Genomic DNA, 56,899 nt, shown 5'->3' with positions numbered 1-56,899 from the left:
GTCTCCTCGGGCGTACGGGCGCCGAGGTCGAGGCCGATCGGGGAGCGCAGCCGGGCGAGTTCGAGTTCGGTGACGCCGGCCTCGCGGAGGCGCCTGTTGCGGTCCTCGTGGGTGCGGCGGGAGCCCATCGCGCCGATGTAGGCGACGGGAAGCTTGAGGGCGGCCTGGATCAGGGGGACGTCGAACTTGGCGTCGTGCGTGAGGACGCAGAGCACCGTCCGGCCGTCGACCTCCGTCGACTCCAGGTAGCGGTGGGGCCACGCGACGACGATCTCGTCGGCGTCGGGGAAGCGGACCTTCGTGGTGAAGACCGGGCGGGCGTCGCACACGGTGACGTGGTAGCCGAGGAACTTGCCGACCCGGACCAGGGCGGCGGCGAAGTCGACGGCGCCGAAGACGATCATGCGCGGCGGGGGTACGGAGGACTCCACGAGAAGGGTGAGCGGCCGTCCGCAGCGGCTGCCCTCCTCGCCGATCTCCACGGTGCCGGTGCGGCCCGCGTCCAGCATGGCGCGTGCCTCGCCGGCCGCGGTGCGGTCCAGCTCGGGGTGGCCGCCGAGGCCGCCCTCGTACGAACCGTCGGGCCGGACCAGGAGGGCCTGCCCCAACAGGTCCTCCGGGCCGGAGACGACGCGGACGAGGGCGGCCGCCTCGCCCGAGACGGCGGCGGCCAGGGCGGCGGGACAGACCCCGCCGCGGACCGGGGTGACGAGGATGTCGATGACGCCGCCGCAGGTCAGGCCGACCGCGAAGGCGTCCTCGTCGCTGTAGCCGAAGCTCTCCAGGACGGTCCTGCCGTCCTCGAGGGCCTGCCGGCACAGTTCGTAGACGGCGCCCTCCACACAGCCCCCGGAGACCGAGCCGATCGCCGTGCCGTCGCCGTCGACGGCGAGCGCGGCGCCCGGTGGACGGGGCGCGCTGCCGCCGACCGCCACGACCGTGGCGACGGCGAACTCACGTCCCTGCTCGACCCACCGGTGCAGCTCTTCGGCGATGTCCAGCATCTCGTACTCCTCGGGAAGGGTGTGTGGAGGGCGAGGTTACCCAGGGGTCACGCCCGTCAGCCGACGCCCAGCCAGCTCTCGATCGGGTGGATCGCGAAGTAGACGACGAACACCCCGGTCAGCGCCCACATGAAGCCGCCGACCTCCCTGGCCTTGCCCTGCGCGGACTTGATCACCGCGTAGGAGATCACGCCCGCCGCGACACCGGTGGTGATGGTGTACGTGAAGGGCATCAGGACCACGGTCAGGAACACCGGGATCGCCACGGAGCGGTCGCTCCAGTCGACGTGCTTGGCGTTCTGCATCATCATCGAGCCGATGACGACGAGGGCCGCGGCGGCGACCTCCTGCGGCACGATCGCGGTGAGCGGCGTGAAGAAGAGGCACAGGGCGAAGAAACCGCCGGTGACCACGGAGGCCAGACCGGTGCGGGCGCCCTCGCCGACGCCGGTGGCGGACTCGACGAAGACCGTCTGACCGGAGGCACCGCCCGCGCCGCCGAGGATGCCGCCGGCACCGTCGATGAACAGGGCCTTGGACAGGCCCGGCATACGGCCCTGCTCGTCGGCGAGCTTGGCCTCGGTGCCGACGCCCAGGATGGTCGCCATGGCGTCGAAGAAGCCGGCCAGCACCAGGGTGAAGACGATCATGGTGATCGTGATGTAGCCGACGTCTCCCCAGCCGCTGAAGGACACGTTGCCCAGCAGGGAGAAGTCCGGTGCGGAGACCGCGCTGCCGTCCAGCTCCGGCGGGCCGGAGAACCAGGCCTTGCCCGGGATGTCCGCGACCGCGTTGAGGACGACCGCGACGAGGGTGCCGACGACGATGCCGATCAGGATGGCGCCGGGCACGTTGCGGGCCTGCAGCGCGAAGATCAGGAGCAGGGTGACCGCGAAGATCAGGACGGGCCAGCCCTCGAGTTCACCGGCCGGGCCGAGCGAGACGGGACCGCCGCCGGGGGCGGGGTTCTCGTGCACGAAGCCGGCCTTCACGAAGCCGATGATCGCGATGAAGAGACCGATGCCGATGGTGATCGCGTGCTTGAGCGCGAGGGGTATCGCGTTCATGATCATCTCGCGCAGGCCGGTGACGACCAGGAGACAGATCACGGCACCGTACGCCACGGACATGCCCATCGCCTGCGGCCAGGTCATGACCGGGACGACCTGGGAGGCCATCACGCCGGAGACGCTCAGGCCGGCGGCGAGGGCCAGCGGGACCTTGCCCCAGAAGCCCATCAGAAGGGTCGTGGCGGCCGCGCAGAGTGCCGTGGCGGTGATCAGCGCGGGCTGGCTGAGGACGTTGCCGTCGACGTCCTTGCCGGAGAGGATCAGGGGGTTGAGCAGGAGAATGTACGCCATCGCCATGAAGGTGGTGACGCCGCCGCGGATCTCCGTCGCGACGGTGGATCCTCTCTCCGAGATGTGAAAGTACCGGTCGAGCCAAGACCTACCGGCGGGGTTGCGCGAGCCGTTGCCCGCGTCCTCCGACGTGGTCTTGGGCTCCACTGACGACTGGGTCATGGGGCCTACTCCCAAGGTTCAAAGGGGCACCCGCGTCAATCCGTGGGGGACTGCGGGATTTGGGATTTGCAGTTGGCTGCACGACCCGGGGGACGGCCCGAGACGAACGGGGTGAATCGGTACTGCGGTACTGCGGCACTGCGGTACTGCTGGCTCCCCGGGAAGGGGATCTCCGGACGGTGCGGGCGCGGACTTGTGACGTTCCAGGGAGGCACGCGCCGTCCGGAGAGGTTTTACGAGGTGCCGGTCAGATGCTCGGGGCGGACCGGCGTCCTGCTGAGCTCCAGCCCCGTCGCGTCCCGGATCGCCGCGAGGACGGCCGGGGTGGACGACAGGGTCGGGGCCTCGCCGGCTCCCCGCAGGCCGTACGGCGCGTGGGGGTCGGCGAGTTCGAGCACGTCGACCGGGATGGCCGGCGTGTCGAGGATCGTGGGGATGAGGTAGTCCGTGAAGGAGGGGTTGCGCACCTTCGCGGTCCTCGGGTCGACGACGATCTCCTCCATGACCGCCACGCCCAGGCCCTGGGCGGTGCCGCCCTGGATCTGGCCGATGACGGACAGCGGGTTGAGCGCCTTGCCGACGTCCTGGGCGCAGGCCAGCTCGATGACCTTGACCAGGCCGAGCCCGGTGTCCACCTCGACCACCGCGCGGTGCGCGGCGAAGGAGTACTGGACGTGTCCGGAGCCCTGCCCGGTGGTCCGGTCGAAGGCCTCGGTCGGCCGGTGCCGGAACTCCAGCTCCAGGTCGATCGCCTCGTCCTCGAGGACGTCGGCCAGGTCGGCGAGCACCTCGCCGCCGTCGGTGACGACCTTGCCGCCCTCCAGGAGCAGCTCCGCCGTCGCCCACGCCGGGTGGTACGAGCCGAACTTGCGCCGACCCAGCTCCAGGGCCTTCTCGCGGACGGCCTCGCAGGCCTTCCTCACCGCGCCGCCGGTCATGTACGTCTGCCGGGAGGCGGACGTCGAACCGGCGGAGCCGACCTGGGTGTCGGCCGGGTGGATGGTCACCTGGGTGACGCCGAGCTCCGTACGGGCGATCTGGGCGTGGACGGTGACACCGCCCTGGCCGACCTCCGCCATCGCGGTGTGCACCACGGCCACCGGCTCGCCGCCGATGACCTCCAGGCGCACCCGGGCGGTGGAGTAGTCGTCGAAGCCCTCGGAGAAGCCGACGTTCTTGATGCCGACGGCGTAGCCGACGCCGCGGACGACGTCCTCGCCGTGGGTGGTGTTGGACAGTCCGCCGGGCAGCTGCCGTACGTCGGCGCCCTCGGTGGTCTCCCACTGGCGTTCCGGCGGCAGCGGGCGGGCCTTGACGCGGCGCAGCAGTTCGGCGACCGGGGCCGGGGAGTCGACCGGCTGGCCGGTCGGCATGATCGTGCCCTGCTCCATCGCGTTGAGCTGACGGAACTCCACGGGGTCCATGCCCAGCCGGGCGGCGAGCTTGTCCATCTGCGCCTCGTACGCGAAGCACGCCTGGACCGCGCCGAAGCCGCGCATGGCGCCGCAGGGCGGGTTGTTGGTGTAGAGCGCGATCGCCTCGATGTCGACGTCGTCGACCACGTACGGGCCGACGGAGAGCGAGGAGGCGTTGCCGACGACCGCCGGGGAGGCCGACGCGTAGGCGCCGCCGTCCAGGACGATCCGGCACTTCATGTGCGTGAGCCTGCCGTCCTTGGTGGCGCCGTGCTCGTAGCGGAGCTTCGCCGGGTGGCGGTGCACGTGCCCGAAGAAGGACTCGAAGCGGTTGTAGACCATCTTCACCGGCCGGCCCGTGCGCAGCGCGAGCAGGCAGGCGTGGATCTGCATCGAGATGTCCTCGCGGCCGCCGAAGGCGCCGCCGACGCCGGACAGCGTCATCCGGACCTTCTCCTCGGGCAGGCCGAGGACGGGCGCGATCTGGCGCAGGTCGGAGTGCAGCCACTGGGTGGCGACGTAGAGGTCGACGCCGCCGTCCTCGGCCGGCACGGCGAGGCCGGACTCGGGGCCGAGGAAGGCCTGGTCCTGCATGCCGAAGGTGTACTCGCCCTCGACGATCACGTCGGCCCGCTTGCGGGCCTCGGCGACGTCGCCGCGGACGATCGGCTGGCGGTGCACGATGTTCGGGTGCGGCACGTGGCCGGCGTGGTGGTCCTCGCGGTGCTCGTGGACCAGGATCGCGTCGGGGGCGGTGGCGGAGGCCTCGTCCGTGACGACCGGGAGCTCCCGGTAGTCGATCCTGATCTTCGCGGCGGCCCGGCGGGCGGTCTCGGGGTGGTCGGCGGCCACGAGGGCGACCGGCTCGCCGTGGTGGCGCACCTTGCCGTGGGCGAGGACCGGGGTGTCCCGGATCTCCAGGCCGTAGTGCTTCACGTCGGCCGGCAGGTCGTCGTAGGTGAGGACGGCGCGGACGCCGGGGACCGCGAGCGCCTCGGTGACGTCGACGGAGAGGATCTCGGCGTGGGCGAGGGTCGAGCGCAGGGTGTGGCCCCAGAGCATGTCCTCGTGCCACATGTCCGAGGAGTAGGCGAACTCGCCGGTGACCTTCAGGATGCCGTCCGGGCGGCGGGTGGACTCGCCGATGCCGCCGCGGTGGTGCTTCTGGGTGACGTCGGTGGGCGTGCCCGCGGGTGCGGTGCGTGCGTGGGGAGCCATGGTCAGACCGCCTCTCCCTGACGCTCCTGGCGGGCGGCCGCCAGGCGGACCGCGTCGAGGATCGTCTCGTAGCCGGTACAGCGGCAGAGGTTGCCGGACAGCGCCTCGCGGATGTCCGCGTCCGTCGGGGACGGGTTGCGCTCCAGCATCTCGTCGGCCGCGACCAGCAGTCCGGGGGTGCAGAAGCCGCACTGCACGGCGCCGGCGTCGATGAACGCCTGCTGGATCGGGGACAGCCGCACGCCCTCACCGGTCCGGGCGTCCTGGGCGGGCCTGGCCTCCCAGCGCCGGGCCTCGTCGAGCGAGGTGCCGCGGGCGCCGGCGGCGGGGCCGCCGTCGGGTCCGTGCGCGCCGTCCTCGGCCCGGCGCCCGGCGTACTCCGCCAGGCCCTCGACCGTGTCGACCTCGCGGCCCTCGGCCTGACCGGCGGCCACCAGACAGGCGCAGACCGGCACGCCGTCGAGACGGACGGTGCAGGAACCGCACTCGCCCTGCTCGCAGGCGTTCTTGGAGCCGGGCAGCCCCAGCCGCTCACGCAGCACGTAGAGCAGGGACTCGCCCTCCCAGACGTCGTCGGCCTGGTGCGGACGCCCGTTGACCGTGAGATTCACTCGCATGGTCATGCCGCTCCTTCCAGGGCGCGTCCGTTGCCGGCGCGGTACTGCTCCCAGGTCCAGCCGAGGGTGCGGCGGGCCATGACGCCCACGGCGTGCCGGCGGTACCGGGCGGTGCCCCGTACGTCGTCGATCGGGTTGCAGGCGCCGGAGGCGAGCTCCGCGAACCGCCGGCCGATCGAGGGAGTGAGGGTCCTGCCGTTGTCCCAGAACCCGCCCTCTTCGAGCGCCGCGTTCAGGAACTCCTCGGCCGCGGTCGCCCGCACCGGGGTGGGGGCGGCGGAGCCGATGCCGGTCCGCACGGTCCGGGTCTCCGGGTGGAGGGCGAGACCGAAGGCGCACACGGCGATGACCATGGCGTTCCGGGTGCCGACCTTGGAGAACTGCTGGGGGCCGTCCGCCTTGCGCACGTGGACGGTCTTGATGAGCTCGTCGGGCTCCAGCGCGTTGCGCTTCACGCCCGTGTAGAACGCGTCGACGGGGATGAGCCGGGTGCCGCGCACCGACTCGACCTCGACCTCGGCGCCCGCAGCGAGCAGCGCGGGGTGGGCGTCACCGGCCGGGGAGGCGGTGCCGAGGTTGCCGCCGACGGAGCCGCGGTTGCGGATCTGCGGGGAGGCGACGGTGTGCGAGGCGAGCGCCAGACCGGGCAGCTCCTCGCGCAGGTTCTCCATGATCCGGGTGTACGGGACGGAGGCGCCGAGCCGTACGGTGTCCTCGCCGACCTCGAACGCGTTCAGCAGCTCGATCCGGTTCAGGTCCATCAGGTACTTGGGACGCCGGTGGTCGAAGTTGATCTCGACCATGACGTCGGTGCCACCCGCGATCGGCACGGCTGTGGGGTGCTCGGCCTTGACGGCGAGCGCCTCCTCCCAGCTGGCGGGGCGAAGGAAGTCCATGGCTGGCTCTCTTCTGTCTTGCGGTGGCGGTGACGATCCTGCGATGACCCTGACGATCTCTTCACGTGCTGTTAACGCGGTGTTGTGTGGCCTAGTACACAAGCCCCGCTCGCCCGTGTGCAGCCACCGAACACATGAAGGAGTTGGCTGGCGACCACCACCGTCTTGTAGATTCGAACGAACGGCGAAGAAACAGGTACCTCACTGTTTCCCCTTGGGAACGGTGGCATCACGCCACCGACGACAACGCGACAACCCACCACCACGACGAGAAGGAACGGCGGCGACATCATGCGGCTGCGCGCATTGCTGGAGAACGACGCTCTGGGGCTGCGCCTGCTCGGCGGCGAGGACGAGCTGGACCGGACCGTGCGTGGCGTCATGACGACGGACCTGAAGGACCCCAGCCGCTACCTCTCGGGGGGTGAGCTGGTGCTCACCGGCCTGGCCTGGCTCCGGGAGCCGAGCGACGCCGAGCCCTTCGTCCGCATCCTGGCCGGTGCCGGCGTGGCCGCGCTGGCCGTGGGCGAGGCGGAGCTCGGCGACATCCCCGACGATCTCGTGACGGCGTGTTCTCGCCACCGGCTGCCGCTCTTCGCGGTGAACGAGTCCGTTGCGTTCGCGACGATCACCGAGCACGTTGTTCGACAGGTCTCCGGCGAGCGGGCCGGCGACCTGGCGGCCGTGGTCGACCGGCACCGGCGCCTGATGACCTCCGGCCCGGCCGGCGGCGGTCCCGAGGTCGTCCTCGACCTGCTCGGCTCCGACCTGGACCTCCGGGCCTGGGTGCTTTCCCCCACCGGCCGGCAGATCGCCGGTGCCGGAGAGGCCCTCGACCCGGCCCTCGCCGCCACCCTGGCGGGCGAGCACCTGGCCGCCACCCGCACCGGCCGGCGCGGTCCGCACCGGCTGAGCGCGAGCGGAAGCACCTACTCGCTCTTCCCGATCCGCAACACCGGCCGCGGCGCCACGCCCGCCTCCCGCGACGTGCGCGAGACCGTGCTCTCCGACTGGCTGCTCGCCGTCGAGGCCGACGCCGGCGACTGGCCGGCCGCCCGGCTCGACCTGCTGCAGGGCGTCACCCAGCTGATCGCCGTCGAGCGGGACCGCCGCGACGCGGCCCGTACGGTACGGCGCCGGCTGGCCCAGGAGGTCCTGGAACTGGTCCAGACGGGGGCCGCGCCCGCGGAGATCGCCGCCCGCCTTCGGGTGGCCGCCCCGGTGCTGCTGCCCGGCCTGGGCACCGCCCCGCACTGGCAGGTGGTCGTCGCCCGCGTCGAGTGGGACCAGGAGGCCGGCCAGAACCAGATCGACAGCGGGCCCGTCGCCCAGGCCCTCCTGGAGGAGATCCTGGTCGATCCCGCGGCCTCCGGCGCCGAGTCCGCGGACCGGATCGCCGTCGCCCACAGCGGCGACGAGGCCATCGCGCTGGTGCCGCTGGCCGCCACGCCGCTGCCGGACAGCGAGGACGAGCTGCCCGCCACGGCGGTCGGCCTGCACGCCGACGCGCTGCTCACCGCCGTCCGGGCGCCGCTGTCCGCCGGGCTCTCCGACGACGGCCGGCTCACCCTGGGCGTCAGCGCCGCCGTGCACTCCGCGGAGGGCCTGCGCGGGGCCCTGGAGGAGGCCCGGCACGCCCGCCGGGTCGCCGCCGCCCGGCCGGGCCGGGTCTGCGCCGCGGGGCACCACGAGCTGGCCTCGCACGTCCTGCTGCTGCCCTTCGTGCCGGACGACGTCCGCCGCGCCTTCACGGCCCGGCTGCTGGACCCGCTGCGCGACTACGACCGCCGGCACCGGGCCGAGCTCATCCCGACGCTGGAGGCCTTCCTGGACTGCGACGGCTCCTGGACCCGCTGCGCCACCCGGCTCCACCTGCACGTGAACACGCTGCGCTACCGGGTGGGCCGCATCGAGCAGCTCACGAGCCGGGACCTGTCCCGCCTGGAGGACAAGCTGGACTTCTTCCTGGCCCTGCGGATGAGCTGATCTCCGGTTCATCTCTTCGGGTGATCACCGGAACTGACGGGGCGGCAGGCGACTGCCGCCCCGTTCCGGCGCAAGAGCCGCATTCGGCCGAGTTCTCCTTGTGAATTCTTTCACCCGACCCCTTGGCCCCCGCCCCACGTCCGTGCTGAGATGCCGTCCTACTCACAGCTCGATGGCGTGCTCGGGGAGGGCAATGTGGCGTACGGCCGGGGAACCCCACTGGAGACCGCGGTCTGGAGACTTCGCTCCCGCGGCTGCTGGACCGACGCCGCCGAACTCCTCGCCCCCCGATCGGCCGAACCGGCCGCCGCCCTGGAGCGGGCGGCCCTGCTGATCGAACGCTGCCTGTACACCGAGCAGGGCTGGGCCGAGGCGGAGGAGGCCCTGCGGGCGGCGGAGGCGGTGGCCGGGACCGACGAGGAGCGCGGGGCGGCGGCGTGCGAGCGCGGCTATCTGGCCTACGCGTCGACCCTGCTGGCCGTACGGGACCGGGCGGACGAGGCGCGGGCGGCGCTGGGCCGCGCGGCGGCGCTCATCGGCCCGGAGACGCCGGGCCGGGCCGTCCTGGACTTCCGGCGTGGTCTGATCGCACAGAACCTGGGCGACTCGCCCCAGGCGGCCCGCGCCGCCTACCGCCGCGCCCACGCGGCCGCCGCCGCCAACGACGACGCCCTGCTGCTGTCGTTCACCTGGCGACACCTGGCCGGACTCGCCCTGCGCGAGGGCGAGTTGGCCGAGGCGCGGCACGGATTCGCCGAATCCCTGCGCATCCGGGAGGAGTTGGGCTACCTGGTCGGCACGGCCCCGGCCCTGGCGTCCCTCGCCGAGGCGGAAACGGAACCGGAAGCCGGCCGCCTACGCGCCGAAGCCGGCCGCCTCTTCCGCCTGTTGGGCGGCGTCCCGACCTGGCTGGCAAGCCAGCTGACACCACGCCCGGCGATCTGACGGGGCCGGCGATCTGACGGGGCCGGCCGGTGGCGCCGTGCGGGCTGCGCGCCGCCGCCCCGTCGTGGGCAGTCCTTCCGCTGGGGCTGCGCCCGGCCGTCCTCGTTGTGGGCACTCGTTCCGCTGGGGCTGCGCCCACCCTCCCGTTCGTCCTCCCGGCGCCCGTCGTTGCGGGCTGCGCCCGGCCGTCCTCGTTGTGGGCAGTCGTTCCGCTGGGGCGGCGCCCCGCCGTCCTCGTTGTGAGCAGTCGTTCCGCTGGGGCGGCGCCCGGCCGTCCTCGTTGTGGGCAGTCGTTCCGCTGGGGCGGAACGGGTGGGCACAACGGAACATCGCGCCTTGCCGCGCCTAGGCTTCCGCGCCTTGACGTTGCGCATGAGGGCGCGGCGCCGTAAGGGCGGGCGTAGGTACAGGGAGCGGACGCGCCGCCCGGCGCGGTCCCGTGTGCCCACCCGTCCCGCCCCAGCGGGACGACTGCCCACACGGAGGTGGGCGAAGGTTGGGGGAGGCGGGCGAAGCGCCAATGGCGGTGGGCGGGGGGCTCCCAGGTCCCTCCCCCCGCGTCAGGTCGGTCGGCGTTCCAGGCGGATCAGGGCCTCGTCCAGGCCGAGGACCACGGCGCCGTCCGCCGTGACCGTGACGGCGCGGACCGGAGGGCCGGGGCGGAACGTCAGGTGGTCGGACCGTTCCACGCGGTGGAGTTCGACCGTGCCGTCGGCCCAGGCGACACCGAGCACCGGGCCGTGCGGCGTCTCGGTGGCCGCCAGGGAGACGACCGGCGAGGCGCGCTCCGCCAGGGGCGCCGGGTCCGGGTCGCGGCCCGGCGTCCAGCGGCGGACCGCCCCGTCGGCGCCGCCGCTGCACAGGAACGGCGTCGCCGACTCGACGGCCGCCACCGCCGTGACCCGCCCGCTGTGCAGCGCCGCCTGGTGCAGCCCGGTGAGCCCGAAGGCGTGGACGGAGCCGAGCCGGTCGCCCACCACCACGGAGCCCGCGATGGCCGCCAGGGCCGTACCGGGATGCCGGGTCAGGGTGGCCGAGACCGCCTCGGTGAGACGCCGCAGGTACGGCGGGCGCGGCTCCCGCCCTCGTACGGTGTGCAGCCGCCCGAGCTCGTCGAGCAGCAGCACCGTGCCGTCGGGGGCCGGCGCCAGTGCGGTCACCCGCCCGGTCACCGGGTGGTCGAGCCGGCCCAGCGGCCGCGCGTCGGCCGCGGCGAGCAGCCGTACGGTGCCGCCGAGGTCCGCGACGAGCAGGGTGCCGTCCTGCGCGGCGAGCGCCGCGACCGGACCGGGCCACGGCGGCGCGACGTCGCCCGCGACCCGCGTCCACCGAACCCGCCAGGCCGCCCGCCCGGACAGGTCTTCGAGCGCGGGCCGCAGCCGCGGGTCGGCGCCGTCGCCGAGGACGGCGAGCAGCCGCAGGGCCCGGTCCGCCGGGCTCCGCGCCGCGCACAGCGCCTGACCGGCGCGCAGCCAGGCCGCGCGCAGCCCGCCGTGGTCGTCGCCCGCCTCCCGTACATAGCCGGTGGTGACGGCCACCGGGTCGGCGGCGCACACGGCGGCCGGGTCCGCGAGGTCCACGGGAGCGCCCACCGGCGGCTCCGGCTCCGCGGCCGGCTCCTCGGCCTCCACCTCCGCGAAGCGCCCCTCCGCGAGCAGCTCGTACTCGGGCGTCCCCGGCCGCGCCTCCACGACCAGCCGGACCCGGCCGAGCCGCGCCAGGTCCGCGAGCAGCGCGGCCACGGCCTCCGGTTCGGCGGCCGCGTGCAGCGCGGGGAGCAGCAGCACCGTGCGGGCGGCGCGGCCGTTGTCGCTGGTGGCGAGGGCGCGGACCAGGTCGGCGGGAGACGTGGCGACGACGCCGAGGTGGTCGGCGACGGCCCATGCCGTGCCGAGCGCGGTGCGCCCGGTCAGCGGGACGAGCGCGCGGACGCTGCGGTGGCGCCCGGCGGCCCGGGGGCCGTGCGCGGCGAGCCAGTCGAGCAGGCCGGGTGCTCCGGTGACGAGGCAGAGGCGGGGGGCCTCGGGGTCGGTGAGCCAGCCGAGCAGGGCCGAGGCCCCGGGGCGCTCCGCGCGGACGGACGGCATGGACACCTCTCGGTCGGCGCGGCAGGGACGGAAAGCGGGCTGACGCTGTCGACCTTAGTCGTCAGCCCTGCGCTCCGGTGAAGTGCTCCCGTACGAGTGACGAAACCACCGCGAGATCCTGGGCGATCAGGGCGTCGAGGAGGGCGGTGTGCTCGGCGGCGTCGGCGACGAGTTCGCCGTGCCGGGTGGCCGGGGCGCTGACGAGGGGCCACTGGGAGCGCCGGTGGAGGTCGTCGGCGATGACCAGGAGCTGTTCGTTGCCGGCGAGGGAGAGGACCGCGCGGTGGAAGGCACGGTCGGCCTCCGCGTAATGGGCGCGGTCGCCGCGCGCGGCGGCGGTGGCGGTGGCCTCGGCGAGCGGCCGGAGCTCGGCCCAGCGGGCGGCGGGCACGGTACGGGCGAGCCGGAGCATGACCGGCACCTCGATGAGGGCCCGCACCTCGGCCAGTTCGGCCAGCTCACGAGGGGTGCGCTCGGTGACCCGGAAGCCGCGGTTGGGCACGACCTCGACGGCGCCCTCGGTGGCGAGCTGCTGCATGGCCTCGCGGACCGGGGTGGCGGAGACGCCGAAGCGTTCGCCTAGGGCGGGCGCGGAGTAGACCTCGCCGGGGACGAGTTCGCCTCCGACGAGGGCGGTGCGCAGGGCTTGGAGGATCTGCCCGCGCACGGAGTGGCGCCGCACGGTCCGGGGCGCGAGCCCGGGCACGGGGTCCTCGCCGTGCACGTGCTCGCCACGGACGTCCTGGCCCCGGTCCTCGCCGCGGCCCTGCTCAGGGTCCTGCCCGCGGCCCCGCCCACGCTCCTGCCCGCGGGCTTGCCCGAGTTCCTGCCCGCGGGCTTGCCCGAGTTCCTGCCCGCGGGCTTGCCCGAGTTCCTGCCCGCGGTCGCGTCCGCGGGCCTGGTCGGGGACACGCGTGGAGCCGCCGGGCGCCCAGGAGACCTCGCCGTGGGTCGCGCCCGCCCGGGTCGCGGAGTCGCGGCGGCCGGAATCGCCGGCCCCGGCATCACGGGCCCCGGCCTCGCGGGATCCGGCTCCCCCGGCCGCGGAGTCGCGGGACCCGGCTCCCCCGGACGCGGAGTCGCGGGATCCGGCTCCCCCGGCCGCGGAGTCGCGGGACCCGGCTCCCCCGGACGCGGAGTCGCGGGACCCGGTGCCGTGGGACGCGGAGTCGCGGGACCCGGTGCCGAGGCCGCCCTCGTCGGCCTTCACCGTCGCCGCGGACGGTGCGGTCGTCCGCCCGCGCGTGCTGCCCTGCTCCACCCGGGTCCTCCTGCGCCTTCGTGCCGGGCCCGGCTCGCGGCGCCGGGGTCCCCCGTGCACGATAGGCGGACGGCGTCGCAGTTCAAACACCGTACGCATCGGGTAAGGTAAGGCTAACCTGCTAACGATCGCGATTCGGTGGTCCCGTATGGCCCTGCCCGCCCTGCTGCCGTCTCCCCCCTCCCTGCCCGCCTCGCCCGTCGCGGCCGCCTACGCCCGGCTCGCCGAGGTCTTCACCGGCCTGCACATCGACGAACACGGCCGGGAAGCGCGACTGCCGGACGGCCCGGGCTGGATCGGCACGGAGCGGATGGCGGCCGGCGGGGAGGCCCTGGACGCCTTCCTCGCCTGGGACGAGGCGCAGGTGCGGCGGGACTACAAGGCGGTCGCCCGCCCCGACGTGGTGGCGAGCTTCGGACTGCACCGGTACGCGTGGCCGGTCTGCCTCCTGGTGACGCTCCCCTGGTTCCTGCACCGCCGGGTGCCCCGGCTGCCCGCCCGCAACGTGGCCTTCCACCGCCCGCTGGGCCGGGTCGCGCTCCGGGTGGAGGAGTTCGCGTGTCTGGCGGACGACCCGGCCGCCGCCCTGCCGGGCGCGCGGGTGGTCGCGGACGAGGAGGCCCTGCGGGCCGAGGTGCGGGACGCCCTGGCGGAGCACTTCGAGGAGCTGCTGGCCGGCTTCGGGCCCCGGATGCGGCGCGGCCGGCGGGCCCTGTGGGGCATGGTGACCGACGAGATCGTCGAGGGCCTCTGGTACGTCGCGGCGCTGCTCGGCGAGGAGGGCCGGGCGCTGGCCGAGCTGGAGCGCCTGATGCCGGGCACGGTGAAGCCGTACGCGGGCACGGCCGGCTTCCGCGAGCTCGCGGGCTCGGCCGAGGTGTGCGGGACGACCCGCACCACCCGGGACCGGGCGGCCTGCTGCCTCTTCTACACGCTGCGTCCCGAGGACACCTGCCTCACCTGCCCGCGCACCCCGGACGCGGAGCGGGTTCGCCGCCTCGCGGCGACCGCCTGACCGACTCCCGCCGTTACGCCACCCGCCCGGGTGATGTGATTCGAACACAACTCGCGCTTCACGCGCGCCAGTTCGAGCAGATCGCACCTATTCGCCTGTCGTACGACCCCGATGGCGTGCTCTTGCCGCGAAACCCCCTGCCCGCCCCGCCCGGTCGGCCAATATGGGCGGCCGTATCGCCCTACTGCGAGGCACTACTGCGAGGCAAGGGACACCGCAATGAGACTGACCGACATATCGCTGGACTGGCTGCTTCCGGGCGGCGTGATGGTGGCGGGGGTCCTGACGGCGGTGGCGGTGCTCGCGCGCGGGAAGCGCGCCGGTGACCAGGCCGCGGCCGACGACACGTGGGAGCGCAGCGAGGAGCGCCGCAGACGCAAGGAGGCCGTCTACGGCACCGCCTCCTACGTGCTGCTCTTCTGCTGCGCCGCGGTCGCGGCGGCACTCTCGTTCCACGGGCTGGTCGGCTTCGGCCGGCAGAACCTCAACCTCACCGGAGGCTGGGAGTATCTGGTGCCCTTCGGCCTCGACGGGGCAGCGATGTTCTGTTCGGTGCTCGCCGTCCGCGAGGCCAGCCACGGCGACGCGGCCCTCGGCTCCCGCCTCCTGGTGTGGACGTTCGCGGGGGCGGCGGCCTGGTTCAACTGGGTGCACGCCCCGCGTGGCATGGGCCACGCGGGCGCCCCGCAGTTCTTCGCGGGCATGTCGCTGTCGGCGGCGGTGCTGTTCGACCGGGCGCTGAAGCAGACCAGACGGGCCGCGCTGCGCGAGCAGGGCCTGATTCCGCGGCCGCTGCCGCAGATCCGGATGGTCCGCTGGCTGCGGGCGCCCCGGGAGACCTTCGGCGCCTGGTCGCTCATGCTCCTGGAAGGCGTACGGACCCTGGACGAGGCCGTCGACGAGGTGCGCGAGGACCGGCGGGAGAAGGAGCAGAACCGGATCCGCCGGCGGGAGCAGGCGAAGCTGGACCGGGCGCGGCTCAAGGCGCTCAACCGGCAGCACCGTGCCTTCGGGCGGGGCGGCCGGCAGGTCGAGGTGGCGGCGCTGGGCGCCGCCCAGGGTGCGGGCTCCGCGACCGGGCCGGTGCAGGCCGCCGTCGCGGAGCCCGCCATAGCGGATCCCGGACAGCTGCCGCTTCGATCCCGGCCCTCCCTGCAGGCCGTGAGGGGAACTGACACCCGCACGGGCGAGCCCCGGACGGTGGACCTCACCGCCGAGGACGACACCCAGACGCTGCCCCGCCTGGACTCCCTGGAGCGCAAGCTCGCGGACCTGGAGCAGCAGTTCGGCTGAGCGGGACCCCCAGGTCCTGTCGTCGCACTCCCGTCGTCGCCCGGGGCGCCGCGGGGCAGGAGGGAGTTCGACGGCAGGGCCCGGGCCCACTCCGGCGGGGCCGCCCGAGGAGATCCTCAGGCGGCCCCGCCGTTCAGTTCGAACCAGACCACCTTGCCCACGCCGTGGTTCTCGACCCCCCACGAGTCGGCGAGGGCCTGCACCAGGACCAGCCCCCGGCCGTGCGTACCGTCGTCGGCGTGCGGTACGCGGGTCCGGCTCAGCCCGGAGACGAAGTCCCGGACCTCCACCCGCAGCTGGTCGGGCACGACGGTGGCGGTGACGACCGCCCCGTGGTCGGTGTGGACGAGAGCGTTGGTCACCAGTTCGCTGGTGAGCAGTTCCGCGACATCGGTGGCGCCGGGCCCGCCCCAGGTCCCCAGCATCGCGCGTAAGGCATGCCGTACCTCCGGCACCGCGGTGAGATCCGCGCATCCCACCTTTCTGAGCAGTTGAGTCGGCTGTTTCGCCTCCCCGGCCATAACCCCCCACCCCGTCGTCGGATCGAACAGGCTCACGGGGATGCATGCCCAGGTGCCGGGCCCGCATTCATCGGCGGGTACGGACCGTCAGGGCCTGGGCACGTTCCGCAGGTTCGACCGGGCCATCTGGAGCATCCGCCCCACTCCCCCGTCGAGCACGATCTTGCTGGCGGAGAGGGCGAACCCGGTGACCATCTCGGCGCTGATCCTCGGCGGAATCGACAGCGCGTTGGGGTCGGTGACCACGTCCACGAGCGCCGGCCCCCGGTGCTTGAAGGCGTCCTTCAGCGCACCCGCGAGCTGCTTGGGCTTCTCCACCCGCACTCCGTAGGCACCGGCGGCCCGGGCGATGGCGGCGAAGTCCGGGTTCTTGTTCGTGGTTCCGTACGAGGGAAGTCCGGCCACCAGCATCTCCAACTCGACCATGCCCAGCGAGGAGTTGTTGAAGAGCACGACTTTCACGGGCAGGTCGTACTGGACCAGGGTGAGGAAGTCGCCCATCAGCATGGAGAATCCGCCGTCTCCGGACATCGAGACGACCTGCCGCCCGCGGTCGACGAACTGCGCGCCGATGGCCTGCGGCAGCGCGTTGGCCATGGAGCCGTGGCTGAAGGAGCCGATGACCCGGCGCCGTCCGTTGGGCGTGAGATAGCGGGCGGCCCACACGTTGCACATGCCCGTGTCGACGGTGAACACGGCGTCGTCGTCGGCGAGTTCGTCGAGCACCGAGGCGACGTACTCGGGGTGGATCGGCACGTGCTTCTCGACCTTGCGGGTGTACGCCCTGACCACGCCCTCCAGGGCGTCGGCGTGCTTCTTCAGCATCTTGTCGAGAAAACGCCGGTCCGTCTTGGCCCGTACGCGGGGAATGACGCAGCGCAGGGTCTCGCGGACGTCTCCCCACACCGCGAGGTCGAGGGTGGACCGCCGGCCGAGCCGCTCGGGCCGTACGTCGATCTGCACGATCTTCACGTCGTCCGGCAGGAAGGCGTTGTACGGGAAGTCGGTGCCGAGCAGGATCAGCAGGTCGCACTCGTGGGTGGCCTCGTAGGCCGCGCCGTAGCCGAGCAGTCCGCTCATGCCGACGTCGTAGGGATTGTCGTACTGGATCCACTCCTTGCCGCGCAGCGCGTGTCCCACGGGCGACTTCACCCGTTCGGCGAACTGCATGACCTCGGCGTGCGCGCCGGCGGTGCCGCTGCCGCAGAACAGCGTCACCCGTTCGGCCGAATCGATCATCCGGACGAGGGCGTCGATCTCGGCGTCCCCCGGCCGGACCGTGGGCCGGGTCGTGACGAGCGCGCTCTCGACCGTCTTCTCGGGGGCGGGCTGGGAGGCGATGTCACCGGGCAGGGCGACCACGCTGACCCCGCCCTGGCCCACCGCGTGCTGGATCGCGGTCTGCAGCAGCCGGGGCATCTGCCGGGGGTTGGAGATGAGCTCGCTGTAGTGGCTGCACTCGCGGAACAACTGGTCCGGGTGGGTCTCCTGGAAGTAGCCGAGGCCGATCTCGCCGGAGGGGATGTGGGAGGCGAGGGCCAGCACCGGGGCCATGGAGCGGTGGGCGTCGTACAGGCCGTTGATGAGGTGCAGATTGCCCGGGCCGCAGGAGCCCGCGCAGGCCGCGAGCCTGCCGGTGATCTGCGCCTCGGCACCGGCGGCGAAGGCCGCGGTCTCCTCGTGCCGCACCTGGATCCAGTCGATGGCGGAGTCACGGCGGATCGCGTCGACGACGGGATTCAGGCTGTCGCCGACCACGCCGTAGAGGCGCTGGACGCCCGCGCGGACGAGGATGTCGACGAACTGTTCTGCGACATTCTGTTTGGCCATGGGTCCATCAACCCATGGCCGCGGAGGTTACGCCTCCCAGACGGCCACCCCCGTACGGTCGTCGGCGTAACCGGTGACGCGCAGTTGGGTGTCGGCGAGGAAGGCCGCCAGGCCGGGTGGTTCGGGGGTGCCGGCCCAGCGGGCGGCGAGCTCGCGGGCGAGCGCCGGTTCGCCGCGCAGGGGTGCGGCGAGGCCGGGCGAGGCGAGCAGCAGGGTGTCGCCGGGGCGGGCGACGGAGGCGCGGAAGCGGAACGGCTCGGCGGGCGGGGGCAGCTGGTCCTCGATGAAGGGCCGGCCGGGGGCGTCGGCGACGCCGAGCCTCATGGTGAGCCGGTCGCCGTCCTCGGTGGCCTCGGGCGCGTCGGATGCCTCGGTGGTGCCGGTGGCGTCGGACGCGCCGTGAGGGCCGGGGGCGCCGGACGACGCGGGCGCCCCCGACGGTCCGGGGCCCGGGGCCGGGGGCCTCGGCGTGGAGGGGCCCGGGGCCGGGGCGCTGAGGGGCGGGGAGCTCGGTGGCGGGGAGCCGAAGCCGACGACCGGGGCGCCGACGGTCGCCGCGGGCTCGGGGAGCAGCGGCTCGATGTCCTGCCAGGAGCCGTCACGGAGCCGGAAGAGGCCGCCGGGACCGATGCCGAAGAACACCCGGGTGCGGCACTCGGGGTCGGCGGAGAGCAGCAGGCAGCGCAAGCCGGCCGCGTACTCCTCGGGGTCGAGCCCGCGTTCGACGGCGCGGGCGCGGAGCTTGCCGTAGGCGCGGTCGGTGAGCCGGTGGAGACCGGACTTGAGGTCGCCGCGGCGGCCGGTGCGGATGTCCTCGGAGAGCCGGGTGTGGCTGCGGCCGACGGCCTCGCCGATCCAGCGGCAGATGTCCGCGGCGGCGAGGTGGGTGTGCTCGCCGGCCCGCCGTCCGGCGGCGACGGCGACGAGCACGAGAGCGGCCTCGTCCTGGCCGAAGCGGGCGGTGAGCAGGGCGTCGCGGCGGGGTTCGCCGCGGAAGCGGGCGGAGTCGCCGCGGACGGAGGCGGCGCGCAGGGTGTAGGCGCCGTAGCGGGCGCCGTCGAGAACGGTGTCGGCGACGAGCGCTTCGAGCTCGCCGGGGCGGGCCGTGGGCAGGGCGGTGGGCTCGGCCTCGTAGGTGGGCGGCCGGGTGCCGACGTGACCGCTACGGGGCCGGGGCGCGGGGACCTGCACGGTGGGCGCCTCGGCGGGTGCGGCCTCGGTCGGGGCGGCCGGCACGGGCGGCTCGATCTCGGCGGTCGGGGTGGGCGGGGCGAGCCGGGCGGGCTCCCCGCGCGAGCCGGGCGCGGCGGCCGGGGCGAGCGGCGCGGGCGCTTGGGGCGGCGCGGCCGTGGTGGTGCGGCTCGCGGAGTCGTAGCGCTCGTCGAGGCTGTCGGCGGTCGGGGCGGGCCCGGTGTCGGGCGCCGCCTCGTCGTAGAGCTTGTCCCACCAGTTGGTGTCCCCCTGCTGAGTCATGCCCTTATTGTCCACCGCACAGGCCGTCAGAAAACGGGACATCCGCAAATGTGTCGCGGCGGAATCGGCGGTGGAACGAGGGGTCCGCCGGGCGGCCCCACCCCCCACGGGAAGGACGCCCGGCGGACCGGCGTGGTCAGCGCACGTCGTAAGCGCGGACCACGGTCTGGGTGACGGAGTTGCCGTGGGCGTCCGTCAGTTCGGTCTTCAGGGTGACCTGCTTGCCGCCGGCGCCCGCGTGGTTCACGGTCGCGGTCCAGGCGTCGCCCTGGTGGGAGACCCGCGCTTCGGTCCAGGTCGTGCCGCCGTCGTAGGAGTACGAGAGCCTGGCCGCGGTGAGAGCGGCTGCCTTGTAGCCCGCGTGACCGGTGACGCCGAGGCCGATCTGTTGGCCGTCGGTCGCCGCGAGGGTCTTGAGTCCGTCCTCCGGAAGGTCGTACCGGGGGAAGAGAATCGGGATGCCCTGAGAATAGACGTTCTCGTCGAGCGCGGAGGTGAATTTCCACACCGAGTTGACGGAGGTCGAGCGGGCCCACACCTTGCTGCCGATCTTCATGGTGTTCTGCTCGAGGGTGTACGTGCCGGGCTCGGCCGGCACCTCGAAGACCCCGAACGGCCAGGCACTCGCGCCGATCTCCTCACCGTCCCTGCTCAGGCGCAGGTTGCCGATGTCGCCGAAGGAGCCGGGCTCGGCGTGGTGCGTGCCGTCGCCCCACATCGCGTCGGCGAAGCCGATGAGGTTGCCCTGGCGTTCGGCGACGAGCACCGGCGCGCCGGTGGCGTCGCGCGGGGCGGTGGGGGCGAGGACGCCGTCGTACCAGTCCTCGGTGCGGCGCTCGCCGGCGGTGTAGGCGTGCCGGCTGCCGACCATCAGTTCGCCGAACGGGAAGCCGCTGCCGACGAGCGACTGCCAGGCGGTGTCGCCGGCGGTGTAGTAGGCGGTGCGGGTGCCGGGTGCGGGGACGGTCGCCGGCGAGCCGAAGCCGACGACGGTGCCGTCTGGCCGGTAGGCGGCGGGGAACTCGACGAAGTCCGCGGCGATGCCGGAGGAGCCGTACCGGGAGTCCGTGCGGCCCAGGTCGCGGTCCTCGACCCGGTAGGTCCGGTCGTCGTGGATCGCGCGGGTCTCCGGGAAGGCCAGGTTGTAGACGTACGGGCTCTTCGCGGTGGCCTTCCAGGCGAGGGTGACCTCTCCGGCGGCCAGCCTGCCGAGGAGCTGTGTGGCCTCGGCGGCGGGCACCGAGAGGACCGGCAGGCCGATCCCGGTGAAGCCGCCGCTGGGGTACCAGCGGCCCTCGGCCCGGTGGTACGCGAGGACGGCGACGGCGCCGGCCGCCTTGGCGTCACGGGCGAGGGTGGTCGCGCTCGTGCTGTCGTCGGGCAGACGGACCAGGGCGATCCGGCCCTTGACCTGGGCGGCGGCGAGTTCGGCGGGGGTGCCGGCGCCCGCGTCGACGAGCCGGGCGGAGCCGGTGCCGTCGAGGTTGTCGGAGCCGAGGGAGCCGGTGAGCGGGTGCAGGAGCAGCCCGTCACCCGTCCTGAGGGCGCTGATCTGCGGGGCGGCGGCGCGCCAGTAGCTGCCGAACTCGAAGGTGCCGTCCTCGGCGCGGCCTTCGACGGAGGCGTAGTAGCCGCGGATGGTGCGCGGTCCGGCGGCGGTGCCGGCGTGCAGCCAGGTGTCGTCCCAGGCGCGGCTGAACGCGAGGGTGACGCCGCGGACTTCGGTGGGCTGCTGGGTGCGGACCTGGAGGCGGTGGGCCCGGCGGGCGTCGAGGACGACCGTGGTGTCCTTCCTCAGTTCCAGCTGGGGGCGGGCGAGGTAGCTGACGGAGTCGTCGAGCGTGGCGCCCGCGCCGGTGTCGGGGGTGGTGACGAAGGAGGAGAGGAAGTAGCCGCCGGCGCGCAGCCGGTAGACCTGGTCGGCGGAGCCCTCGTTGAAGCGGCGCTCGCCGCGCGCGTCGTCGGTGCCGATGACGTCGAGCGAGGAGGCGCCGTCGGCCGGCTTGCCCTGGCGGTCGATCAGCTTGACGCGCAGGGTGAGGGTTTCGGGCTCGACGTGGAGCGCGAACGGGGTGGAGACGTGGACGCGGCCCTCGCCGGTGGCGACCACGCGGCCGGTGACGTCGCCGTACTGGGCGCGCTCCAGGCGGGCGGTGGGGTCGATCTCGAGCGGGACCTCGACGGTGGCGCCGGGCGGGACGGTCACGGTGCGCCGGCCGAGGCGGGCGACCGGGGACCGGACGGCGGAGCCGTCGTTGCCGGTGACCTTCTCGACGGCGAGGTCGAGGGTGACGGGCGTGTCGCCGGTGTTGGTGTAGGGGACGGCAACGGTGGTGCGGTCGCTGCTGTGCTGCGGCCAGCTGAAGGTGCCGGCCTGGACGGCGGGGGCGCCGAGGACCCGCTGGTCGATCGCGGCCTTGACGTCGAGGCGGCCGCCGCCGACCTCGCGGGTGTCGCCGGGGACGCCGCTGTCGGCGGAGGAGACGAGCGCGGCCTTGATCTGCTGGGCGGTCCAGTCGGGGTGGCGCTGCTTGACGACGGCGGCGGCGCCCGCGACGTGCGGGGTGGCCATCGAGGTGCCGGACATCGCCTGGTAGGCGTAGACGCCCCGGCCGCCGGCCGCGGCGGCGGAGATGCCGACGCCGGGGGCGGCGATCTCCGGCTTGAGGGTGTGCGCGGCGTCGGCCGCGGGGCCGCGGCTGGAGAAGTACGCGGTGGAGTCGTCCCGGTCGGTGGCGCCGACGGTGAGGACGCTCGGCGCGCAGCCGGGCGAGGAGACGGTGTTCGTGGCGGGTCCCGAGTTGCCGGCGGCTATGACGAACAACGTGCCCTTGTTCCGGGCGAGTTGTTCGGCGGCGACGCTCATCGGGTCGGTGCAGTCGGTCTCGGAGGGGTTGCCGAGGCTCATGGAGACGACGTCGGCGCCCTGGGTGACGGCCCACTCCATGCCGGCGATGATCCACGAGGTGGCGCCGGAGCCCGAGTCGTCGAGGACCTTGCCGTTGAGGAGGGCGGCGCCGGGGGCGACACCCTTCTTCCTGCCGCCGCTCGCGGCGCCGCTGCCGCCGACGGTGGAGAGGGTGTGGGTGCCGTGGCCCTGGCGGTCGTCGGCGCTGTCGGAGTCGGTGAAGTTCTCCGCGGCGACGATCCGGCCCTTGAGGTCCGGGTGCTCGGCGTCGGCGCCGGTGTCGAGCACGGCGACCTTGGTGCCGGTGCCGTCGAAGCCGGCGGCCCAGGCCTCGGGGGCGTGGACCTGGACGGTCGAGCGCTCCAGGGTGGCCCGCACCTTGCGGTCGAGCCACAGCTTCTCGAGGCCGCCGGCGGTGGAACGGGCGGCGGGGCCGGTGACGTCGGCCCAGAAGGCGGCGGCCTGCTTCTTGTCGGCCTTGAGGGCGACGGCGTCGACGGTCCTCAGGACCTGGCCGCGGGTGGCGCCGCGCGGGGCGGCCGGCACGGTGCGGGCGGTGGCCAGATCCGTTCCGTAGACGGCGATGAGCGGCAGGGTGGCCGTGCCGGCGTCGTCGTAGCCCTGGCGGATCAGTCCGGTGACGTTGAAGAGCTCCTCGTCGACCCGGCCGGCGGCCAGCGCGGCGGTGGCGCCCTCGGGATAGACGTAGAGATCCTGGCCGGACCGGCGGGTCTGCACGAACGGGACGGTGCCGTCCGCCCGGGGCAGCGCGGCGGCGGCCGCCTCGCCCGAGGCGTCGCGGGTCACCACGACCCGGTCGCCGGTCACGAGGGTGACCGTGGCGGTCCTCCCCCAGCCTTCGGCCGGGGGGACCCCCATCTCGCTTCGCTCGCCGGCGCGGCCGGCTGCCTCGCTGCCCACCAGCGGTCGCTCGGCGGTCGCCGGGTCGTCCTGCGGCGCTGCTGCCGCGGACGCCGCAACCGCGGTCACAGCCAGGACGGCGGCGGTCGCCGCCCCCAGGGCCGTACGCGAAATCGGGCGCATCGCTCTCCCCATCTGATTCCGGGCATGACGCCACAAGGCGCCTATGTCCGGAGGCGGTTGGTGCTGCGGTGGCGCCACATTGGCAGAGGTGAGGGTGGTGCAGGCAGGATGGGCGCGGCGGGAATGCGCCGTGGCCGATTCCCGCCACTGCACCAACGGAACGAACACGTCCGCCGGCCGTCCGGGAATTGTCCCGGCTCGTCCGGGGACGTCCGCGCGAGGGGTGGACTCAGTGATGCTGGGAGCGATAGGTCTCGACGAGCGGCAGGAGTCCGCCTACCGCGCGCTGGTCGCGCTGGGCGCTGCCGAGGTCTCCGACCTGGCCCATCGGCTCGCCCTGCCCGAGGGCGACACCGAACGGGCGCTGCGCCGCCTGGAGTCCCAGGGTCTGGCCGCCCAGTCCTCGGCCCGCACCGGCCGCTGGGTCGCGGCCCCGCCCGGGGTGGCGCTCGGCGCGCTGCTCACCCAGCAGCGGCACGAGCTGGAGCAGGCGGAGCTGGCCGCGGCGCTGCTCGCCCAGGAGTACCGCGCGGAGGCCACCGAACCGGCCGTGCACGACCTGGTCGAGGTGGTGACCGGCGCGAGCGCCGTCACCCACCGCTTCCTGCAGCTGCAGCTGGGCGCGACCGAAGAGGTCTGCGCGCTGGTGACGGGCAAGCCGATCGCCGTGTCCGGTCTGGAGAACACCGCGGAGGCGCTGGCCGTCGAGCGGGGCGTGCGCTACCGGGTGGTGATCGAGCGCGAGGTGCTCGGCCTGCCGTCGGGCCTCGCCGAGCTGTCGGCGGCGCTCGGCCGGCACGAGCGGATCCGGGTGGTGGACCGGGTGCCGACCAAGCTCGTGGTGGCCGACCGCTCGCTGGCGATGGTGCCGCTCACCGGCCGCGGCGCCGAACCGGCCGCGCTCGTGGTGCACGCGAGCGGCCTGCTCGAATCGCTCATGGGCCTCTTCGAGTCGGTCTGGCGCGAGGCCCTGCCGCTCCGGCTCGGCGCGGGCGCGCAGGTGACGGAGGAGGAGACCGCGGGCCCCGACCCGACGGACCTGGAGATCCTGAGCCTGCTGCTCGCGGGCATGACGGACGCGAGCGTGGCCAAGCAGCTGGACCTGGGGCTGCGGACCGTGCAGCGGCGGGTGAAGGGCCTGATGGAGCTGACGGGGGTGACGACCCGGCTGCAGCTGGGCTGGCACGCGTACGAGAAGGGGTGGGTGGCCCGCCGCTGAGGCGCCCGGAGCCGTATGGCAGGGTGAGCGCCCGGTTTTCGTACGAGTTCCACCGACGCCCCTCAGGAGCACCCCCCATGAACGGAAGGCGCCGCCGCGCCCTGCTGGCCACCGTCACCCCGATGCTGGAGCCCGGGGAGCGGGTGGAGGTCACCTCCCTCGTCAACCTGAGCTCGGTCTCGGTGCGCCGGACCGCCGCGTTCGGCATCGCGTCGGCGATCGCGAGCGGCGGGGCGATGGCGGTGGTCCCGGTGCCGACGCCGATGTACCTGGCGATGACGGACCGCCGGATCCACATCTTCCGGGCGGACCCGATGTTCGCCAAGCCGGTCGAGCACACGATGACCATCCAGCGGGCGGGCCTGTTCCGCTCGGAGATCAAGGAACGGTTCCTGAACTCGTCGTTCGTGCTCTCGTCGCCGTACAGCGAGACCTCGCTGAAGATCATCTTCCCGCTGATCGACCGCAAGGCGCGCAATCAGGTGGCCGCCGCCCTGCCCGTCGCGAACTGACCCTCCCGTCCCCCGTCCGTCGCCCTTGACCTGCGGGAACACCGACGGTCCTGCACCCTTGGCAGATGGGTGTGTGGCAGCTCCTGCTGATCGCGATGGTGATGCTGCTCGGCCTGTTCGGGGTGCTCACGCCCGGCGTGCCGGGGACGTGGCTGGTGTGGGCGGCGATGCTCTGGTGGTCGCTGCACGAGCAGACGGGCCTCGCCTGGATCCTCCTCGTCTCCTCCACCGGACTGCTGCTCCTCACCCAGGTGGTCGTCTGGCAGCTGCCGCCCCGCCGCTTCCGCGGGGTCGGCATCACCCGGCGCATGGTGGCGTACGCGGGGGTCGGCGCCCTCCTGGGCTTCTTCCTGATCCCGGTGCTCGGCGCGATCCCCGGTTTCGTCGGCGGGATCTACCTCTCGGAACGCCTGCGCCTGGGCGGCCACGGGCAGGCGAGGGCGGCCACCCGCACGGTGATGCGGGCGGCGGGGACGAGCGTCCTGGTGGAGCTCTTCGCGTGCCTGCTGATCGCGGGGGCGTGGGCGGGGGCGGTGATCTGGGGCTGAGTGCGGGGGGGCCGGGTTGCGGGCGGGGGCGGGGGCGGTGACCCGGGGGCGGCGACCCGGGGCCGAGCGCGGTGGGCCACGTCGCGAGCGAGGGCAGGGACCGTGAGCTCGGGCTGAGCGTGGTGGTCCGGGCGGCGGGCGAGGGCGGCGGCGAGCCGGGCGGATCTTCCGGGACACGCCTCAGGCGGCGCGCAGGTAGCGGGCCGCGTACGAGCGCCAGGGGCGCCACTCCGGGTGGTCCGGGAGGCCCTGCGGGGCGACGTCCGGATCGCCGAGGGCGCGCGTGCGGATGACGGCGGCGGCCTCGGCGGTGACGCCGGGGACGGCGGCGAGGGCCGCCGCGGAGGCGTCCCGGTCGGCGCCCGGGTCCAGCCGGATGCTCCCGTCGGTGAGCGCCGTGGCCAGCGGGCCCGCGACCGGATGGCCGGTGAGCGCGCCGGGCTCGGGGAAGACATGGCTGAGCGTGCCGCAGGGGGTCTCCAGCGGCGTCCCGTACCGCTCGACGAGCCGCGCGGCCTCCTCCGGCCCGACGACCGTCCGTACGGCGAACTCCTCCGGCTCCGCCGTGCCCGGGGACCGTACGCCGGGCCGCCCGGCGACCTCGGCGGCGAGGGCCGGGTCGGCGCCGAGGCGTTCGGCGACGGCGTACGGGTCGGCGTCCAGGTCGAGCAGCCGCCGCAGGCGCTGGACGGCGGTGGTCAGGTCGCGCAGCTCGGTGAGGTGGATCCGGGCCTCCAGCCAGCGGCCCGGAGAACGCTCGTCCACGGAGACGATCCCGGTGCCGTACGGCAGCCGGAGCGTGCGCCGGTACGTGCGGGAGCCGGGCGCGCCGACGACCTCCTCGACCCCCGGCACCGCCTCGGCGGCCAGCAGGTCGAAGACCTCCCCGGCCGCGTACGGCCCCCGGTGCGCGAGCCGCAGCGGGACCCCGGCGGCCAGCGCGGTGCGCGGACCCGCGCCGGTGCCGGACTCGGCGCGCAGCTCGGTGGGGGTGCGGGCGTAGACCGCCCTCATGGTGTCGTTGAACTGCCGGACGCTGGCGAAACCGGACGCGAAGGCGATCTCGGTGACGGGCAGCCCGGTGGTCTGCAGCAGCAGCCGTGCGGTGTGCGCCCGCTGGGCACGGGCGAGCGCGACGGGACCGGCGCCCAGCTCGGCGGTGAGCTGCCGCTGCACCTGCCGGGCGCTGTACCCGAGCCGTACGGCGAGCCCGGGCACGCCCTCACGGTCCACCACCCCGTCGCCGATCATCCGCATGGCCCGGGCGACGACGTCCGCCCGCACGTTCCACTCCGCCGACCCGGGGACGGCGTCGGGCCGGCAGCGGCGGCAGGCCCGGAAACCGTGCCCCTGCGCGGCGGCGGCGGTCGGGAAGAAGCTGACGTTGCGCCGCTTGGGCGTGACGGCGGGGCAGCTGGGCCGGCAGTAGATGCCGGTGGTGGCCACCGCGAAGAAGAACACCCCGTCGAACCGCGCGTCCCTGCTGCTGACCGCCTCGTAGCGGGTGTCCTCGTCCGCGGGCGCGCCCGTCACCGTGTCCGCCGTCGCCGTGTCCGTCATGCCCTCCAGTGTGCGGGAGGCGAGGGGGCTCGGCTGGCGGATTTCGGACACGGAGGCGGCGGCGTCGCGGGCCGGGTCCGGACGGCCCCTCCGGGCCGTTCCGGACGCGCGCCGACGGCCCCCGGCAGTCTGCCGGGGGCGGCCGGTCCCGCTCCGGGCTGCTGGCTCCTGGCTCGTAGCTCGTAGCTCGTAGCTCCTGGCTCCTAGCTCCTAGCTCCTAGCTCCTGGCTCCTGGCTCCTAGCGGAGACGACCGCGCTTGAGGTCCAGCGCCGCGCGGCCCTCCGCGCCCTTGCGCTTCCAGTCCTTGAGCATCTCGGCGCGGAGGCGGGCGTCGGTCTTGGCGACCAGGCGCTGGTTCTCGCGGAGGAGCTTGTGGTAGCTGTCGAGGCGCCGCTCGGGGAGGGAGCCGTCGGCGATGGCGGCCGTGACGGCACAGCCCGGCTCCGACGCGTGGCCGCAGTCGTGGAAGCGGCACTGCGCCGCCAGGTCCTCGATCTCGGCGAAGACCTGACCGACCCCGGCCTCGGCGTCCCACAGGCCGACGCCCCGCAGGCCCGGCGTGTCGATGAGCACGCCGCCGCCGGGCAGGACGAGCAGGTTGCGGGTGGTCGTGGTGTGCCGGCCCTTGCCGTCCACGTCACGCGCCGCCCGGACGTCCATGACGTCGTCGCCGAGCAGGGTGTTGGCGAGGGTCGACTTTCCGGCGCCGGAGACGCCGAGCAGCACGCTCGTGCCGCCCGCCGCGACCGCGCGGAGCACGTCGAGGCCCTCGCCGGTCTGGGAGCTCACGGGAAGCACCTGGACGCCGGGGGCGACCGTCTCGACGTCCTCGACCAGGTACGACAGCCCGACGGGGTCGGGCACCAGGTCGGCCTTGCTGAGGACGACGAGCGGCTGCGCTCCGGATTCCCAGGCGAGCGCGAGGAAGCGCTCGATCCGCCCGAGGTCGAGCTCGACGGCCAGCGAGACCGTGATGATCGCGTGGTCGACGTTGGCGGCGAGGATCTGCCCCTCGGACCGCTTGGACGACGTGGACCGGGCGAACGCGGTCCGGCGCGGCAGGCAGGCCCGTACGTAACGGGGATCGCCGGCGCCGTCGGGGTCGACGGCGGCCCAGTCGCCGGTGCAGACGACCCGCAGCGGGTCGTGCGGGGTGACGAAGGCGGTGTCGGCGCGCACGAAACCCTCAGGGGTCACGAGGTCGCACTGCCCCCGGTCGACCCGGACGACGCGTCCGGGCAGCAGGCCCTGGGCGGCGTACGGGGCGAACTCGGCCTCCCAGGCCTCGTCCCAGCCGTACGCGCGCAGGGAGGTGCGAGCGGCGGAAGACGGCGAGGAGGACGAGAAAGAGGAAGCGGAAGAGAAAGAGGAAAGCGAGGAAGACAAGGGGAGCCCTTCACAGGGTGGCCCCGGCGCTGCGCACGGGCAGCTGGTGGAAGAGGTCAGCCGGTGGCCACGGAGGTGGAGTGGACGATCATCTGGATGCGGGCACGGCCCGTCGTGACGACAGCCATCGGTCACACCTCCTGGTCTCAACGGTCTTCCGGACCACGGCCCTTCGGACCGCGATCTGCGTGGTGCCTTCACCGTAGCGCGGCCCAGGCGAAGAGCGCCAAGCATTTATTTCCCGCCGCCCTTCAGCTGTGGATCAGGCGGTGCGTCAGCTCCATCAGGCGGGCGCGGGCCTCGGTGTCGTACGCCTGCTCGTGGGCCCTGCTGTCGGTGAACCGGTCGAAGTAGCGCCCGGTCGTGCCGGCGAGTTCGGGGTCGAGGAGCAGGCGCACCGTCGGCCGGACGCCCTCCTCCGTGCCGACGGCGGGGGTGAACCCGTACGCGCGGACGGCGGGCGTGTCCATCAGGTGGGCCGGGTGCAGGGTGTTCACCGTCACGCCGGTGCCGCGCAGTTCGGCGGCGAGTTCGAAGGTCGCGATGATCAGGGCCACCTTGCTGCGACAGTACGCGCGCAGGCCCTCGTAGTCGCGCTCCAGCATGACGTCGTCGAAGTCGACGGCCTCCTGGCCGATCGAGGCGACGTTGACGACACGGGCCGGAGACGAGGCCTTGAGCAGCGGCAGCAGGCCGCGGGTCAGGGCGTAGGGCGCCAAGTGATTCACGGCGAAGCGGAGTTCGTGCCCCTGCGCGCTCAGCTCGCGCTCCAGCGGCCGTGCGCCGCCGCCGGCCACGGCGTTGTTGACGAGCCCGTCGAGATGCGGCTCCGTCGCGCGGACCCGTTCCGCGAGGGCGTGCACCTGGTCGAGGTCGGCCAGGTCGGCGAGATACGTGCGGACGGCGGTGCCCGGAGCCGCGGCCGCCCGCGCCTCGGCCGCCACGGCGTCCAGCCGGGCGCGGTCCCGGCCGTGCAGCAGGAGGGTGCCGCCGCGCGCGGCCAGGTCGAGGGCGAGGGCGCGGCCCATGCCGGAGGTGGCGCCGGTGACGAGAGTGGTGCGCTGATTCATGGCGGAGACGCTGCCAGGGTGCGGCGCGGAGTGGGGAGTGGGTGGCGCACCTGGTGTCACCACCACCAGGCTGGACGTATCCGTGGCCGTGTCCGTGTCCGTGTCCGTGCCCATGTCCGTGTCCGAGTCCGTGTCCGTGCCCGGTGCCCATGCCCGGTGCCCGTGCCCGTATCCGTGGCCATGTCCGATCCGTTCAAGACGCGTCGGGCGCAGCCCTCCTAACGTGCCGGGCATGAACGAGAACCGACCCCACCCCCGCCTCGACGTCATCGGCCTGGTCACCGCCGACATGGGCGCCTCCCTCGCCTTCTACCGCCTGCTCGGCCTGGACGTCCCGCCGGCGCCGAGTCCGCCCCGCACGTGGAGGTGACGCTGCCCGGCGGCCTGCGGGTCCTGTGGGACACGGAGGAGGTCGTCCGGTCCTTCGACCCGGGCTGGACCCGCCCGGCCGCCGGCGGCGACCGGGTCGCCCTCGCGTTCCGCTGCGCGGACCCGGGCGAGGTCGACGCGGTCTACGAGGCCCTCACGGCCGCCGGCCACCGCGGCCACCTCAAGCCCTGGGACGCCGTCTGGGGCCAGCGCTACGCGGTCGTGCTCGACCCGGACGGCACGGCGGTGTCGCTGTACGCGGACGCGGAGGGCGCGGAGGGCGCGGAGGGCGCGGAGGGCGCGGAGAGCGCGGCGGACGCGGAGAGCGCGGTGGGCGACTAGGGCCGGTCCGGGTTTACGGCTCCTCGGACGCCTGCGTGGTGTAGGTCGTCAAGGTCGTCCCCGTCAGGGCGCGCATCTCGCGGGACAGGTGGGCCTGGTCCGCGTAGCCCGCGCGGTGGGCCGCCTCCGCGTAAGGCACCCCGGCCGCGACCAGGTCGAGCGCGCGCCGCAGCCGCAGAATCCGGGCCAGCGTCTTCGGGCCGTAGCCGAACGCGGCGAGCGAACGCCGGTGCAGTTGCCGGGCGCCGAGTCCGATCGCGTCCGCCGCGGCCGCCACGCTCGCGCCCGAGCGAAGGCGGGCGACGACGGCCCGTAGCAGTGGGTCGGGGGCGGGGGCGTCGGCCGCGCGGCGCAGTACCAGTGTCTCCAGGGCGGTCGCGGGGTCGGTCGCGCCGGTCACGGTGTCGGCGAGGCGGCGGGCCGTGCGGGCGCCCCACAGGTCGGCGAGGTCGATCCGCCGGTCGCGCAGGGCGCTCGCCTCGACGCCGAGCAGGGTGGGCGCGTCGCCCGGTGCGAAGCGCACGCCCGTGTAGCTGTCGGCGGGGGTCCGGGGGACGTACGCGCGGGTGTCGGGGCCGGCGACCAGCAGCCGGCCGTCGGCCCAGATCAGGTCCATGCAGCCGTCGGGCAGCACCGGGCGGAAGCCCTGACCGGTCGGCCTGTTGGTCCAGACGACCGCTCCGTCGAGCCGGGAGGGGCGTTCCTCGTACACCCCACCAGGGTAGGCCGATCCGCTGACACGCGCGGGACGGTGAGGCCAGAATGGTGCACGAGCCAACTGCCAGGGCCACGGGGGTCGTTGTGAGCACATTCATGGAGTTCGACACGGAGAGCGGAGCCGTCCTGGTGGAGGCCGACGGCCTCCAGCCGGGCCAGCGGCCGGTGTCCCGTGGCGGGAACTCCCTGGTCCGCGCGGGCCAGACCCTCGACGAGGCCCTGGCCGGCATCCGCACGGCGGCCGAGTCGGCGCTCGCGGTGTTCCGCGGGGGTGCGCTCCGGCCGGACGGCGTGGAGCTGGAGTTCGGGGTGAAGCTGACGGCCGAGGCGGGAGCCGTGATCGCCAAGACGGCGGTCGAGGGACATCTGGTGGTGCGCCTCTCGTGGACCCCGGACGGCCGGGGCACGGAGGCGACGGTCTCGGTGCCGGACCGTGTCACGGAGCCGGCAGGCCGGGCCGGGGGTGGGCCGGGGGCCGGCCCGCAGGCTGCTTCCGAACCCCCTGGGCCGTCCCGTCCCGGCTCCGGGCCGGAGGCGGGTGACGAGGCGTCGCCCGAGGCCCCGTGATGCCGCCCTCCCCCGCCTGGCACGTACGTGTGGACCACGCGGGCACGGTCCTGGGCTCCGGCTTCCTCGTGGCCCCGGACACCCTTCTGACCTGCGCCCATGTCGTGCAGGACGTCGACGAGGTCTCCGTCTGGTTCCCCGGCGCCCAGGGCCTCGGCGAGATCCCGGCCCGGGTCGCCGAGCGCGGCCCGTGGGGCGGTTCGCCCACCGACACCGGTGACGTCGCCGTGCTCACGCTCGACCGGGCGGTGGCGGTGCCGCCGATCGTCTTCGCCGGGCCCGAGGGCGTGGGAGACGTGGGCGAGCCGCCCCGCCTGGTGGCGTACGGCTTCCCCGAGGGATACGGGCGGGAGGGCGCCCAGACCGAGCTCCGGATCACCGCGGCCGGGCAGTTGATCCACGACGAGTGGAACCAGGCCGAGTACTGGACGGGGTACGGGCAGGAGCCCTCGCACGGCTTCAGCGGCGCCGCCGCGATGCGCGCCGGCGACGGCACGGTCGTCGGAATGGTCGCTTCGTACGACCCCACCGTGCGCAACGCCCGGATCATTCCCGCCCGGGTGCTCGCCCGGCACGTCCCGGCCCTCGCCGACCTGGTGCCCACGCCCGGCTGCACGACCGAGGAGAAGCGCCGGTTACGGGAGCTCGTGGCCCGGGCCGAACGGGGCGGGCCGCTGTCCGTCCCCGTCGAGCGGCTGCTGCAGGCGGCGGCCGGCCCTCTGGGCCCCGCCCTTCCGCCGGTCGCGCCCGGTGGCCTGTGGCAGGGCGTGTGGTACCTGCTCACCGAGGCGGCCCCGCTGCGCGGCCGGCTGCCGCTCGCCGAGCTCGCCCTGCGGGTGGCGGACACGGTGGACGACGAGGAGTTGCGCCGCGCCTTCCGGACCTGGTCGCGCGAGCACCGCGCCCGTCGGGAGGCGGCCCTGGGCGAGGCGCCGCCCCGCCACGGTGGCCCCCGCGCCTGTCCCGCCCCGCCCCCGGACCACGCAGGCACCGCGCACGCGTCCGGGCCCCGTGCGCAGGGCGCCCTGCCGTGGGCCCCGATCCTCGTCGAGGTGCGGCGCAGCGGGGTCGACAGCAACACGGTGATCGCCGAGGTGTCCGTCTACCAGGGCGGGGACCGGCTCCTGGTGAGCGAGCGGCGGCTCGGCACGGCCGGTTTGCGCGGATGGGTGCTGGACCGGGTCGACGAGGCGTACGACGAGATCGTGGACGGCCGCCCGCTGGTCGCCTTCGCGCTGCCCCGCTCCTGGCTGAACAAGGACGTCGACCAGTGGACCCGCCGGCGCGGCAAGGAGCCGCCGCTCGGCTGCAGTTCGCCGGTGGTGGTGCTCGACCACGACCGGCGGTCGAAGGGCCGGCAGCAGTTCCAGCTCCGGCGGCTGTGGGAGGAGATGGACGGGCAGGACGGCTCGCCCCTGCACCGGGTCGCCTGCTCCAGCACCCACCGGGCGGCGCAGCTCTCGGTGCTGCTGCAGGACGTACGGGGGCCGGTGGGTTTCTCCCGGCCGCCGACGGCGTCCCGGGAGCGCAGCCTGTACGGCGCGGCCCTGGACGCGCCGGCGCCGATCGTGCTGTGGCCGCGCAACGGCTGCCCGCCCGGCGGGCCGTGCACCGGAAGCTGCGCGGGCGCCGGGTTCCTCGACCGCGTCGCGGAGCGCATCTCCCGGCTCCCTCCGTCCGAACTGCCGGAGGTGGTCTTCCGGTTGCGCAAGGAGGCGTTCCTGCACGAGGGACCGGAACCGCACTGGGCGGCGAACCTGTCCCTCGTGTGGGAGGACCCACGGCGCTTCCCCGATGTCCGGCCGCTGCGCCACTCCCCGGTCGGATGACGAGCCCGGCGGAACGCCCCACCGGACCGCCCCACCGGACGGGCTTACCGGAGGGGCCCACCGGAAACCCGGAGGGGGCCACCGGACAAGCCCCTTGGGGAGCCCGCCGCACGAGCCCGCCGCACGAGCCCACCCCACCAGTACGCCGCGCGAGCCCACCGGAAGCACCGTCCGGACGCGCCCGCCCGACGCAGCCCCTGAACGCAGCCCCTGAACGCACGCTCTCGACGCACCCCTTGAACACACCTCGTATCGCAGCTTGGAGCAGCGCCCATGTCCCTCTGGCCCGTCTACACCGGTTCCAGCGCGCCGCACGACGGCATCGACGCGCTGCCCGCGCCGCCGCCGTGGCGCGCCTTCGACGGCGGGCCCGCGCTGCCGCCGGCCCGGACCGAGGACGGCGAGGACGGTACGCCCGGCCGGGCGCACCGGGCCCGGACGTACCAGCCGACGCCGGAGACCGTGCAGTTGGTGAACGCGGCCCTGTACCTGCGCCGTCCGCTGCTCGTGACCGGCCCGCCGGGGAGCGGCAAGTCCAGCCTGCCGTACGCGGTGGCGCGGGAGTTGCGGCTCGGCCGGGTGCTGCGCTGGAACATCACCAGCCGTACCGCGCTCACCGACGGCCTGTACCGCTACGACCCGCTGTCACGGCTGTACGCGGCCGGGCGGGCCGGCGGCGGCGAACCCGCCGCGGGCGAGGCGGGCGCCGGTGAGCCGGCCCGCGGGGAGGCGGCGATCGAGGACCATCTGCGTCTCGGCCCGCTGGGCACCGCGCTGCTGCCGTACGAGCGTCCGCGGGTGCTGCTCGTCGACGAGATCGACAAGTCCGACCTGGATCTGCCCAACGACCTGCTGCACGTCCTGGAGGAGGGGCAGTACGAGATCCCGGAGCTGGTGCGGGCGGCGCGCTCGCACCCGGTGGCCGGGGTGATGGTGGCGGACTCCGAGGAGCGGGTGCCGGTGCGGCACGGCGAGGTCCGCTGCCGGGCCTTCCCGTTCGTGGTGCTGACCAGCAACGGCGAGCGGGAGTTCCCGCCCGCGTTCCTGCGCCGCTGTGTGCGCCTCGAGTTGCGCCAGCCGGTGCGCGAGCAGTTGGAGGACATCGTCCGGGCGCATCTCGGGGAGCTCGACGAGCGGGACCACGCGCTCGTCGACGCGTTCCTGCACCGGGGCAGCGCCGGCGAGCTCGCCACCGACCAGCTGCTCAACGCGATCTACCTGACACGGACCTCGGGCCTGGACGCCGGCTCGCGCACGGAGCTGGCCGAGGCGCTGATGCCGTATCTCGGGCGGGCGACGGAGTCGTGGGACGTCGATGGCGGCTGAGCGGCCGGCCGGGGAGGCCCTGAACGCCCTGGCCCGGGTTCTGGGACGGGCCGGGCAGGAGCCGCCGACCGGCCGGGAGCTGGCCGAACTCCTGTGGCTGGCCCGGCAGCTGGGCCCGGCTCCCGAGCGGGGTCCGGCGCGGGCGCCGCAGGGGGACCGGACGCCCCTGCCGGTGACCCGGCCGCCGGCGCCGGTTCCCGCGGCCCCGCGGCCCGAACCCGCCGCCGTACCCGAACCGCGCGTTACCGAAGCGGCCGGGCCCGCGCCGGCCCCGGCCCCCCGCGTCCCGCTGCACACACCCGCCGCCGAGCCCGCGCCCGAACCCGCCGCCGGCTCCCCGCACACCGCGCTGCTCGCGCCCGCCCCGCCGATGCTGGCCCGGCCGCTCGCCCTCCAGCGCTCGCTGCGGCCGCTGCGGCGCACGGTGCCGAGCGCGACGGGCCGGGAGCTGGACGAGGCCGCCACCGCCGACCGGATCGCCGCGCTCGGCGACCCGCGCCCGCGGCTGTGGCCGCCGGTGCTGCGGCCCCGGCAGGAGCGCTGGTTGCATCTGCGGATCGTGTTCGACTCCGGCCCGACGATGACGATGTGGCGGCCGCTGGTGCGCGAGCTGCACACCGTCCTCGCGCAGACCGGCGCCTTCCGGACCCTGGACGTGCTCCGGCTCGGCGAGGACGGGCTGCTGCCCCGGCGCCATCGCGAACGGGGCCGTACCGCCGTCCTCGTGATCAGCGACGGCATGGGACCGCAGTGGCGCGCGGAACCGGCCGGGCTGCGCTGGCGCGGCGCGCTGGCCGCCCTGGCCCGTGAGGCGCCGGTGGCCGTGCTGCAGCCGCTGCCGGAGCGGCTGTGGCGGCACACCGCCCTGCCCACGGTGCCGGGCCGGTTCGCCGCCCCCGCCGCCGGGGTCCCCAACGCGGCCCTGGACTTCACCCCCTACGACGACTTCGCCCGGTACGAGGACGGCGCCGGCGCGGCCGGTCTGCCCGTGCCCGTGCTCGAACCCACCGACGTCTGGCTCGGCCACTGGGCCGCCCTGATCGCCTCCCCCGCCGGTACGGAGGTGCCGGGCGCGGCGGCGTTCGTGACGCCCGGCGGCCCCACGGCCCCGGACGACGCCCTGGTGCCCGAGGACACCGATCCCGAGGAACTGGTCCTGCGCTTCCGCGCGCTCGCCTCGCCCCAGGCGTTCCGGCTCGCCGCGCACCTGGCGGTCGGCTCGGCCCAGCTGCCCGTGATGCGGCTCGTCCAGGCGGCGATCGAGGAGCGGCCCGAGCCGCAGCACCTCGCCGAGGTGGTCCTCAGCGGCATGCTGCGCGCGCATCCGGGCGCGGCCCCCGGCGCGTACGAGTTCCGTCCCGGGGTGCGCGAGGTCCTGCTCGGCACGCTCCCGCGTTCCTCCCTCGTCCGCACGGCGGAGCTGCTGGCCCGGGTGAGCGCCGAGATCGACGCCCGCGCGGGCGCCCTGCCGGGCGAGTTCCGCGCCCTGGTGGAGAGCCTCGCCGGGCGGGGCGCGGAACGGGCGGCCGGGCAGCCGTTCGCGCTGGTGAGCGAGGAGAGCGTACGGCTGCTGCGCGGACCCGAGCGCGGCCGGGCCCCGGCACCGCGGGGCGCCCCGCCGGACGGCGCCGCGGGGGGCGGGCTCGCGCCACCGCCGCTCGACGGCGACCGGTACGAGGTCTACGAGCGGCTGGGGGGCACCACGGTGCCCGTGTGGCGCGGGTACGACCGCTACCTGCAGCGGCAGGTGGCGCTGTCGTACTTCCCCTACCCGGCGTTCGGCGAGCCCGTGTGGGTCGGCCGGCCCGGGCGCGACCGGCGGTCCGCCGGGGCGGACTTCCTGGCCCGCACGTACGAGGTGGCGCGGATCGTCGCCCCGCACGTGGTGAAGGTGTTCGACGCGGTCGTGCTCGACCAGGGCTGCTGCCTGGTCACCGAACTGGTGCCCGGGCGCTCGCTGCGGCAGCGGCTCGACGAGGTCGGGGGCCCGCTGCCCGTCACGGAGGCCGTGACCATCGCCCAGGGCGTCCTGAGCGGGCTGTGGGCGCTGCACCACCGCGGGACGCGCGTCCCGCACGGCGACCTGACCCCGTCGAAGGTGCTCGGCGTCGACGACGGACTGCCCCGGCTCTGCGGCTACGGACTCGCCCGGCCGTATCCCCCGCCCCACGACGACCCCGACCGCACCGGCCGGTTCCCGCTCGCTCCGGTGCCGGGCCGGCCGGCCACGTCCGGCACAGCGCGCTACCTGGCGCCGGAGCGGCAGGACGGGGAGCTCCTGGTGGAGGGCGATCTGTACTCCCTGGGCTGCATCCTCCACGAGATGCTGACGGGGGCGCCGCCGGTCACCGGACGCGACCTGCGGACCGTGCTGCGCCGGCATGCCGAGGGCGTCACCCCCGACTCCCTGTCCCTCGACCCCGAGCTGCCGGCCGAGCTGCGCCAGGCCGTCGCCGCGCTGCTCTCCCGGTCCCCGCGCGAGCGCCAGCGGGGCGCGGTCCAGCTGGCCAATCTGCGGTTGGCAGGCAGGCTCAGGAGAACGACCTCCGACTACCGGCTGCTCGGCCGCCCCCAGGCGTACCTCGGCGGACGCAACGTCTCGACGGACGCCTACCAGAACAACGCCTTCCTGTGCCGGCTGCTCGCCGCGCGGGGGGCACCGGTGTCCGCGGCGGAGATGGCGGAGGCGCTGGCGGAGAAGCCGAGGATCCGCCCGCAGCAGTACGCGCTCCACCTGCAGGCGCTCGGCATCCCGGTCAGGACGCTCGACGACGGGTACCTGCTCGACGTCCCGGACGCCTTCCTCGACGTGGGGCGCGCAGAGAACCTGGCCGCGCAGGCGGAGCGGGCGCAGGCCCGCGGGGACACCGGGACGGCCCGGTCCAAGCTGCGCCAGGCGCTGCACCTCTGGTACGGGGAGCCGCTGGAGGGCGTCGTCGGCGCCTGGGCGGAGGGCGAACGCGGCCGGCTGCTGGCGCTGCGCGACACGCTGGCCGGGCGGCTGGCCACCCTGGAGGCGCCGGGTGCCATGTCGCCCGGCTGGCTGGTGATCGACCCGGCGCACTGGGCGGCGGAGGCCCGGGAGGTCAGGGAGATCGTGTCCGCGCTGGCGCGGGAGGCGTGCGGGGGCGCTTCCCTGTCGGCCCGGACGACCCGCCCGGTACAGGCCCCGATCCCGCCGGGGACCGACCCCCTCGCTCTCGTGGAGTGGGCGGTGGACACCTTTCCGTACGAGCTGGCCGCCATGCTCCCGGCGGGTGTCCGGCAGCCGGTGCGGCTGTCCGTGGTCGTGCACGACGAGACCGAGGCCGCGGCGAGCGCGCTGGCGGGCGCGGGGCGCGAGGCGGGGGCGACGGGTGAGGGGGGCGCCGTGGTGGTGACGGTGCTGATCTCGCACGGGCTGCGCGCACGGCTGACGCGGTCCCGGCGCAAGGACTTCGGCACGATCACGGCGACGGCGGGCGGCTGGCGGCACACCGTGGTGGCCCGGCCGCCGGAGCCGCGCTCCGGCCGAAGGCCTGGGCGCGGCTGGTAGCGGCGCCCGTCCGGGACGGGAGGCCCCTTGAGCCTCAGTCCTTCTCCCGCCCCGCGTGCAGCCGCGACTTCACGTCGTCCGGCGGCAGGAACCTCGACCAGCGCTCCGGGAACTCCGACGGCATGTCGGGGTCGTCCTCGTCCACGTCGTCCTCCTCCGCGCGCAGCCGGGCGACCAGGTCGGCGGCCTGGGCGGCGCGGGCGCGTTCGGTGGCCTCGCGCGCCGCGGCGGTGGCGACGGAGGGCCAGACCCGGTCGATGGCCGCGTTCACCGCGGCGCCGACGAGGACGGCGAAGGCGGAGATGCCGATCCAGAGCAGGACGGCGATGGGCGCGGCGAGGGAGCCGTAGATGGTGGGGCCCTCGACCTGGCTGGTCAGGTAGATGCGGAGCAGGAAGCTGCCCAGGACCCACATCGCGAGGGCGACGAGGGCGCCGGGGATGTCCTCGATCCACGGGGAGCGGACGGGGACGGAGACGTGGTACAGGGTCGTCAGGAACGCGATGGAGAGCAGGATGACCGTCGGCCAGTACAGGACCGAGACGACTTCCGTGCCCCAGGGCACCAGCTCGACGATCCGGTCGGGGCCGACGACGGCGAGCGGCAGCACGACGGCGCCGATGAGCAGGGCGACGATGTAGAGCAGGAAGGCGAGGAGCCGGGTCTTGACGATGCCGCGGTGCCCGTCGAGGCCGTACATGACGGTGATCGTGTCGATGAAGACGTTGACGGCGCGGGAGCCGGACCACAGGGCGATGGCGAAGCCGAGGGAGATGAGGTCGGGGCGTTTGCCCTGGGTGACGTCCTCCAGGAGAGGACGGGCGATCTCCCGGACGCCGCGGTCGGAGAGGACGGTCCCGGCGGCGTGGAGGATGTTCTCCTCGATGCTGGCCACCGTGTCGGTGTTGGTCCACTCGTCGGCGTAGCCGAGGAGGGCGATCAGGCCGAGCAGCAGCGGCGGCAGCGACAGCAGGGTGAAGAACGCGGCCTCGGCGGCGAGGCCGAGGATGCGGTACTCGATGCACGAGTTGACCGTGTCCTTGAGGAGCAGCCAGACCATCTTCCGCTTGGAGACGTTGCGGTAGAGGACGCGCGCGCGGTGGAGCCTGCTCCAGGGCCGCCGCTCGGGCCGTTCGGGTGTTTCGTTTCCTGCCTGCACCTCCTTACCGTATCGGCATGGCACCCGGCACCCACACCGTGACCAATCAGGCACCGCCCCTGGTGGGGTACGACCTGTTCTCGACCGACGCGGCCCTGACGGAGGCCGTGGAGCGACACCTGCCGCCGGACGTGTACGAGGAGGCGCGGGGGGAGCTGACGACCCTCGGGGTCTCGTCGGGCTCGGCGCAGGCGCAGGAGTGGGGGCGGCTCGCCAACGAGTGCCCGCCCCGGCTGCGGACGCACGACCGGTACGGCAACCGGATCGACGAGGTGGAGTTCCCGCCGGCCTGGCACCGGCTGCTCGGGCGGGCGGTCGGCGCGGGGCTGTCGGGCGGGGCGTGGGACCGTCCGGGTGGTCATGTGCGGCGGGCGGCGGGGTTCCTGCTGGTGTCGCAGGCGGAGGCGGGGCACGGCTGTCCGCTGTCGATGAGCCACGCGGCGGTGCCGGCGCTCCGGGCGGAGCCGGAGCTGGCGGCCGCGTGGGAGCCGCTGCTCGCCTCGCGCGTGTACGAGCAGGAGCTGCGGCCTCCGCTGGAGAAGACGGGCGTGCTGCTCGGCATGGGCATGACGGAGAAGCAGGGCGGCAGCGACGTACGGGCGAACACGACCCGGGCCGAGCCGCTGGCGGCCGACGGGGAGTACGTCCTGACCGGGCACAAGTGGTTCTGCTCGGCGCCGATGTCGGACGGCTTCCTGGTCCTGGCCCAGGCGCCCGGCGGGCTCACCTGTTTCCTCGTACCGCGGGTGCTGCCGGACGGGACGCGCAACGCGTTCGCGATCCAGCGGCTCAAGGACAAGCTGGGCAACCGCTCGAACGCGTCCGCCGAGGTGGAGTTCGACGGGTCGACGTGGGCGCGCCGGGTCGGCGAGGAGGGGCGCGGGGTCCCCACGATCATCGGGATGGTGGCGGCGACCCGGCTGGACTGCGTGCTGGGCTCGGCGGCGCTGATGCGGCAGGCGGTGGCGCAGGCCGTGCACCACGCCTCGTTCCGCGCCGCGTTCGGCGGACCGCTCGTCGACAAGCCGCTGATGCGCAACGTGCTGGCCGATCTGGCGCTGGAGTCGGAGGCGGCGACGGTGCTCGGGCTGCGGCTGGCGGCGGCGTACGACGCCGGCACGGACGAGGAGCGGGCGCTGCTGCGGCTCGCGGTGCCGACGGCGAAGTACTGGGTGACGAAGCGCTGCACGCCGGTGGTGGCGGAGGCCCTGGAGTGCCTGGGCGGGAACGGGTACGTGGAGGAGTCGGGGCTGCCCCGGCTGCTGCGCGAGTCGCCGCTGAACTCGATCTGGGAGGGCGCGGGGAACGTGCAGGCGCTCGACGTGCTGCGGGCGCTGCGCCGGGAGCCGGAGGCGCTGAACGCCTTCCTGGTGGAGGTGGGACGGGCCCGGGGCGCGGACCACCGCCTGGACCGGGCGATCCGCGACATGCTGGCCGAACTCGCCGACCTGGAGGGCATCGAGGCGCGGGCGCGGCGGCTGGTGGAGCGGATGGCGCGGGTGCTGCAGGGCGCGCTGCTGGTGCGGTGGGCACCGCCGGAGGTCGCGGACGCGTTCTGCGCGTCGCGGCTGGGCGGCGACTGGGGCGCGGCGTTCGGGACGCTGCCGCACACGCTGGACCTGGCGGCGGTGGTGGAGCGGGCGCGACCGGTCGGGTAGGGGGTCGGTCGGTTGGGGGGCGGTCGCGCGGAGTCCGCCGCGTGCGGGGGCCAGGGCTCAGGGGATCCGGAGCTCAGGGGATCCGGAGCTCAGGGAATCAGGGGTCCGAACGCCGTTTCGGGAGGACCGCCGTGCGGGTGAGGCCCGGGACGGGCGGGGACGTGTGGCCGCGTGCGCCGGGGGTGGGCCCGAGGAGGTCGGGACGCGCGAAAAAGCCGAGGGTGGTGCTGCGCCGACACGGCACCACCCTCCGCTTCGAGTACACCCTCGTGGACGGGGGCGGGGGTTGCCAGAGTTGCAAAGGGTTGCAGGATTACCCGAAGCACCCCGCGCGTGACGCTGCGGAGCGGCACGATGGGCGCCAGGACTCGCACAGTGCAGAACCGATACAGCACCGATACAGCACCACATGGGCTGGGAGGGGCCGATGAACAACACTCAGCTCGACCTGAACCGGCTGGCCGCCATGGACTCCGTCAAGGCGAGCCGCCTGCTGCACAAGGTCCGTGAGGAGACGCTGGCCGGCCGGACCCCGCCGGTGGCGCCCCGGCCGGTGATCGACGCGTCCTGGCAGCGGATGGCCCGGATCGGTTTCGACCCGGACCGGAGCACGAGCAGTGTGCTGCTGCGCCGTGACGAACTGGAGGAGCGGCGCCGTTCGACCGTGCTGGGCGAGGTGATGCGGACGCTCAGCGCCGGCCTGGCCGGGATCGCCGACGCCTCGCTGCAGATGATGGTGGTGACGGACGAACAGGGCCGGGTGCTCTGGCGCGAGGGCAACCTGGCGGTGATGCGCCAGGCCCACGGCATCTGTCTGGAGGAGGGCGCGGCCTGGAGCGAGAGCGACACCGGGACGAACGCGGTGGGCACGGCGCTCGCCATGGGCAAGGCCGTGCAGGTCCACTCGGCCGAGCACTACGTCCACACGCTGCACAACTGGACCTGTGCCGCGGCCCCCGTCCACGACCCCCGCGACCAGCGCCTGTTGGGCATCGTGGACGTGAGCGGCCCGGCCTCCAGCTTCCACCCGGCGACCCTGGCGCTGGTCGCCTCGGTGGCGCAGCTGGCGGAGGCGGAGATGCGGCAGCGCCATCTGCGGTCGATCGAGCGGCTGCGCTCGGTGGCCGCGCCGATCCTGTGCCGGGTGGGCGGGCGCGCCGTGGCCGTGGACACGCACGGCTGGACGGCGGCGGTGACCGGTCTCGCGCCGGTGGACCGGCTGGCGCTGCCCAAGTCCTTCCGGGCGGGGCGGGTCTGGCTGCCCTCGCTCGGCATGTGCGCGGTCGAGCCGCTGCCGGGCGGCTGGCTGCTCCGTGTCGAGGACGACGGCCACCCGGCCGACACCGCGGCGGGCGCGGCGAGCCGCGTGGTGCTCGACCTGAGCCGCCCGCGCCGCTGGACGGTCGCGGTCTCGGGCGCGGCCGGCAGCTGGACCCAGGAGCTCAGCCCCCGCCACGCCGAACTCCTCTACCTCCTCGCCCTGCACCCGCAGGGGCGTACGGCGGCGGAGCTGGCGCAGGACGTCTTCGGCGACCGCACCCGTACGGTCACGGTCCGCGCGGAGATGTCCCGGATCCGCCGCAACCTGGGCGGCGTCCTCGCCCACCGCCCGTACCGCTTCAGCGAGGAGGTGGCGGTGGAGCTCCGCCGCCCCGCCCACCCTTCGGACCTCCTCCCCCAGTCGACGGCCCCGGCGATCCGCACGGCCCGCACGGGGATGACGGCCTAGGCAGGCCCGGTCCGGCCCGGTCCCTCGCCGGTCCGGCGAGGCACCGGCGATCCGGCGAGGCACCGGCGGTCGGGCGGCGGCCTCGCGGGCGGCGGCGCGGCGAGCACCGCGCCCCGCGCCCATCCGCACCGCGCCCGCGCCCATCCGCGCCGTGGACCGGTCCGGCGGTCACGCTCGCTCCCGCGTCAGGAGGCGAGCCGGCGGAAGAGGGCGCCGATCTCGGCCTGGGTCGCGACGAGGGGCAGGGTGTCGAAGAAGAGCTCCCACGCACCGTCCGGGCCGAAGCGCTCCACGATGCCGAAGGGGACCGCCGTGGGATCGACTTCCGGGGTGGCCGGGTCGTCGGGCAGGACGGCGGTGCCGTGCCACTCCACGTACGTGGTCGTCGTGCCGACGGCGACCTGGCCGGCCTTGAGGCGGAGGTCGGCGGTGGCGAACAGGCGCTCCAGGTAGGCGCGCTTGCCGGCCGCGGTGACGAGCGGGGCGTCGAGGCCGGGGCCGCTGAGCCGGGCGCCGGCGAAACGCCGCAGGAGGGCGTCCGTGTCCTCGGCGTTCCAGGCGGCGAGGCGGGCCGGGATCTCGCCGACGCGGAAGCGGGCGGCGGCCCTGCCCTCGTCCGCCTCGCCGCTGTCCGCGATGCCGGCGAAGAGGGCCGGGGGCGCGCTCTCGGGGAGGGTGTCCCGGAAGAGGACGGCGCGGTCGTAGTAGCGGCGGGCCTGGAGGGTGCGGCCCTCGTCGCCGAGGACGTTCCGGGCGATCTGCGGGTAGGCGATCCTGTGGCCCTTGAGCGTGACCTCGTTCCACTGCCCGAACATGACCGTGCTGCCGTCGGCGACCACGTCCGTGCCCCGGTAGACCAGGCTCGGCGCGAGGGCGAGCGAGCGGGTGATGGAGGTGCCGATGGGTCCGTGGCCGCGCTGCGCCGGGGCGCCGGCCTCCCAGAGGGTGGCCTCGGGGTCGAAGATGTCGAGGTAGGCCCGCACCCGGGGGTGACCGAGGTCACCGTCGGCGGGCGGGGTCCCGGTGGGCATCTCGCCGAAGGCGATCTGGCGCGTCATGAAGGCGCAGGCGTTGGGCGTGATCCGCCCTTCGAGCCGGTCGACCTTCGCCCGGGCCGCCGGGCAGTCCCCCTGCGCCGCCGCGACCGCCCCGCCGGGCCGCGCCTCCGCCGTGGTGCCGGTGACCGTCGCCCCCGCGACGACCGCCGCCGCCACCGCGATCCCGACCGCCGCACGCCGACCCGTAACCATGTCGTTCCCCTTGTATCCCGTGGTGTCTCCGTCGCCGGGAGGCCGCTGCCGTCCCGGTGTGATCACCTTGCCGGTGGGGGGCGGCGGGGGTCGATTACCGCTGAGGTAATGCGGGGCTCTCGGGGGCCTGGCCCAACGGCCCAGCGATGCCAGGCCCGTGGCCACGCTCCGTACGCTGGGGTCCGCCTAGATCCGCTGAGTGTCGCCGAGTGTGGCTCCCCGTTTGGCTCCCCAGGTGCCTCCGGGACACAAGGCTCGGCGATGGCTCCTCGCCGCTGCTCCCATCGAGCTTCTTGCCCGCACGACCGCCGGAGGCAGAGCGGCCGCCTCCAACTGCCACTACGAAATCCGACACGCTGCGCCTCCAAGCTTCATGACCGAACGCGCTTCGCCAGGGGAACAGGCCTGACAGAATCTATCGGTCGCCGCTTGCTGGTGCGCGAACCCCACGGGGGGCAAGGGGGGTGCCTTTCCTCATTCGAGTCATGTGTGACTTCTACGGGATGTTCACCACTCCCTGCGATATTCCGAAAGATCGAGCTCAGGAGAAACGACACCGCGCATGCCACAGCCTGCAAATGCCCCCGATAGCCAAAACACTACGGATGCGCTGATTAGCCACCGGCGTGAAATTAGCGATCTAAAGCAGCGCATAAAAAACCGCAGACTGCAGGTTACTGGACTCTACGGCACCCCTATCGCCTTCGTTGCATTACTCCTCCTATGCGCAGGCCTCAAGGTCTTTATCTGGCTGCACACAAGCATGCCGGACGCACTTACCGGGATTTTCGTTGGGATCGGATTCTTCTTGGCGGTCGCCACGATCGCTCAATTCGCTGTTGAGTTCAGCAAGGACTCACCCTGGAGGGACCCCAAGACCCCAGTGCGGGACCTCCGGCTAGACCTCGACCTGGCCGAAGAGCACAGAGTTCTTGAGTCCAGACGAATGACCCCTCCCACACTGGAGCGACAGTTCTCCTATAAGGAACGCCTGCCCGCAGAGATCGCTAGGCTACGCAAGGAATCTCGGCACTACCGTCGCGTACATCTATTTATGCAGTGGCTTCTATTCATCACCTCGGCGGCAATTAGCGCCGTGACCGCATGGTATGACCCACCTCAGCCCGCAAAGGGAGCCCTCATCGCCCTGGGCTTCATCGTTACCGTGGTAACGGCTGCGGCCGGCTACTTCAAGCCCCGGGAGCGCGCCTTTAATCTCCAACAGACCGCTGACAACATGGAACAGCATGCCACGGCCCTCGAACTCGGCATCGCACCCTATTCCGATGTCGATGACGAAACAAATCTCCAGTCGTTCGCTACGACCGTAGAGAAGCTGCGCGCCGAGCAGCGCATGCGGGAGCAGCAGCTCGACCAACCCCAGCAGGGCCAGCAGCAGGTCATTTAGTGAGCACAGCTGCGGCTGGGACCCACACGACGACATGACGACCGGAACCGGCCCCTCAGAGCCCGTCCCGCCAGCCCAATCTGACGTGGCCACGTGCGACCCTGGCAGCAATCGAAGCTCATGGAAGGAGGTGCCGTGCCGGAGGCCAGCCCACGCGGAACTTACCTGCTCATCGCCGATGCGCTGCGGAAAGAGATCGAGGAGGGGCAGCTCAGGGGCAGCACTCTGCCGTCAGAGGCCGCCCTCATGCAGGCCCACGACGTTTCCCGGAACACCATCCGCCGCGCGCTCAAGACATTGGAGTCCGAGAAGCTGATCACCTCCGTGCCGGGGGCCGGCTGGCGCGTGTCCCGGGCACCCATCCCGCCTCTCGTCGAGCGCCTGGTCGCCGTCATCACGGAGGACTCCCTGGCGGTCGGCGACAGGTTCCCGTCAGAGGCGAACCTCTGCGAGCGCTTCGGAATGTCCCGGACAGCCGTACGCCACGCGCTGGCACAGATGGAAGGGACCGGCCTGCTCGCCACCGTGCACGGCAAGGGGCGCACGGTGCTCGCCCTTCCGACCGTCCAAGAGGAGTCATAGCCTTGCCATCCATGGGGCTTACTGAGTGGGCGTATTCGCTCTCCGAATCAATGCTGGCCGAACCGCTACCGCGCCGCTGGGCGCACTCTCTCGGGGTAGCCAAGCGGGCACGCTCCTTGAGCCCGATCCTCGGCCGCGACGCAGAGCTGCTCGAGGCCGCCGCCGTGCTGCACGACGTCGGCTACTCCCCCTCCATCGCCACCACCGGCTTCCACCCACTCGACGGGGCCCGTTTCCTCCGCGACCAGGAGGGCGCGGACGAGCGGGTCGTGCGACTCGTGGCGCACCACTCCTGTGCCCTCCTCGAGGCCGAGGAGCGGGGACTCCGACGTGATTTGGAGTCCGAGTTCGAGCTGGAGCGGCCCGAGCTGGTGGACGCGCTGATCGTGTCGGACATGACGACCACCCCGGACGGGGATCACACGACGCCGGCGGCCCGGCTGGAAGAAATCGTGCAGCGGTACGGGCCTGACACCATCGTGGGTCGGTTCATCCAGCGAGCGGCGCCAGAGATTTACGCCGCCGCGGAGCGGGTGGAAACCCGGATGGCCCTCGCCTCGGACGCTCAACCGATGTAGGGCTCGCGGCGCGACTCGTCCAAGCCATGCTGGATCCGGAGACGCATGGATGGATGCATGTCCAGTTCAGCGAGGTCCGCCGGAGCTATCCAGCGGACCTCTTTGGATTCGCTGCTCGTGCGGAGGGCTCCGCCTACCGGGCGGGCACGGAAGCAGATGGAAAACTGCTGCCGCACCTCGCCGTCGTCGTACGCGAGCACGTGCTCCGGGTCTGTGTAGAGCCCGACAATGCCGTCGACCACGACCTTGATGCCGGTCTCCTCCTCGACCTCGCGCACGACTGTATCGGCGATGCGCTCGCCGATGTCGTGGCCGCCGCCGGGCAGTGCCCAGAGGTTGTTGTCGGTCTTGTGAATGACGAGGAGTCTGTCCGCCTCGTCGCGCACGATGGCCGTAACAGAGGGCACAACGGAGTTTGCCGCGGGGGCGTTGGGGTCCCGGAAGTAGTCGATTCGGCTCATGCGTCTGGACCTCCAAGGTCAGTGGGCGAGGAGATGGGCCGCGCGCTCTCCCAAACCCGTTCGACACTCTCAGCGTAAGCGTCGAACAGCTCACCCCCTGGGACGCGCTGGATGTGCAGCACCGGCGCCATGTACGCGCCCACGCCGTACAGGTGGCCGTTGGCGAGCATCTCGTCGTCGGCCCGGTAGATCGAGTTGTAAAGCGTGGTGGAGTGGAGCCGGAACTCCACACCCGGGAGCCCGAACAAGGGGGCGTAGTTCACCAGCGCGTTTCGAATCTTGCTGGACATCGCACCCCCGATCCCCTCATCCTCGCCGCGCCTGGCGACAGCCTCAGCCCCGGGGTCGCCAAGCATGAACCGGACGCGGACGCCGGCGGCCGACCTCTCCTTGACGACCTGGTGGAAGGCTGCGTCTTCGGTGAGCCAGAAGCCCGAGTAGACGAGCACGTCGAACTGCCGCGACGCTCGGGCGTAGAGCTGCGGCCAGAGGCGGTTCGGCACCACGGAGCGGTGAGGGTAGAGCCTGACAAGCTCTGCATTCCCCGCCTCGGTGACCTCGGCCGATGTTCGCTCGTCCGGCCAAAGGTAGGACATCTCGCATTGGAGGAGCGAGGCCGCTGCGTACTTGAAGCGGCGGTAGGGCTGACGCTTGGGTTCATTGATCCAGCGCTCGACCGTCTTGGCCGACACCCCTAGGGACTCGGCGACTTGATCGACAGGCCACTCTTCGTAATCGCGCCGCGTAACCGCTCATTCGCCATGCCGTGACTCTCCCCCAGTGGGACGACTTGGGACGACTTCACCGTAGCGAAGCCGTGCGCCAGTCGTACATGTGCGGAGTCCAACGTCTAGGCCGCAGCAGCGAAGCTGAAGGCACATCGAGCGGACGGAAGCGTCGACCCCGGAGGGTGAAGGGACTTGACGCCGCGAATCCTTCTCCGCATGATGAGGAACAGGTACTACATGTACCTCTTCGGATTCCGATCCGCCGAGAGGTGCTGCACGCGCAGAGGGCGGGGACGCTGCAATCCCGCTAAAGGCCAGGTGGAACAGGGCTACGGCCCGTACTGGCGAGGTGGCCCGGCGACCGCGAGCAACGGCCGGAGAGTGGGGACGCGGTCCCCCTTGCAGTGCTCCACCCCTGTTGCTCGACGCCAAGGAGGTTGCGATGTCCCGACGAAGACTTCAGGCGCCGCCCGCGCTGGACCGGCGAGGCGGCCGCGCCCACCGCGTCACCTGACCTCCGCAGCCTCTCGGCTGCGGCCGGTTGCCTCCTTCGCCCGTCCGGACCCTGCATGGGGTGCCGTACGGGCGGGGTCGAGGGGAGCCGGAAACCCCACTCCAACGGCGTGAGCCCCCGGTGCTGGAACACCGGGGGCTCTGTTCGGGCCGTTCCTCTCTCGAAGGAGCAGACCCAATGAAGTCCATCGTTGCACTTCAGAGCCTTGTTACGACTCTCCCGTTCGACGGGGAGCCGACGGGCGCCGAGCTGGACGCGATCGAGCAGGAGATGCCGCTGATCGAGGCGGAGATCGACCTGCTCGACGTCACGATCTCCCTGCTGGACCGGCCGGGCACGGCGCTGGACGCCCAGCGCATCCGCCGGGCCCGCCGCAGGGTGTTGGCCGAGCGGCGCAACCTGACCAACCGCGCCGCCACCCCGCTGGGCGGTGCCGCGTGATCCGCGTCATCACGACCGAGCGTCTGCGCCAGCTTGTGGAGAACGCGGAGCAGGCGCGTGCGGCCGAGGCCGACGCGAACGGCCGTGCCGCAGAGCAGTACCGCCGGCACGTCGCCCGGGTGGACCACCTGCACGGCTGCGTTGCCTCGGCGGAGAGTGACGCAGCCATCCTGCGCGAGCACGTCGCCGAGGTTGAGGCGGCGCTGAAGGAGTCGACGGCTGAGGCCGCGACGCTCCACGAGGAGCTGAACGTGGCCCGTCGTGCGGCGGTGGCGCCGGCGGCGCTGCTGCTGCGCGACGGGGCCCCGCACAGCGTTCACGCGAGTGTTCAGGCCGCTAAGGACCACGCCGCGACGCTCGGCGCCAACCCGGCCGGCTGGCTGCCCCCGGGCGTCCAGGGCGGCGCCCTGACGGGCTGGTCGATCATGCACATTCCGCGGGGCGGGGCCGGGTCGTGAACAGTGTTCAGATCCGTTCAGCAGAACGGGCGCTGTCGGTTGGCACGTGGCTGATCGTGTGCGGAGCGATGCTCTACTCCATCCTCACGGTCACCCCGCTCATGGCCGCGCACACGGCGGACGAGTGGGACTGGACGGCCCCGATCCTGCCCCTCGTGGTCGACGCCGCGGTCGTCATCGTCGTGCGCCTGGATTCGGTCCTGGCCCGTCTCGGAGGGCACGGGGGCCGGTGGCCGATCGCGCTGCGATGGATGACCGGCTGCATGACCCTCGCCCTGAACACAGCGGACTCCGCCCTGAAGGAAGACCTGGTCGGCGTGGCCGTGCACGCGGTGGCGCCCCTGCTGTTGATCGTGACCGCGGAGACTGGACTGGCCTACCGGCGGGCGATCACGAATGCGCTGGAGGCTCTGAACGCCCGTGAGCGGGCTGCCCGAGCCGAGCGGGAGCGAGCCGCGGAGGAACGCGAGGAGCGGGCCGAGCGGCGAGCCCGGGAGGAGCGTGAGCACGCGGCGCAGCTTGCCCGTGAACAGCGTGAGCACGAAGCCACCCTGGCCCGTGAACAGGCTGAACGGGAGGAGCGTGCTCGCCGTGAGGAGCGCGAGCGGGAAGCTGCGGCCGAGCAGGCACAGCGGGCCGAGCGTGAACGCCTTGAACGCGAGCGTGAACAGCACCTGGCGGCCGAGCGGGAGCGTGAACAGCAGCGGCTGGCCCGTGAACGGCAGGTCGCGCAGCAGCGTGAGCAGGAGCGCCGGGCCCGTGAGGAAGCTGCCCTGCGTGAACAGCAGCAGGCGGCCGAGCGCGCCGAGCGTGAACGCATCGCCCTGCTGTCCGCCGGGCCGGCCAGCGAGAAGCAGCCGGAGGACCGGGCGCGTCAAACGGTGAGTGCCGCGTTCGGGGCGGGGCTGTCGGTGCGGCAGGCCGCCGAGCTGTGCGGCTGGTCGGTGGGTTGGGTCTCCACTCGCTACCAGGAGCTCCGCGACACCACCCCGGCCCGCGCCCTGCAGGGGGCTGACCAGTGATCCCTACCTACCCGTGGCGCTGCGCCCCGGATGGGTTGGCGACGTTCCGACAGCTGCGTGCCTGCGGCTTGCGGCCCGGCGGTCAGGACGTCGCCGCACAGCTCGAACGACCCCGCCGCCGGCGCGGCCCGCTGGTCGCCTACCTGTACCGCATCGACCGGGCCCTGCCGGTCCGGCCCATGACGCCCGCGAATTGGGCCGCCCTGGAGCGTGCGAATGCCGCCCGCCGGGTGTGCCCGCAGTGCCGCCGGGACGCCGGCTACTGCATCCCGCGCTCGCTCGGCATGTGTACCCCGTGCGCCTACCCCAGCACCGCCACTGCGTGACCGACACCGAGGAGAGTCCCGTGTTCGCGACCGTGTTTCTGCTGCTCTACGTCGGTCACCTGCTGGCCGACTACCCCTTCCAGACCGACCACCAGGCCGCCCACAAGGCCGAGCCCGGCGCCGAGGGCTGGCGGGCGAGCCTCGACCACGCCGGCACCCACATCGCCACCTGCGCCATCACCCTGCTGACCGGCATGGTCCTGCTCGACCTGTCCGTCCCCACCTGGTCTGCGTTCGCGGCGCTGGCCTGGATCGGCGGCACGCATGCGTTCATCGACCGTCGCTGGCCGGTGCGTTGGTGGATGAGCCGCTTCGGCCAGGCCGCATGGGCCGCCAACGGCGGTGCCGCACACGTCGACCAGGCCGCCCACATCACCGCCCTGGCCCTCGCGGCCCTCGCACTCGCCGCCTGACCTGGAGGTTTTCTGTGGAGTACGACCGGCCGCAGGGCTCCCACATGTACGTCCTGACCCTGTCCGACGGACGGGGCGAGGGCACCGTGAGCGGCACCATCACGCCGGCCGCCGGGGCGTCCCGCTTCGACACCTACGAGCACATCCGGCAGCACGCGACCCGCGCCTACCCCTCGCTGCAGGGCTCGACCGTCGTGTTCTTCTCGCTGGAGCCGAACACCCTCTGACCTGCACATCTGGCAGGGCCCGACCATCCACCTTCCACAGCTTTGGCCGGGCCCCTGATCTCCCCAAAGGGAGGTAGCAAGGATGACGGACATCAGCACGAAGCCGGTAGTAGGCACCACCGCCCCGCCGCCGGCCCCGCCCACCTCTCCGCCCCCGCCGCCGGCCGCCGAGCAGCCGGTGAAGGACACCCCGAATGTCGAGCACACTGCCGGCGGCTGGCCCGTGGTGCCGCTCGCGACTACGGGCGTGAACAGCACCGTCAGCGGCATCGCCGCGGCTGTGGTCGCGGCCGGTCCGCCCGGCGCCGTCTTCGCCATGGTCGGTGCGGCGGTCGTCGGTGGTGCGGTCCTGGCCCGCCGCGCGGTCCGCAACCGCACTAAGACGACCAGTCGGGCCGGAGGCTCAAAGGTTCCCACCCCCCGAACGTCCCGGCAGACCACCGGCGGCACCCACAGCACCGGCGCCGGTGTGTCCCGCACGTCCAGGGGCCGGACGGGCAGCGTCGGGGCGTCCTCGGCGACCGGCCGGCCCCGGTCGAAGGGCCGGGTGGGGCAGGTCAAGGCCCTGCGTCAGGCGGCCCGTTCGATGGCGGGGCCGACGAGGATGGACCGGCGTGCACAGGGTGTGCACAACCGTCGCACCGTCGCCGACACCCGCCGCAACATCCCCTCGCTCCACCCCTCGACCGCCACCACAGGTGGTGTGACGGGTCGGAACCCAAAGAGCCGGACGGGAACGGGGCGTTCGTGGCTCGGCGGGAGGATCCGTGCCGGTCGTGACGCTGCGGTGCAGCGGGCGCGCACGGCGCGCGACCGGTCGGCGGCCCGTGCGGTCGACGGTGCTCGCGACAAGGTCCGCGCTGGACTGACCGCGAAGCAGGCCCGGGTCCTGAAGCGGGCCGTGCGTAAGGACGCCCGGCGGGCGTTGTGGAAGTCGGCGGCCCGCAAGCAGGGCCGCCGTCTCGCCGCCGCACTGCTGGCCGCCCCTGTCGGCGCCCTCGGCATGCTGACCACGCCGCTGGGCCGGAAGCTCGGCGTCAAGTCCATTCAGCACCCGGGCCGGCGGCTGTACCGGCGGCTAATGCGCACCGCCGAGGAACAGCAGGCCGCCCGTGACGCGGCGATCCGCGAGCGGCAGGCCGCCGCCGAGGCCGCGATCGACGACGACCTAAACCCCGAGCAGCAGATCAGCGACAAGGTTCAGCGCCCCACCTTCCTCGCCCCCGCTGCACCCTCGTCCCCTGTGGAGGTCGTGAACGTGTCCGGTTTCAAGTTCGAAGAGGCCGCCGCCGAGATGGAGAACGCGGCCCGCACCTACGAGCCCGACACGGCCATGGAGATCCTGACCATGGTCGAGAACCTGCCCGACGCCCTGACGTCGGTCGCCAACACCTTCCGTATCCTCGCCGAGCGCTCCGACTCCGAGTTCCCGCTGGAGAAGGACATCGCCGGCGCGTTCGACGAGATCTACGGCGCGCTGATGCGCGCGGTCGACTCCGCCGGTGACCTTGCGCCGCTCTTCCGGCAGGTCCACGAGCACGACATCGCCCGCCACGAAGACCCCCGCAACGGCCCCGAGGCCGAGAAGGGCTGGAACGTCTGATCATGGCCACCACCGACCACACCCCCAACGGGCCGGTGTGGGACTGGAGTGCCGGTCACGGACCCGTGACCGGCGCCCTGTCCGCCACCACCGGTGCCCTCGCGCTGGCCACCACCGGCGCCGCTACCGGCATGCCCCCCGCCTGGGCCCTCGCCGTCGGCGCCGCCGGCGCCATCGGCCACTCCATCTCCACCCTCCGCGAACGCCTCTCCGCCCGCACCGTCACGCTCCGCGCGTCGTCGTGGCTGCTCGGCGCCGGGTGGACCACTTGGGCCATGGCCACTGGCCCCCTGACCTGGACCGCGATCGGGTCCCTCGCCGTCCTCGGCGTCGGGATGGGCACTGCTGCCCGGTCGGTTGGCTTCTACGAGGACGCTCGCGAGTTGGAGCTGATCGCGTGGGCGGACCAGCAGGTCGCCGCCGAACTCCATGCCGAGCGCCGCACCCTGGCCGCGGAGTGGGTCGACCGCATCCAGCGCGTCTGCGGGATCACGGTCACGGTTCTGGCGATCGAGAAGTGGCCCACGGGCACCGGCTTCACCATCGACGCCGAACTCCCCGGCGGGACGACGTACGACCAGATCGCGAAGGACTCCGCCCGCCTGTCGGCCGACGCGCGCCTCCCGCACGGCTGCACCGCCGCCGCCACCCCCGGCATTCACCAGGGTCGCGTTCTCGTCGACGTTTCCACCGTGAACGTCCTCGCCGGTGAGATCCCCTACCCCAGCGACTACGGCCCGCTGTCCATCCACACCGGCCTGCCCTGGGGCGTCCGCTCCGACGGCCGGGAAATTCAGGTCTACCTGCGGGAACAGTGCGCGCTGGTCGTCGGTCCTACGGGGTCGGGCAAGACGAACTTCGTTCACACCGTGCTCGCCGGGTTCGCCCGCGCTACCGACGTGCTGACCTGGGTCATCGACCTCAACGCTGGATCGGCCGGCCTGCCCTGGGTCCGCCCTGCCTTCGATCCCTCCGGCAGCCCGGAGGGGGAGACCCGGCCCGGGGTCGACTGGCTCGCCTCCACACCGGAGGAGGCTGAGCTGATGCTCGACACGGCCCTGCGGGTGGGCAAGCACCGGAAGGTCGTCTACCAGGACCTCATGGCGAAGGCGAACACGGACCTGCTGCCCGTCTCGGCCCAGATCCCTCAGATCATGCTCGTGATCGACGAGGGAGCGGAGATCCTGGCCAGCAACGACCCGCAGATGCGCAAGCTCGCCGGGAAGATCCTTGAGGTCATCCGGCTCATGAGGGCCATGGGCATCCGTGATGTCCTGACCGCGCTCGGTGCCACCGGATCCGTGCTGGGCAACCTGATGATCCGCCGTGAGGCCAAGGCCCGCGTCTGCCTGACCGGCGGCGAGGTCGAGGGCATGGACCTGTCCAAGGTCTTTCCGGGCTCCCGGGGGCTGAAGCCGGAGCAGGCCCCGTACAAGGGCGCCGGCTTCATCGGCACCCCGGAGTCGGCCCCGGGCGTGTTCAAGTCGTGGCGGATCACCCCGAACCAGATCGCCGACATCGTCCGCGCCACCTCCACCCTCCACCCGCGGCTCGACGCGGAGTCGGCGAAGGCTGCCGGCCCTGCCTACGCCCGCCGCTGGGACACCACCCGCACTGCGTGGATGCGCACCAGCGCTGTGGCCGACGAGCGGCCCGCTCTGGCGGCCGAGGATCGTCCCGCCCGACTGGGTGGGCTGAACCTCTCCGCGCTGCGCGACACCCCCGCGCCGGCCACTCCCGCGACCGATGAGGACGCACTCGCGGCCCGGTTCATGGCCCAGATTGACGCGGAGTTCGGCACCACCACCGAGCCGGACACGGACACCCACGAGGAGCGCGAGGAGCGTCCCGGGCTGAATCTGAGCGCGTTCCGGAACGAGCAGCAGGACAGTGAGGCCCGACAGGCCGCGCTCGCCGTCCTGTTCGCCGCCGGCTCGGAGGGGACCGGGGCTTCCGCGATCGCCCGCGCGCTCGCCGAGCAGCACGGCACCAGCCGTCAGACCGTCGTCGGCTGGCTCAAGACATGGACCGACGACGGCACCGCCGTAAGGGTCGGAACGGGCACGAAGGTCCGCTACGTCCACCACCGCCACGCCCCCGACGGGCGCATTGGGGACTAGGACGTGAACCGGGTCAGCAACCGGATCGCCATGCCGTGGTCGTATCTCTGGGCCATGTCGTAGGCGGTTTCGCCGTCGAGGGTGATGGCGGGGTCGGCCCCGTAGGCAAGGAGGATCGCCGTAAGCGCGCTGTTGATCGGTTGCCGGGACTGGAGAGCCGAGTCACCTTCCAAGTCGATGGCGTGCATCAGCAAGGTCATCCCACAGCAAATCTCGTTCACGTCGGCTCCCTCGTCGAGGAGGCGCGTGAGCCCGGCGTGGTCGCTCGACTCCACCGCTTGGTGAGCTGGCGTCCACGGGCTTTCGATCTCAACGATGCTCACCACGGCATCATCCCCGACACCTCACGAAGGTGATCGGCCAGGTAGGTCGAAGCCAACCGCTTGTCGCTTGTCACCCACCGCGCCCGGTAAGGACCCTGGGCGGCTTGCTGAGGGCTGGAAACGGCTTGTGACCTGCAAGGCGACAAGCGACAAGACAAGCGACAAGCGACACGACAAGCAAGGCACCGGCCGGCACCCCCCAGGGTGCTGGCCGCCGTCGTCGAAGGGACCCCGTTGTGCACTTCGAGACCCCGCCCCAGAGCACCGCCCCCGCCCGCTACCCCGCCTCGTACGCCAGCCCCTGGCCCTCGGCCGAGAAGCCGGTGGTCCTTCCCGCGGAGATCCCGCCGGGGGTCGACTGGGTCACCCTCCCCAACGGGGTCCGGACCCTCGCTTACACCCACCCCGCGCCCCCGCCCGCACCGGTGACCGCCGCGCAGCCGATCCCCGCCTGGGCCAAGACCACCGCCCTCCTCGCCCCCACCGTCGGCACGGGCATCGGCGCCGCCGGTATCGGACTCTCCTACGCCGCCCCGGGACTCATCGCCATGAGCCATGCCCTGTGGTCCGCCGCCGCCCTCGTCGTCGCCGCCGTCATCGCCGTGCCCGTCCTGCTCCGCACCGCCCGCCGCGCGGTCGGCGGCGGCGGCACGGGTTCGGCCGGGTCGACGACGCACATCACGCAGAACATCACCGCGACCGGACTGTTCGGCCGTGCCAACGGAACCATCAACAACCGCTGACAGCCGGCTGACGGCTCACTGAATCCGGGAGGCCGCCCGAGGTCCGTCGCGCTCAGGCGCTCACCGGAACGGTCGGGCCGGTCTTCTGCTCGGGAATGGCCGTCGCGGGCTTTTCGCGGTGCATGCCCCAGTGCTGGACGATCCACTTCTTGTGCGTCATCTTGATCGGCACGGTCAGCGGATGGCCGTGAAGCTGGGCGTAGACCTCGTACGCGCGGGTCTGGGGCGCGACGTCCAGGAGCAGGGTCTGCGGGTTGATCGCGATCTCGCCCAGGTCGAACAGGCGGTGGACGTCGCGGCGCAGGAGCAGACCACCGCCGGCCTTGTGCGTGGCGTTCTTGGCGTAGCTGTAGAGGTGGGCTGCTTCCAGGACGGTGGCGGGCATCGGGCCGGTGAAGGCGCAGAGCTCGCCGAACTCGGCGAGCAGAGCCGCGCGGAAGGCGGGCTGTCCTTTGCGGACGCGGACGGTCCTCTCGGTGTGGCCGCCGACGATGAGGTCTCGGGCGGAGTCGACGACGCTGAGCGGGGTGGCGTTCTTCCCGGTCTCCACCCGCGCCCGGAAGTCGTCCCAGCGCAGGCGGCGCAGCGCGTTCTGTGACTTCTGTTCCTCGCACAGCTGGCGCAGCTCGGGTGCGGTGAGGTGGCCATGGAGGTCGACCCAGCCGGCCTCGTAGCGGGCGCGGTAGGTGGTGACGTCGACGGTCTCGACGGCGGGCTGGTCGAACTCGGCCTTGCAGCCGTTGGTCCAGCAGCGGTACTTCGGCGTCATCGTCTTGCGCTCGGCGATGTCGGCCTTGCCGCACTTGGGGCAGGAGCTGAGGTCCTTGGTGCCGGTGCCGGTCTCGATGTCCTCGATGACCGACAGGCCCAGCGAGGTATTGCCGTCCCACAGCACGATCTGGTCGCCGACCTGCACGCTGGTCGCGTTCGGCACCCGGCTGTCCCAGCTGTAGTGGGTGGAGCTGTTGTCGTCGTACCCGCCGCCCACACGCTTGGCGTTCTCACCCAGGTACATCAGCCACGCCGTCATTCTTCGACCCCTCCGTCGACCGATACCCGCGCGACGCGCGGTGCCCCGCCGATCAACGTATCGGCCCCCACTGACACTCCCGCCCCGTCATCACCTGTGGACACGCCAG

Annotated in this window: 44 protein-coding genes and 3 pseudogenes (1 of these 47 only partly in view); 26 read left to right on the top strand and 21 right to left on the bottom strand. The window is 73.4% G+C overall.

The window, feature by feature from the left end; all coding sequences use genetic code 11:
• The 5 genes from ACIGXE_RS33135 to ACIGXE_RS33115 all read right to left on the bottom strand — a co-directional run.
• Positions 1-1,004, bottom strand: the 5' portion of a protein-coding gene (locus tag ACIGXE_RS33135) for an XdhC family protein (protein ID WP_399753333.1). The gene continues 133 nt to the left of window position 1, outside the view; 1,004 of the gene's 1,137 nt are visible here — the first part of the coding sequence; it begins with the start codon at positions 1,002-1,004; its stop codon lies off the left edge, out of view.
• Between the two features lie 56 nt (positions 1,005-1,060).
• Positions 1,061-2,527: an NCS2 family permease gene (locus tag ACIGXE_RS33130; RefSeq protein WP_399753331.1), complete on the bottom strand. Its 1,467-nt coding sequence runs from the start codon at positions 2,525-2,527 to the stop codon at positions 1,061-1,063.
• A 233-nt stretch (positions 2,528-2,760) separates the two neighbouring features.
• The gene (gene pucD, locus ACIGXE_RS33125; protein WP_399753329.1) at positions 2,761-5,160 is read right to left on the bottom strand and encodes a xanthine dehydrogenase subunit D; all 2,400 of its coding nucleotides are present in this window, start codon (positions 5,158-5,160) and stop codon (positions 2,761-2,763) included.
• A gap of 2 nt (positions 5,161-5,162) precedes the next feature.
• Positions 5,163-5,777 (bottom strand): (2Fe-2S)-binding protein, encoded by a 615-nt coding sequence (locus ACIGXE_RS33120; RefSeq protein WP_399753358.1) that lies wholly within the window; start codon positions 5,775-5,777, stop codon positions 5,163-5,165.
• 2 nt (positions 5,778-5,779) lie between these two features.
• On the bottom strand, positions 5,780-6,673 hold the full coding sequence (locus ACIGXE_RS33115; RefSeq protein ID WP_399753327.1) for an FAD binding domain-containing protein: 894 nt from the start codon (positions 6,671-6,673) through the stop codon (positions 5,780-5,782).
• Positions 6,674-6,964: 291 nt separating this feature from the next.
• Here ACIGXE_RS33115 and ACIGXE_RS33110 point away from each other — a divergent pair, with 291 nt between their 5' ends.
• Together ACIGXE_RS33110 and ACIGXE_RS33105 are read left to right on the top strand one after the other, a co-directional pair.
• Complete coding sequence (locus tag ACIGXE_RS33110) at positions 6,965-8,659, top strand: PucR family transcriptional regulator (RefSeq protein WP_399753326.1); 1,695 nt, start codon at positions 6,965-6,967, stop codon at positions 8,657-8,659.
• 177 nt (positions 8,660-8,836) lie between these two features.
• Positions 8,837-9,604: a hypothetical protein gene (locus ACIGXE_RS33105; protein ID WP_399753356.1), complete on the top strand. Its 768-nt coding sequence runs from the start codon at positions 8,837-8,839 to the stop codon at positions 9,602-9,604.
• 560 nt (positions 9,605-10,164) lie between these two features.
• Here the strand turns inward: ACIGXE_RS33105 and ACIGXE_RS33100 are convergent.
• A complete protein-coding gene (locus ACIGXE_RS33100; RefSeq protein WP_399753324.1) occupies positions 10,165-11,691 on the bottom strand; it encodes a WD40 repeat domain-containing protein in 1,527 nt (508 codons plus the stop codon).
• A gap of 61 nt (positions 11,692-11,752) precedes the next feature.
• Positions 11,753-12,466, bottom strand: a pseudogene (locus ACIGXE_RS33095) (GntR family transcriptional regulator); the annotation flags it as partial.
• A 634-nt stretch (positions 12,467-13,100) separates the two neighbouring features.
• Here ACIGXE_RS33095 and ACIGXE_RS33090 point away from each other — a divergent pair.
• Positions 13,101-13,967: a (2Fe-2S)-binding protein gene (locus ACIGXE_RS33090; protein ID WP_399753322.1), complete on the top strand. Its 867-nt coding sequence runs from the start codon at positions 13,101-13,103 to the stop codon at positions 13,965-13,967.
• Between the two features lie 219 nt (positions 13,968-14,186).
• Positions 14,187-15,260: a DUF2637 domain-containing protein gene (locus tag ACIGXE_RS33085; RefSeq protein WP_399753321.1), complete on the top strand. Its 1,074-nt coding sequence runs from the start codon at positions 14,187-14,189 to the stop codon at positions 15,258-15,260.
• A 116-nt stretch (positions 15,261-15,376) separates the two neighbouring features.
• On the opposite strand, the gene ACIGXE_RS33080 is transcribed toward ACIGXE_RS33085, so the two are convergent.
• The 4 genes from ACIGXE_RS33080 to ACIGXE_RS33065 all read right to left on the bottom strand — a co-directional run bounded on the left by ACIGXE_RS33080 (position 15,377) and on the right by ACIGXE_RS33065 (position 23,036).
• A complete protein-coding gene (locus ACIGXE_RS33080; RefSeq protein ID WP_399753319.1) occupies positions 15,377-15,781 on the bottom strand; it encodes an ATP-binding protein in 405 nt (134 codons plus the stop codon).
• Between the two features lie 87 nt (positions 15,782-15,868).
• On the bottom strand, positions 15,869-17,611 hold the full coding sequence (locus tag ACIGXE_RS33075) for a pyruvate dehydrogenase (protein ID WP_399753317.1): 1,743 nt from the start codon (positions 17,609-17,611) through the stop codon (positions 15,869-15,871).
• A 27-nt stretch (positions 17,612-17,638) separates the two neighbouring features.
• On the bottom strand, positions 17,639-19,084 hold the full coding sequence (locus tag ACIGXE_RS33070; protein WP_399753315.1) for a protein phosphatase 2C domain-containing protein: 1,446 nt from the start codon (positions 19,082-19,084) through the stop codon (positions 17,639-17,641).
• Between the two features lie 136 nt (positions 19,085-19,220).
• Complete coding sequence (locus ACIGXE_RS33065; RefSeq protein ID WP_399753313.1) at positions 19,221-23,036, bottom strand: S8 family peptidase; 3,816 nt, start codon at positions 23,034-23,036, stop codon at positions 19,221-19,223.
• A gap of 235 nt (positions 23,037-23,271) precedes the next feature.
• On the opposite strand from ACIGXE_RS33065, the gene ACIGXE_RS33060 reads away from it, so the two are divergent.
• From ACIGXE_RS33060 to ACIGXE_RS33050, 3 genes are all read left to right on the top strand, one after another.
• Positions 23,272-24,255, top strand: a complete 984-nt coding sequence (locus ACIGXE_RS33060) for a helix-turn-helix domain-containing protein (protein ID WP_399753312.1) — start codon at positions 23,272-23,274, stop codon at positions 24,253-24,255.
• Between the two features lie 77 nt (positions 24,256-24,332).
• Entirely contained in the window at positions 24,333-24,767 is a 435-nt protein-coding gene (locus ACIGXE_RS33055; protein WP_399753310.1) for a hypothetical protein, read from the top strand.
• Positions 24,768-24,832: 65 nt separating this feature from the next.
• On the top strand, positions 24,833-25,315 hold the full coding sequence (locus ACIGXE_RS33050) for a DUF456 domain-containing protein (protein ID WP_399753308.1): 483 nt from the start codon (positions 24,833-24,835) through the stop codon (positions 25,313-25,315).
• A gap of 180 nt (positions 25,316-25,495) precedes the next feature.
• Here the strand turns inward: ACIGXE_RS33050 and ACIGXE_RS33045 are convergent, their stop codons facing one another.
• From ACIGXE_RS33045 to ACIGXE_RS33035, 3 genes are all read right to left on the bottom strand, one after another.
• Positions 25,496-26,875 carry an AlkA N-terminal domain-containing protein gene (locus tag ACIGXE_RS33045; protein WP_399753306.1) on the bottom strand — a complete coding sequence of 460 codons (1,380 nt, stop codon included), beginning with the start codon at positions 26,873-26,875 and terminating at the stop codon, positions 25,496-25,498.
• A 238-nt stretch (positions 26,876-27,113) separates the two neighbouring features.
• A complete protein-coding gene (rsgA, locus tag ACIGXE_RS33040) occupies positions 27,114-28,262 on the bottom strand; it encodes a ribosome small subunit-dependent GTPase A (protein WP_399753303.1) in 1,149 nt (382 codons plus the stop codon).
• A gap of 251 nt (positions 28,263-28,513) precedes the next feature.
• Positions 28,514-29,332 carry an SDR family NAD(P)-dependent oxidoreductase gene (locus tag ACIGXE_RS33035; RefSeq protein ID WP_399753301.1) on the bottom strand — a complete coding sequence of 273 codons (819 nt, stop codon included), beginning with the start codon at positions 29,330-29,332 and terminating at the stop codon, positions 28,514-28,516.
• Positions 29,333-29,564: 232 nt separating this feature from the next.
• Between ACIGXE_RS33035 and ACIGXE_RS33030 the strand changes: the two are divergent.
• Positions 29,565-30,043, top strand: a pseudogene (locus ACIGXE_RS33030) (VOC family protein).
• Between the two features lie 13 nt (positions 30,044-30,056).
• Here the strand turns inward: ACIGXE_RS33030 and ACIGXE_RS33025 are convergent.
• A complete protein-coding gene (locus ACIGXE_RS33025) occupies positions 30,057-30,755 on the bottom strand; it encodes a helix-turn-helix domain-containing protein (protein WP_399753299.1) in 699 nt (232 codons plus the stop codon).
• Between the two features lie 89 nt (positions 30,756-30,844).
• Between ACIGXE_RS33025 and ACIGXE_RS33020 the strand changes: the two genes are divergently transcribed.
• From ACIGXE_RS33020 to ACIGXE_RS33005, 4 genes are all read left to right on the top strand, one after another.
• Positions 30,845-31,327: a CU044_2847 family protein gene (locus ACIGXE_RS33020; protein ID WP_399753297.1), complete on the top strand. Its 483-nt coding sequence runs from the start codon at positions 30,845-30,847 to the stop codon at positions 31,325-31,327.
• Entirely contained in the window at positions 31,327-33,156 is a 1,830-nt protein-coding gene (locus ACIGXE_RS33015) for a trypsin-like peptidase domain-containing protein (RefSeq protein WP_399753295.1), read from the top strand. The genes ACIGXE_RS33020 and ACIGXE_RS33015 overlap by 1 nt, the downstream gene beginning before the upstream one ends.
• Before the next feature lie 273 nt (positions 33,157-33,429).
• Complete coding sequence (locus tag ACIGXE_RS33010) at positions 33,430-34,482, top strand: AAA family ATPase (RefSeq protein ID WP_399753294.1); 1,053 nt, start codon at positions 33,430-33,432, stop codon at positions 34,480-34,482.
• On the top strand, positions 34,472-38,017 hold the full coding sequence (locus ACIGXE_RS33005; RefSeq protein WP_399753292.1) for an SAV_2336 N-terminal domain-related protein: 3,546 nt from the start codon (positions 34,472-34,474) through the stop codon (positions 38,015-38,017). Before ACIGXE_RS33010 ends, ACIGXE_RS33005 begins: the two co-directional genes overlap by 11 nt.
• 34 nt (positions 38,018-38,051) lie before the next feature.
• Here the strand turns inward: ACIGXE_RS33005 and ACIGXE_RS33000 are convergent, their stop codons facing one another.
• On the bottom strand, positions 38,052-39,176 hold the full coding sequence (locus tag ACIGXE_RS33000) for a YihY/virulence factor BrkB family protein (protein WP_399753290.1): 1,125 nt from the start codon (positions 39,174-39,176) through the stop codon (positions 38,052-38,054).
• Positions 39,177-39,193: 17 nt separating this feature from the next.
• On the opposite strand from ACIGXE_RS33000, the gene ACIGXE_RS32995 reads away from it, so the two are divergent.
• Together ACIGXE_RS32995 and ACIGXE_RS32990 are read left to right on the top strand one after the other, a co-directional pair.
• A complete protein-coding gene (locus ACIGXE_RS32995) occupies positions 39,194-40,834 on the top strand; it encodes an acyl-CoA dehydrogenase family protein (RefSeq protein WP_399753289.1) in 1,641 nt (546 codons plus the stop codon).
• Between the two features lie 427 nt (positions 40,835-41,261).
• The gene (locus ACIGXE_RS32990) at positions 41,262-42,563 is read left to right on the top strand and encodes a GAF domain-containing protein (RefSeq protein WP_399753287.1); all 1,302 of its coding nucleotides are present in this window, start codon (positions 41,262-41,264) and stop codon (positions 42,561-42,563) included.
• A gap of 185 nt (positions 42,564-42,748) precedes the next feature.
• Here the strand turns inward: ACIGXE_RS32990 and ACIGXE_RS32985 are convergent, their stop codons facing one another.
• Positions 42,749-43,813 carry a hypothetical protein gene (locus tag ACIGXE_RS32985; RefSeq protein WP_399753285.1) on the bottom strand — a complete coding sequence of 355 codons (1,065 nt, stop codon included), beginning with the start codon at positions 43,811-43,813 and terminating at the stop codon, positions 42,749-42,751.
• Between the two features lie 562 nt (positions 43,814-44,375).
• Here ACIGXE_RS32985 and ACIGXE_RS32980 point away from each other — a divergent pair.
• The 3 genes from ACIGXE_RS32980 (at position 44,376) to ACIGXE_RS32970 (ending at position 46,381) form a co-directional block, all read left to right on the top strand.
• A complete protein-coding gene (locus ACIGXE_RS32980) occupies positions 44,376-45,221 on the top strand; it encodes a DUF4231 domain-containing protein (RefSeq protein WP_399753283.1) in 846 nt (281 codons plus the stop codon).
• Positions 45,222-45,356: 135 nt separating this feature from the next.
• On the top strand, positions 45,357-45,803 hold the full coding sequence (locus tag ACIGXE_RS32975; protein WP_399753282.1) for a GntR family transcriptional regulator: 447 nt from the start codon (positions 45,357-45,359) through the stop codon (positions 45,801-45,803).
• An 11-nt stretch (positions 45,804-45,814) separates the two neighbouring features.
• On the top strand, positions 45,815-46,381 hold the full coding sequence (locus ACIGXE_RS32970) for an HD domain-containing protein (protein WP_399753281.1): 567 nt from the start codon (positions 45,815-45,817) through the stop codon (positions 46,379-46,381).
• On the opposite strand, the gene ACIGXE_RS32965 is transcribed toward ACIGXE_RS32970, so the two are convergent.
• Both ACIGXE_RS32965 and ACIGXE_RS32960 read right to left on the bottom strand, forming a co-directional pair.
• Complete coding sequence (locus ACIGXE_RS32965) at positions 46,369-46,842, bottom strand: NUDIX domain-containing protein (protein WP_399753279.1); 474 nt, start codon at positions 46,840-46,842, stop codon at positions 46,369-46,371. The two genes, ACIGXE_RS32970 and ACIGXE_RS32965, sit on opposite strands and share 13 nt — an antisense overlap.
• Positions 46,839-47,605 (bottom strand): annotated as a pseudogene (locus tag ACIGXE_RS32960) (XRE family transcriptional regulator). Before ACIGXE_RS32960 ends, ACIGXE_RS32965 begins: the two are co-directional and overlap by 4 nt.
• A 656-nt stretch (positions 47,606-48,261) precedes the next feature.
• Here ACIGXE_RS32960 and ACIGXE_RS32955 point away from each other — a divergent pair.
• The 8 genes from ACIGXE_RS32955 to ACIGXE_RS32920 all read left to right on the top strand — a co-directional run bounded on the left by ACIGXE_RS32955 (position 48,262) and on the right by ACIGXE_RS32920 (position 54,694).
• Positions 48,262-48,525, top strand: a complete 264-nt coding sequence (locus ACIGXE_RS32955) for a DUF6284 family protein (RefSeq protein ID WP_399753277.1) — start codon at positions 48,262-48,264, stop codon at positions 48,523-48,525.
• Positions 48,522-48,983 carry a hypothetical protein gene (locus tag ACIGXE_RS32950; protein WP_399753276.1) on the top strand — a complete coding sequence of 154 codons (462 nt, stop codon included), beginning with the start codon at positions 48,522-48,524 and terminating at the stop codon, positions 48,981-48,983. Before ACIGXE_RS32955 ends, ACIGXE_RS32950 begins: the two co-directional genes overlap by 4 nt.
• Positions 48,980-50,005: a DUF2637 domain-containing protein gene (locus tag ACIGXE_RS32945; RefSeq protein ID WP_399753274.1), complete on the top strand. Its 1,026-nt coding sequence runs from the start codon at positions 48,980-48,982 to the stop codon at positions 50,003-50,005. The genes ACIGXE_RS32950 and ACIGXE_RS32945 overlap by 4 nt, the downstream gene beginning before the upstream one ends.
• Entirely contained in the window at positions 50,002-50,331 is a 330-nt protein-coding gene (locus tag ACIGXE_RS32940; protein ID WP_399753273.1) for an RRQRL motif-containing zinc-binding protein, read from the top strand. Before ACIGXE_RS32945 ends, ACIGXE_RS32940 begins: the two co-directional genes overlap by 4 nt.
• Positions 50,332-50,351: 20 nt before the next feature.
• The gene (locus ACIGXE_RS32935) at positions 50,352-50,744 is read left to right on the top strand and encodes a DUF3307 domain-containing protein (protein ID WP_399753271.1); all 393 of its coding nucleotides are present in this window, start codon (positions 50,352-50,354) and stop codon (positions 50,742-50,744) included.
• Between the two features lie 14 nt (positions 50,745-50,758).
• The gene (locus ACIGXE_RS32930; protein ID WP_399753270.1) at positions 50,759-50,971 is read left to right on the top strand and encodes a hypothetical protein; all 213 of its coding nucleotides are present in this window, start codon (positions 50,759-50,761) and stop codon (positions 50,969-50,971) included.
• An 82-nt stretch (positions 50,972-51,053) separates the two neighbouring features.
• Positions 51,054-52,574 (top strand): hypothetical protein, encoded by a 1,521-nt coding sequence (locus ACIGXE_RS32925; RefSeq protein ID WP_399753268.1) that lies wholly within the window; start codon positions 51,054-51,056, stop codon positions 52,572-52,574.
• 2 nt (positions 52,575-52,576) lie between these two features.
• Positions 52,577-54,694 carry a hypothetical protein gene (locus tag ACIGXE_RS32920; RefSeq protein ID WP_399753266.1) on the top strand — a complete coding sequence of 706 codons (2,118 nt, stop codon included), beginning with the start codon at positions 52,577-52,579 and terminating at the stop codon, positions 54,692-54,694.
• Here ACIGXE_RS32920 and ACIGXE_RS32915 read toward each other — a convergent pair.
• Complete coding sequence (locus ACIGXE_RS32915; RefSeq protein WP_399753265.1) at positions 54,691-55,017, bottom strand: ankyrin repeat domain-containing protein; 327 nt, start codon at positions 55,015-55,017, stop codon at positions 54,691-54,693. The two genes, ACIGXE_RS32920 and ACIGXE_RS32915, sit on opposite strands and share 4 nt — an antisense overlap.
• 236 nt (positions 55,018-55,253) lie before the next feature.
• Between ACIGXE_RS32915 and ACIGXE_RS32910 the strand changes: the two genes are divergently transcribed.
• Positions 55,254-55,760: a hypothetical protein gene (locus ACIGXE_RS32910; protein WP_399753263.1), complete on the top strand. Its 507-nt coding sequence runs from the start codon at positions 55,254-55,256 to the stop codon at positions 55,758-55,760.
• A gap of 52 nt (positions 55,761-55,812) precedes the next feature.
• On the opposite strand, the gene ACIGXE_RS32905 is transcribed toward ACIGXE_RS32910, so the two are convergent.
• Positions 55,813-56,790 carry an HNH endonuclease gene (locus tag ACIGXE_RS32905; RefSeq protein ID WP_399753261.1) on the bottom strand — a complete coding sequence of 326 codons (978 nt, stop codon included), beginning with the start codon at positions 56,788-56,790 and terminating at the stop codon, positions 55,813-55,815.
• Between the last annotated feature and the right edge of the window lie 109 nt (positions 56,791-56,899).

Origin of the sequence: Streptomyces sp. NPDC053431, assembly GCF_044544925.1 — a bacterium.
Classification (GTDB): Bacteria; Actinomycetota; Actinomycetes; order Streptomycetales; family Streptomycetaceae; genus Streptomyces.
Note: the sequence above shows the minus strand (reverse complement) of the source record. Positions and strands in the feature narration are given on the sequence as shown.

What these genes read in the sequence shown, in the direction of transcription:
- ACIGXE_RS32980 (WP_399753283.1), top strand. Translation starts at nt 44,376, where the DNA reads ATGCCACAGCCTGCAAATGCCCCCGATAGCCAAAACACTACGGATGCG.
- ACIGXE_RS33100 (WP_399753324.1), bottom strand. Translation starts at nt 11,691, where the DNA reads ATGCCGTCCGTCCGCGCGGAGCGCCCCGGGGCCTCGGCCCTGCTCGGC.
- ACIGXE_RS32985 (WP_399753285.1), bottom strand. Translation starts at nt 43,813, where the DNA reads ATGGTTACGGGTCGGCGTGCGGCGGTCGGGATCGCGGTGGCGGCGGCG.
- ACIGXE_RS33120 (WP_399753358.1), bottom strand. Translation starts at nt 5,777, where the DNA reads ATGCGAGTGAATCTCACGGTCAACGGGCGTCCGCACCAGGCCGACGAC.
- ACIGXE_RS32905 (WP_399753261.1), bottom strand. Translation starts at nt 56,790, where the DNA reads ATGACGGCGTGGCTGATGTACCTGGGTGAGAACGCCAAGCGTGTGGGC.
- ACIGXE_RS32965 (WP_399753279.1), bottom strand. Translation starts at nt 46,842, where the DNA reads ATGAGCCGAATCGACTACTTCCGGGACCCCAACGCCCCCGCGGCAAAC.
- ACIGXE_RS33080 (WP_399753319.1), bottom strand. Translation starts at nt 15,781, where the DNA reads ATGGCCGGGGAGGCGAAACAGCCGACTCAACTGCTCAGAAAGGTGGGA.
- ACIGXE_RS33050 (WP_399753308.1), top strand. Translation starts at nt 24,833, where the DNA reads ATGGGTGTGTGGCAGCTCCTGCTGATCGCGATGGTGATGCTGCTCGGC.
- ACIGXE_RS33085 (WP_399753321.1), top strand. Translation starts at nt 14,187, where the DNA reads ATGAGACTGACCGACATATCGCTGGACTGGCTGCTTCCGGGCGGCGTG.
- ACIGXE_RS32955 (WP_399753277.1), top strand. Translation starts at nt 48,262, where the DNA reads ATGAAGTCCATCGTTGCACTTCAGAGCCTTGTTACGACTCTCCCGTTC.
- ACIGXE_RS32970 (WP_399753281.1), top strand. Translation starts at nt 45,815, where the DNA reads ATGGGGCTTACTGAGTGGGCGTATTCGCTCTCCGAATCAATGCTGGCC.
- ACIGXE_RS32990 (WP_399753287.1), top strand. Translation starts at nt 41,262, where the DNA reads ATGAACAACACTCAGCTCGACCTGAACCGGCTGGCCGCCATGGACTCC.
- ACIGXE_RS33010 (WP_399753294.1), top strand. Translation starts at nt 33,430, where the DNA reads ATGTCCCTCTGGCCCGTCTACACCGGTTCCAGCGCGCCGCACGACGGC.
- ACIGXE_RS33110 (WP_399753326.1), top strand. Translation starts at nt 6,965, where the DNA reads ATGCGGCTGCGCGCATTGCTGGAGAACGACGCTCTGGGGCTGCGCCTG.
- ACIGXE_RS32995 (WP_399753289.1), top strand. Translation starts at nt 39,194, where the DNA reads ATGGCACCCGGCACCCACACCGTGACCAATCAGGCACCGCCCCTGGTG.
- ACIGXE_RS33075 (WP_399753317.1), bottom strand. Translation starts at nt 17,611, where the DNA reads ATGGCCAAACAGAATGTCGCAGAACAGTTCGTCGACATCCTCGTCCGC.
- ACIGXE_RS33060 (WP_399753312.1), top strand. Translation starts at nt 23,272, where the DNA reads ATGCTGGGAGCGATAGGTCTCGACGAGCGGCAGGAGTCCGCCTACCGC.
- ACIGXE_RS33005 (WP_399753292.1), top strand. Translation starts at nt 34,472, where the DNA reads ATGGCGGCTGAGCGGCCGGCCGGGGAGGCCCTGAACGCCCTGGCCCGG.
- ACIGXE_RS33035 (WP_399753301.1), bottom strand. Translation starts at nt 29,332, where the DNA reads ATGAATCAGCGCACCACTCTCGTCACCGGCGCCACCTCCGGCATGGGC.
- ACIGXE_RS33090 (WP_399753322.1), top strand. Translation starts at nt 13,101, where the DNA reads ATGGCCCTGCCCGCCCTGCTGCCGTCTCCCCCCTCCCTGCCCGCCTCG.
- ACIGXE_RS33115 (WP_399753327.1), bottom strand. Translation starts at nt 6,673, where the DNA reads ATGGACTTCCTTCGCCCCGCCAGCTGGGAGGAGGCGCTCGCCGTCAAG.
- ACIGXE_RS33065 (WP_399753313.1), bottom strand. Translation starts at nt 23,036, where the DNA reads ATGCGCCCGATTTCGCGTACGGCCCTGGGGGCGGCGACCGCCGCCGTC.
- ACIGXE_RS32925 (WP_399753268.1), top strand. Translation starts at nt 51,054, where the DNA reads ATGACGGACATCAGCACGAAGCCGGTAGTAGGCACCACCGCCCCGCCG.
- ACIGXE_RS32920 (WP_399753266.1), top strand. Translation starts at nt 52,577, where the DNA reads ATGGCCACCACCGACCACACCCCCAACGGGCCGGTGTGGGACTGGAGT.
- ACIGXE_RS33045 (WP_399753306.1), bottom strand. Translation starts at nt 26,875, where the DNA reads ATGACGGACACGGCGACGGCGGACACGGTGACGGGCGCGCCCGCGGAC.
- ACIGXE_RS33015 (WP_399753295.1), top strand. Translation starts at nt 31,327, where the DNA reads ATGCCGCCCTCCCCCGCCTGGCACGTACGTGTGGACCACGCGGGCACG.
- pucD (WP_399753329.1), bottom strand. Translation starts at nt 5,160, where the DNA reads ATGGCTCCCCACGCACGCACCGCACCCGCGGGCACGCCCACCGACGTC.
- ACIGXE_RS33130 (WP_399753331.1), bottom strand. Translation starts at nt 2,527, where the DNA reads ATGACCCAGTCGTCAGTGGAGCCCAAGACCACGTCGGAGGACGCGGGC.
- ACIGXE_RS33070 (WP_399753315.1), bottom strand. Translation starts at nt 19,084, where the DNA reads ATGACTCAGCAGGGGGACACCAACTGGTGGGACAAGCTCTACGACGAG.
- ACIGXE_RS33055 (WP_399753310.1), top strand. Translation starts at nt 24,333, where the DNA reads ATGAACGGAAGGCGCCGCCGCGCCCTGCTGGCCACCGTCACCCCGATG.